Origin of the sequence: Micromonospora sp. NPDC005257, assembly GCF_042872445.1 — a bacterium.
Taxonomy (GTDB): Bacteria; Actinomycetota; Actinomycetes; order Mycobacteriales; family Micromonosporaceae; genus Micromonospora.
In genome coordinates, this window is sequence record NZ_JBIAKL010000003.1 from 1 (window position 1) to 55,895 (window position 55,895).

At 74.1% G+C, this 55,895-nt stretch carries 50 protein-coding genes (1 of these 50 running past the window's edge); 19 read left to right on the top strand and 31 right to left on the bottom strand.

Going from position 1 to position 55,895, the window contains the following annotated elements; genetic code table 11:
• Window positions 1-519: 519 nt before the first annotated feature.
• Window positions 520-1,803 (bottom strand): tyrosine--tRNA ligase, encoded by a 1,284-nt coding sequence (tyrS, locus tag ACFYO8_RS06835; RefSeq protein ID WP_355015145.1) that lies wholly within the window; start codon window positions 1,801-1,803, stop codon window positions 520-522.
• Between the two features lie 107 nt (window positions 1,804-1,910).
• On the opposite strand from tyrS, the gene ACFYO8_RS06840 reads away from it, so the two are divergent.
• The 4 genes from ACFYO8_RS06840 (at window position 1,911) to ACFYO8_RS06855 (ending at window position 4,281) form a co-directional block, all read left to right on the top strand.
• On the top strand, window positions 1,911-2,294 hold the full coding sequence (locus tag ACFYO8_RS06840) for a PaaI family thioesterase (RefSeq protein ID WP_175438812.1): 384 nt from the start codon (window positions 1,911-1,913) through the stop codon (window positions 2,292-2,294).
• A 79-nt stretch (window positions 2,295-2,373) separates the two neighbouring features.
• The gene (locus ACFYO8_RS06845) at window positions 2,374-3,600 is read left to right on the top strand and encodes a divalent metal cation transporter (RefSeq protein WP_354866800.1); all 1,227 of its coding nucleotides are present in this window, start codon (window positions 2,374-2,376) and stop codon (window positions 3,598-3,600) included.
• On the top strand, window positions 3,597-3,977 hold the full coding sequence (locus tag ACFYO8_RS06850) for a hypothetical protein (RefSeq protein WP_355047456.1): 381 nt from the start codon (window positions 3,597-3,599) through the stop codon (window positions 3,975-3,977). Before ACFYO8_RS06845 ends, ACFYO8_RS06850 begins: the two co-directional genes overlap by 4 nt.
• Entirely contained in the window at window positions 3,964-4,281 is a 318-nt protein-coding gene (locus ACFYO8_RS06855; protein ID WP_354866804.1) for a PRC-barrel domain containing protein, read from the top strand. Before ACFYO8_RS06850 ends, ACFYO8_RS06855 begins: the two co-directional genes overlap by 14 nt.
• Window positions 4,282-4,324: 43 nt before the next feature.
• Here ACFYO8_RS06855 and ACFYO8_RS06860 read toward each other — a convergent pair whose 3' ends face one another.
• Window positions 4,325-5,680: a hemolysin family protein gene (locus ACFYO8_RS06860; protein ID WP_355047455.1), complete on the bottom strand. Its 1,356-nt coding sequence runs from the start codon at window positions 5,678-5,680 to the stop codon at window positions 4,325-4,327.
• A gap of 189 nt (window positions 5,681-5,869) precedes the next feature.
• Between ACFYO8_RS06860 and ACFYO8_RS06865 the strand changes: the two genes are divergently transcribed.
• Together ACFYO8_RS06865 and ACFYO8_RS06870 are read left to right on the top strand one after the other, a co-directional pair.
• Entirely contained in the window at window positions 5,870-6,484 is a 615-nt protein-coding gene (locus ACFYO8_RS06865) for a helix-turn-helix domain-containing protein (protein ID WP_355047454.1), read from the top strand.
• A gap of 71 nt (window positions 6,485-6,555) precedes the next feature.
• Window positions 6,556-8,073: an FAD-dependent monooxygenase gene (locus ACFYO8_RS06870; protein ID WP_355047453.1), complete on the top strand. Its 1,518-nt coding sequence runs from the start codon at window positions 6,556-6,558 to the stop codon at window positions 8,071-8,073.
• 5 nt (window positions 8,074-8,078) lie between these two features.
• Here ACFYO8_RS06870 and ACFYO8_RS06875 read toward each other — a convergent pair whose 3' ends face one another.
• Window positions 8,079-8,705 (bottom strand): hypothetical protein, encoded by a 627-nt coding sequence (locus ACFYO8_RS06875; protein WP_354866809.1) that lies wholly within the window; start codon window positions 8,703-8,705, stop codon window positions 8,079-8,081.
• Between the two features lie 9 nt (window positions 8,706-8,714).
• Window positions 8,715-9,218, bottom strand: a complete 504-nt coding sequence (locus ACFYO8_RS06880; protein ID WP_354866811.1) for a GNAT family N-acetyltransferase — start codon at window positions 9,216-9,218, stop codon at window positions 8,715-8,717.
• A 133-nt stretch (window positions 9,219-9,351) separates the two neighbouring features.
• On the opposite strand from ACFYO8_RS06880, the gene ppdK reads away from it, so the two are divergent.
• From ppdK to ACFYO8_RS06910, 6 genes are all read left to right on the top strand, one after another.
• Window positions 9,352-12,012: a pyruvate, phosphate dikinase gene (gene ppdK, locus ACFYO8_RS06885; RefSeq protein WP_355094762.1), complete on the top strand. Its 2,661-nt coding sequence runs from the start codon at window positions 9,352-9,354 to the stop codon at window positions 12,010-12,012.
• Window positions 12,013-12,024: 12 nt separating this feature from the next.
• Entirely contained in the window at window positions 12,025-12,468 is a 444-nt protein-coding gene (locus ACFYO8_RS06890; protein WP_357706773.1) for a hypothetical protein, read from the top strand.
• Window positions 12,469-12,630: 162 nt separating this feature from the next.
• On the top strand, window positions 12,631-13,641 hold the full coding sequence (gene adhP / locus ACFYO8_RS06895; RefSeq protein WP_354866816.1) for an alcohol dehydrogenase AdhP: 1,011 nt from the start codon (window positions 12,631-12,633) through the stop codon (window positions 13,639-13,641).
• 64 nt (window positions 13,642-13,705) lie between these two features.
• Window positions 13,706-15,949 carry a formate C-acetyltransferase gene (gene pflB, locus ACFYO8_RS06900; RefSeq protein ID WP_355094758.1) on the top strand — a complete coding sequence of 748 codons (2,244 nt, stop codon included), beginning with the start codon at window positions 13,706-13,708 and terminating at the stop codon, window positions 15,947-15,949.
• Window positions 15,946-16,740 (top strand): pyruvate formate-lyase-activating protein, encoded by a 795-nt coding sequence (gene pflA / locus ACFYO8_RS06905; RefSeq protein ID WP_354866820.1) that lies wholly within the window; start codon window positions 15,946-15,948, stop codon window positions 16,738-16,740. The genes pflB and pflA overlap by 4 nt, the downstream gene beginning before the upstream one ends.
• Window positions 16,741-16,772: 32 nt before the next feature.
• Window positions 16,773-17,042 carry a hypothetical protein gene (locus ACFYO8_RS06910; RefSeq protein WP_354866822.1) on the top strand — a complete coding sequence of 90 codons (270 nt, stop codon included), beginning with the start codon at window positions 16,773-16,775 and terminating at the stop codon, window positions 17,040-17,042.
• Window positions 17,043-17,054: 12 nt separating this feature from the next.
• On the opposite strand, the gene ACFYO8_RS06915 is transcribed toward ACFYO8_RS06910, so the two are convergent.
• Window positions 17,055-17,525 (bottom strand): cyclic nucleotide-binding domain-containing protein, encoded by a 471-nt coding sequence (locus tag ACFYO8_RS06915; protein ID WP_354866824.1) that lies wholly within the window; start codon window positions 17,523-17,525, stop codon window positions 17,055-17,057.
• Window positions 17,526-17,682: 157 nt separating this feature from the next.
• On the opposite strand from ACFYO8_RS06915, the gene ACFYO8_RS06920 reads away from it, so the two are divergent.
• Both ACFYO8_RS06920 and ACFYO8_RS06925 read left to right on the top strand, forming a co-directional pair.
• Complete coding sequence (locus ACFYO8_RS06920; protein WP_357706778.1) at window positions 17,683-18,582, top strand: universal stress protein; 900 nt, start codon at window positions 17,683-17,685, stop codon at window positions 18,580-18,582.
• Between the two features lie 70 nt (window positions 18,583-18,652).
• Window positions 18,653-19,537 carry a universal stress protein gene (locus ACFYO8_RS06925; protein ID WP_357706780.1) on the top strand — a complete coding sequence of 295 codons (885 nt, stop codon included), beginning with the start codon at window positions 18,653-18,655 and terminating at the stop codon, window positions 19,535-19,537.
• Window positions 19,538-19,569: 32 nt separating this feature from the next.
• On the opposite strand, the gene ACFYO8_RS06930 is transcribed toward ACFYO8_RS06925, so the two are convergent.
• Both ACFYO8_RS06930 and ACFYO8_RS06935 read right to left on the bottom strand, forming a co-directional pair.
• The gene (locus tag ACFYO8_RS06930; RefSeq protein WP_354866830.1) at window positions 19,570-20,196 is read right to left on the bottom strand and encodes an FMN reductase; all 627 of its coding nucleotides are present in this window, start codon (window positions 20,194-20,196) and stop codon (window positions 19,570-19,572) included.
• Window positions 20,193-21,293 carry an LLM class flavin-dependent oxidoreductase gene (locus ACFYO8_RS06935; protein WP_354866832.1) on the bottom strand — a complete coding sequence of 367 codons (1,101 nt, stop codon included), beginning with the start codon at window positions 21,291-21,293 and terminating at the stop codon, window positions 20,193-20,195. The genes ACFYO8_RS06930 and ACFYO8_RS06935 overlap by 4 nt, the downstream gene beginning before the upstream one ends.
• A 139-nt stretch (window positions 21,294-21,432) precedes the next feature.
• Between ACFYO8_RS06935 and ACFYO8_RS06940 the strand changes: the two genes are divergently transcribed.
• The 3 genes from ACFYO8_RS06940 to ACFYO8_RS06950 all read left to right on the top strand — a co-directional run bounded on the left by ACFYO8_RS06940 (window position 21,433) and on the right by ACFYO8_RS06950 (window position 23,068).
• Complete coding sequence (locus tag ACFYO8_RS06940) at window positions 21,433-22,071, top strand: DNA-3-methyladenine glycosylase (protein ID WP_357706783.1); 639 nt, start codon at window positions 21,433-21,435, stop codon at window positions 22,069-22,071.
• A gap of 150 nt (window positions 22,072-22,221) precedes the next feature.
• Window positions 22,222-22,647, top strand: coding sequence for a DNA-binding protein (locus ACFYO8_RS06945; protein WP_354866837.1), 426 nt, complete (start codon window positions 22,222-22,224; stop codon window positions 22,645-22,647).
• A gap of 67 nt (window positions 22,648-22,714) precedes the next feature.
• Window positions 22,715-23,068, top strand: a complete 354-nt coding sequence (locus ACFYO8_RS06950; RefSeq protein WP_354866839.1) for an MmcQ/YjbR family DNA-binding protein — start codon at window positions 22,715-22,717, stop codon at window positions 23,066-23,068.
• A gap of 176 nt (window positions 23,069-23,244) precedes the next feature.
• Here the strand turns inward: ACFYO8_RS06950 and argH are convergent, their stop codons facing one another.
• From argH to ACFYO8_RS06995, 9 genes are all read right to left on the bottom strand, one after another.
• Entirely contained in the window at window positions 23,245-24,708 is a 1,464-nt protein-coding gene (gene argH / locus ACFYO8_RS06955; RefSeq protein ID WP_354867584.1) for an argininosuccinate lyase, read from the bottom strand.
• A 14-nt stretch (window positions 24,709-24,722) separates the two neighbouring features.
• Window positions 24,723-25,928, bottom strand: coding sequence for an argininosuccinate synthase (locus ACFYO8_RS06960; RefSeq protein WP_354866841.1), 1,206 nt, complete (start codon window positions 25,926-25,928; stop codon window positions 24,723-24,725).
• Entirely contained in the window at window positions 25,925-26,437 is a 513-nt protein-coding gene (locus tag ACFYO8_RS06965; RefSeq protein ID WP_354866843.1) for an arginine repressor, read from the bottom strand. Before ACFYO8_RS06965 ends, ACFYO8_RS06960 begins: the two co-directional genes overlap by 4 nt.
• Window positions 26,434-27,360 (bottom strand): ornithine carbamoyltransferase, encoded by a 927-nt coding sequence (gene argF / locus ACFYO8_RS06970; RefSeq protein WP_354866845.1) that lies wholly within the window; start codon window positions 27,358-27,360, stop codon window positions 26,434-26,436. Before argF ends, ACFYO8_RS06965 begins: the two co-directional genes overlap by 4 nt.
• On the bottom strand, window positions 27,357-28,586 hold the full coding sequence (locus ACFYO8_RS06975; protein ID WP_354866847.1) for an acetylornithine transaminase: 1,230 nt from the start codon (window positions 28,584-28,586) through the stop codon (window positions 27,357-27,359). The genes argF and ACFYO8_RS06975 overlap by 4 nt, the downstream gene beginning before the upstream one ends.
• Window positions 28,583-29,470 carry an acetylglutamate kinase gene (gene argB / locus ACFYO8_RS06980; RefSeq protein WP_354866849.1) on the bottom strand — a complete coding sequence of 296 codons (888 nt, stop codon included), beginning with the start codon at window positions 29,468-29,470 and terminating at the stop codon, window positions 28,583-28,585. The genes ACFYO8_RS06975 and argB overlap by 4 nt, the downstream gene beginning before the upstream one ends.
• Window positions 29,471-29,527: 57 nt before the next feature.
• Window positions 29,528-30,700 carry a bifunctional glutamate N-acetyltransferase/amino-acid acetyltransferase ArgJ gene (argJ, locus tag ACFYO8_RS06985; RefSeq protein WP_357706788.1) on the bottom strand — a complete coding sequence of 391 codons (1,173 nt, stop codon included), beginning with the start codon at window positions 30,698-30,700 and terminating at the stop codon, window positions 29,528-29,530.
• Window positions 30,697-31,698, bottom strand: a complete 1,002-nt coding sequence (argC, locus tag ACFYO8_RS06990) for an N-acetyl-gamma-glutamyl-phosphate reductase (RefSeq protein WP_354866853.1) — start codon at window positions 31,696-31,698, stop codon at window positions 30,697-30,699. The genes argJ and argC overlap by 4 nt, the downstream gene beginning before the upstream one ends.
• Window positions 31,699-31,788: 90 nt before the next feature.
• Window positions 31,789-33,072: an amidohydrolase gene (locus tag ACFYO8_RS06995; protein ID WP_357706790.1), complete on the bottom strand. Its 1,284-nt coding sequence runs from the start codon at window positions 33,070-33,072 to the stop codon at window positions 31,789-31,791.
• 149 nt (window positions 33,073-33,221) lie between these two features.
• Between ACFYO8_RS06995 and ACFYO8_RS07000 the strand changes: the two genes are divergently transcribed.
• The gene (locus ACFYO8_RS07000) at window positions 33,222-33,398 is read left to right on the top strand and encodes a thiazolylpeptide-type bacteriocin (RefSeq protein WP_073827725.1); all 177 of its coding nucleotides are present in this window, start codon (window positions 33,222-33,224) and stop codon (window positions 33,396-33,398) included.
• 82 nt (window positions 33,399-33,480) lie between these two features.
• On the opposite strand, the gene ACFYO8_RS07005 is transcribed toward ACFYO8_RS07000, so the two are convergent.
• The 11 genes from ACFYO8_RS07005 to ACFYO8_RS07055 are packed head-to-tail and all read right to left on the bottom strand — an operon-like array spanning window position 33,481 to window position 49,732.
• Window positions 33,481-35,412 (bottom strand): TOMM precursor leader peptide-binding protein, encoded by a 1,932-nt coding sequence (locus tag ACFYO8_RS07005; protein WP_357706792.1) that lies wholly within the window; start codon window positions 35,410-35,412, stop codon window positions 33,481-33,483.
• Window positions 35,409-36,164, bottom strand: a complete 756-nt coding sequence (locus ACFYO8_RS07010; RefSeq protein WP_354866859.1) for an ABC transporter permease — start codon at window positions 36,162-36,164, stop codon at window positions 35,409-35,411. Before ACFYO8_RS07010 ends, ACFYO8_RS07005 begins: the two co-directional genes overlap by 4 nt.
• Window positions 36,161-37,072, bottom strand: coding sequence for an ABC transporter ATP-binding protein (locus tag ACFYO8_RS07015; RefSeq protein WP_354866861.1), 912 nt, complete (start codon window positions 37,070-37,072; stop codon window positions 36,161-36,163). The genes ACFYO8_RS07010 and ACFYO8_RS07015 overlap by 4 nt, the downstream gene beginning before the upstream one ends.
• A 2-nt stretch (window positions 37,073-37,074) precedes the next feature.
• Complete coding sequence (locus ACFYO8_RS07020) at window positions 37,075-38,259, bottom strand: peptidase M50 (protein WP_357706795.1); 1,185 nt, start codon at window positions 38,257-38,259, stop codon at window positions 37,075-37,077.
• Complete coding sequence (locus ACFYO8_RS07025) at window positions 38,256-39,308, bottom strand: lantibiotic dehydratase C-terminal domain-containing protein (RefSeq protein ID WP_355096544.1); 1,053 nt, start codon at window positions 39,306-39,308, stop codon at window positions 38,256-38,258. Before ACFYO8_RS07025 ends, ACFYO8_RS07020 begins: the two co-directional genes overlap by 4 nt.
• The gene (locus ACFYO8_RS07030; RefSeq protein ID WP_357706797.1) at window positions 39,305-42,037 is read right to left on the bottom strand and encodes a lantibiotic dehydratase; all 2,733 of its coding nucleotides are present in this window, start codon (window positions 42,035-42,037) and stop codon (window positions 39,305-39,307) included. Before ACFYO8_RS07030 ends, ACFYO8_RS07025 begins: the two co-directional genes overlap by 4 nt.
• Complete coding sequence (locus ACFYO8_RS07035; protein ID WP_357706799.1) at window positions 42,034-43,629, bottom strand: nitroreductase family protein; 1,596 nt, start codon at window positions 43,627-43,629, stop codon at window positions 42,034-42,036. The genes ACFYO8_RS07030 and ACFYO8_RS07035 overlap by 4 nt, the downstream gene beginning before the upstream one ends.
• Before the next feature lie 8 nt (window positions 43,630-43,637).
• Entirely contained in the window at window positions 43,638-45,512 is a 1,875-nt protein-coding gene (locus ACFYO8_RS07040; protein WP_357706801.1) for a TOMM precursor leader peptide-binding protein, read from the bottom strand.
• Window positions 45,509-47,668 carry a TOMM precursor leader peptide-binding protein gene (locus tag ACFYO8_RS07045; protein WP_354866872.1) on the bottom strand — a complete coding sequence of 720 codons (2,160 nt, stop codon included), beginning with the start codon at window positions 47,666-47,668 and terminating at the stop codon, window positions 45,509-45,511. The genes ACFYO8_RS07040 and ACFYO8_RS07045 overlap by 4 nt, the downstream gene beginning before the upstream one ends.
• Entirely contained in the window at window positions 47,665-49,434 is a 1,770-nt protein-coding gene (locus tag ACFYO8_RS07050; protein WP_387187889.1) for a BTAD domain-containing putative transcriptional regulator, read from the bottom strand. The genes ACFYO8_RS07045 and ACFYO8_RS07050 overlap by 4 nt, the downstream gene beginning before the upstream one ends.
• A gap of 37 nt (window positions 49,435-49,471) precedes the next feature.
• Window positions 49,472-49,732 carry a hypothetical protein gene (locus ACFYO8_RS07055; RefSeq protein WP_354866874.1) on the bottom strand — a complete coding sequence of 87 codons (261 nt, stop codon included), beginning with the start codon at window positions 49,730-49,732 and terminating at the stop codon, window positions 49,472-49,474.
• Window positions 49,733-50,129: 397 nt separating this feature from the next.
• On the opposite strand from ACFYO8_RS07055, the gene ACFYO8_RS07060 reads away from it, so the two are divergent.
• Window positions 50,130-51,047, top strand: coding sequence for a helix-turn-helix transcriptional regulator (locus ACFYO8_RS07060; RefSeq protein WP_354867589.1), 918 nt, complete (start codon window positions 50,130-50,132; stop codon window positions 51,045-51,047).
• A gap of 66 nt (window positions 51,048-51,113) precedes the next feature.
• On the opposite strand, the gene pheT is transcribed toward ACFYO8_RS07060, so the two are convergent.
• From pheT to rplT, 4 genes are all read right to left on the bottom strand, one after another.
• Window positions 51,114-53,660 (bottom strand): phenylalanine--tRNA ligase subunit beta, encoded by a 2,547-nt coding sequence (gene pheT / locus ACFYO8_RS07065; RefSeq protein WP_357706804.1) that lies wholly within the window; start codon window positions 53,658-53,660, stop codon window positions 51,114-51,116.
• Between the two features lie 26 nt (window positions 53,661-53,686).
• The gene (gene pheS / locus ACFYO8_RS07070; protein WP_355096094.1) at window positions 53,687-54,748 is read right to left on the bottom strand and encodes a phenylalanine--tRNA ligase subunit alpha; all 1,062 of its coding nucleotides are present in this window, start codon (window positions 54,746-54,748) and stop codon (window positions 53,687-53,689) included.
• 168 nt (window positions 54,749-54,916) lie between these two features.
• Complete coding sequence (locus ACFYO8_RS07075) at window positions 54,917-55,801, bottom strand: RNA methyltransferase (RefSeq protein WP_354866880.1); 885 nt, start codon at window positions 55,799-55,801, stop codon at window positions 54,917-54,919.
• Between the two features lie 32 nt (window positions 55,802-55,833).
• On the bottom strand, window positions 55,834-55,895 hold the end of the coding sequence (gene rplT, locus ACFYO8_RS07080) for a 50S ribosomal protein L20 (protein ID WP_354866882.1). It continues 331 nt past the right edge of the window; only the last 62 of its 393 coding nucleotides appear in the window; its start codon lies off the right edge, out of view — the gene reads right to left on this strand; the stop codon is at window positions 55,834-55,836.

A 55,895-nucleotide genomic window follows, 5' to 3' on the forward strand; every position in this document is an offset into this window, starting at 1 on the left:
TATAAAACAATTGGCACTGGCTTTACAAGCACCCTGTTGAGTTCTCAAAGAACAACCACACACCAACCAGAAACCCCACCACCGTGGAGCACCCGTTTGGGGCATTTCGTTCAACCACCCGCCGCTCCCGCGCCGGGCACTTTTACTACGTTACCCGGTGGTTTCTGCCGTGTCAAACCGGCGTTTCCCGGTCTGCCGTGCGTCACCCATTTACCAGGCACCCCGATTCAACCGGCTTCCGCCGGTCGGTCCGAGGAATTCGGTAGGACGGCCGCCCGCGGTTTCCCGCTAGCTCGTCCGTTTCCCTACCGGCCGACAACCTTACCCGGTCGGTTCCGCCTCACCAAATCCGCCTACCGGCGAATCCGGGGCACCACCCGGTTCTCAGGTCCTGCGCTCCGGCCTGTCAGGTCTTCGCCCTGTTCGTCCGTTCCGCGCTGGCAGAGAGAAAGCTACGCGCCCAGCTCAGTGATCGTCAAATTCGCTGGGCGCGTCCCGCGTCACACCGTCGAGAGGCGACTATCCGCGCAGCTCAACGCCCGCGAACGAGCGCTTGCCCCGGCGCAGCACGAGGTACCGGCCGTGCAACAGGTCGTCGCCGGAGACGGTGGCGTCCACCTCGGAGATCCGGGTGTTGTTGACGTACGCGCCACCCTCGGCGATCACCCGCCGTGCCTCCTTCATGCTCGGCACCAGGCCCGACTCCTTGAGCAGGCCGGCCACGTCCGGCAGCTCATCGAGGTGCACCAGCCCGGCCTCGGTCAGCGCGGCACGCAGCGTCTCCGGCGCCAGTTCGTCGAGGGAGCCGCGCCCGAACAGCGCCTGGCTCGCGGCCACCGCCTGAGTCGTCTCCCGCTCTCCGTGCACGAGGGTGGTCAGCTCCTCGGCCAGCGCCCGCTGAGCCAGGCGCGCCTGCGGCCGTTCCGCCGTGGCCTTCTCCAGATCCTCCAGCTCCTCGCGGGAGCGGAAGCTGAAGAACCGCAGGTAGCGGCTGACATCGCGGTCATCGGCGTTGACCCAGAACTGGTAGAACGCGTACGGGCTGGTCATCTGCGGGTCGAGCCAGACCGTGCCGGTCTCGCTCTTGCCGAATTTCGTGCCGTCGGCCTTTGTGACAAGCGGCGTGGTGAACGCCTCCACCGGCCCGGCACCGCGGCGGCGGACGTAGTCGACGCCGGCGGTGATGTTGCCCCACTGGTCGGAGCCGCCGTACTGGAGCCGGCAGCCGTGGCGGCGGTGCAGCTCGAAGTAGTCGTTGGCCTGCAGCAGCTGGTAGCTGAACTCGGTGTAGCTGATGCCCGTCTCCAGCCGCGCCTTGACCACCTCGCGGGCGAGCATCTTGTTCACCGGGAAGTGCTTGCCGACGTCCCGGAGGAACTCCACCACCGACATCTCGCCGGTCCAGTCCAGGTTGTTCACCAGTTGCGCCGCGTTCTCCCCGGTGTACGTGACGAACGGCGAGAGCTGCTCGCGGATGCGCTCCACCCAGCCGGCGATCACCTCGGGCGGGTTCAGCGTGCGCTCCGCGCTCTCCTTCGGGTCGCCGATCTGCCCGGTGGCGCCACCGACGAGCAGCAGCGGGCGGTGCCCGGCCTGCTGGAGACGGCGGGCCATGACGACCTGCACCAGGTTGCCGATGTGCAGGCTCGGCGCGGTGGGGTCGAAGCCCACGTAGAAGGGGGTGCTCCCGCCGTCGAGCAGCTCACGCAATTCGTCGAGGCCGGTCGAGTCCTGGATCAGGCCACGCCACAGCAGGTCGTCGGTCAGGGAGTCCCGCCCCTGCGGGAGGTTGCTGTCGGTCACGGTCACCGATTCTCCCCTATTCCCGGGCCCGGCCCGTACCGGGTTTGCCGAGGTGCGGCCGACTAGGCTGGCGGCGCCGTCGAACGCGAGGAGGAACCGCGGTGGACATGCCGAACCTGACGGGTGGCTTCGTGGCCCTGCTGGGCCTGACGTTCGACGAGGTCAGCGGGGACCGGGTGGTGATCCGCTGGAAGGTTCGCCCGGAGTTGCACCAGCCGTACGGGATCCAGCACGGCGGCGTCTACTGCTCGGTGGTGGAGACGGCGGCCAGCATCGGCGGCGCGCTCTGGCTGGGCGACAAGGGCAACGTGGTCGGGGTGTCGAACCAGACGGACTTCCTGCGCGCGGTGCGCGACGGCGAGCTGACCGCTGTGGGCACGCCCGTGCACCGGGGCCGCAGCCAGCAGCTCTGGCTGGTGGAGATCACCGACGCCGACGGGCGGCTGGTGGCGCGCGGCCAGGTACGGCTGCAGAACCTCACCGCCGCCTGACCCGCTGGCCGATTCGCCCAAAAAGGTGCAGTAACGCCGATATCGTCGCCTCGGTGAGGACGTCCGCTCCCGGCCCGACGTGAGGAAGCTGTTCGCCGCCACGCTCGGCGTCCTGTCCGCCGTCGGCGGCTTCGTCGACATCGGTGACCTGGTGGCGGCCAGTCAGGCCGGCGCGCTGTTCGGCATGGCCCACACCTGGGTCCTGCTGGTCGGGGTGGTCGGCATCTGCGCGTACGCGGAAATGGCCGGCCGGATCGCGGCGGTGAGCGGGCGGGCGGTGTTCGACCTGGTCCGGGAGCGGCTCGGGCCGCGCGTGGCGCTGCTCAACCTGGTCGCGTCGTGGCTGGTCACGGTGGTCACGCTGGCGGCGGAGCTGGGCGGCGTGGCGCTGGCGCTGCAACTGGCGACCCGGCTGAGCCACCTGTTCTGGGTGCCGCTCGCGGCGCTGGCGGTCTGGCTGGTGCTGTGGCGGCTGCGGTTCGAGCTGATGGAGCGGATCTTCGGCCTGGCCGGGCTGGCGCTGCTGGTGTTCGCGATCGCGCTGGTGGCGCTGCCGACCGACTGGCCGGAACTCGGCCGGGGCGTGTGGCAGGTCAGCGCGTCCGGGCACGGCTGGCCGCTGTACTGGTTCGTGGCGGTGGCGCTGTTCGCCTCCACGGTCAGCCCGTACGAGGTCTTCTTCTTCTCCTCCGGCGGTGTCGAGGAGCGGTGGGGCGCGACGGACCTGGCCCGGGCCCGCTCGAACGTGCTGGTCGGCTTTCCGGTGGGCGGTTTCCTGGCGTTGTCGCTGGTCGCCGTGGCGGCGGTGGCCTATCACCCGTCCGGGGCGTCGTTGAGCACGCTCGACGAGGTGGCGCGGCCGGTGGCGACGGCGCTCGGTGGTGCCGGCCTGGCCGCCGCGGTGCTGGCGTTCTTCGCGGTGACGTTCGGCGCGGCGCTGGAGACGGGCCTGTCGGCGGCGTACGCGGCGGCGCAGTACTTCGGGTGGCAGTGGGGCAAGCGGGTCCGCCCCCGGGAGGCGGCCCGGTTCCACAGCGTGCTGCTCGTCGGTCTGCTGCTCGGCGTGGTGATGCTGATGACGACGGTGGACCCGGTGCGGCTGACCGAGTACATGCTGGTGCTGAGCGCGGTGGTGCTGCCGCTGACGTACCTGCCGATCCTGGTGGTCGCCAATGACCGCGGGTATCTCGGCGACCGGGTCAACGGGCGGTGGACGAACCTGCTCGGCGCGGTGTTCCTGCTGCTCATCGTCGCGGCCTCGGTGGCCGCGATCCCACTGGCGGTCATGACGGGGATGGGGCCATGAGGGTTCAGCTCGCCAAGCGGCTGCTCGACCGGCAGATCGTCGACGTGGACGGGCTGCTGGTCGGACGCGTCGACGACATCGCGTTCGCGTTCGACGACGACGGCGTCCCGTACGTGGACTGCCTGCTCACCGGACAGGGCGCGCTCGGGGAGCGGATCGGCGGGCGGATCGGGCGGCTGCTGGTGGCGGTGGCGGACCGGTTCACCGACGACCCGCCGGTGCCGCCGCTGCGCGTACCGCTGTCGCAGGTCGCCCGCGTGGACAGCGCGGTGCGGCTGCGCTGCCCGGCGACGGACCTGCCACTGTCACCCGTGGAGGCGTGGCTGCGCCGGCACCTGATCGAGCGGATCCCGGGGTCCGGTCGTGCGAGCGGGTGAGCTGCTCGGCCGTACCGCGTACGACCTGCACGGGCGGCGGCTGGGCCGGGTGGTGGACGTGGTGGTGCGCGGCGGGTGGCCGCCGGACCGGCTGCGGATCACCGACGTGATCGTCGCCGGGCACTGGTGGACCCGGGTGGTCAGTCGGCTGATCGGGCCCGAGCTGCATCCGTCCGGGCCGTGGCTGCTGCGGGTGACGGCCCGGCTGGTCGGGCGGAGCACCCGTCAGGTACCCGCCGACGCGGTGCAACTGCTCCCGCCGGTGCCCGGTTTCCCGTTCGGCCCGCCGGCCGGCCGCCGGTGAGCCGGACGCCGGCGGGCCGGAAGGTCGGCGGCGGGCCGGAAGGTCAGCGGCGTGCCTCGTCCAGTTCGGGGGCGTCGGCCGGGTCGGCGGCGTCGCCTGTGGTTTCGCCGTCCGAGGAGTCGTCGCCGCGGCCCCGGCGGCGGACGTGCACCTCGGTGATGGCCCGCTGGTCCACGTCGGCCACCGACAGCTCCCAGCCGTCCACGGTGATTTGCTCCCCCGCCACGGTCGGGATGTGCCCCAGGCAGATCAGCACCAGCCCGGCGACTGTGGTGTAGTCGCCCGCCGGCCGGTTCGGCAACTCCACGCCGAGGTCGGTCAGGTCGTGCACCGGGAACGTGCCGGGCAGCACCAGCGTGCCGTCGGCCTCGGTGCGCACGGCACGCAGGTCGCGGTCGGTCTCGTCGTAGATCTCGCCGACGATCTCCTCCAGGATGTCCTCCAGCGTCACGATCCCGTCGACCGCGCCGCGCTCGTCGACCACGAGCGCGATGTGCTGGCGTTCGGCCTTGAACTGGCGCAGCGCCTCGACCACCGGCAGCGAGTCGGGCAGCAGCATGGGCGGGCGGGCGATCTCGTCGACCGGCCGGTCGTCGGAGACGCCGACCAGGTCGCGCAGGTGGATGACGCCCACCGCCTCGTCCAGCCCGCCGTGGCGGACCACCGGCGCCCGGGAGTGGCCGGTCGCCGCCAGGACGAGCCGCGCGGCCTCCGCGGTGGTGCCGCTGTCGAGCGTGAAGACCTGCAACCGGGGTACGAGCACCGCGCGCAACTGCCGGTCGGCGATCTCCACCGCACCGGCGATGATCGTGCGCTGTTCCTTGGTGAAGCCGTGGTTGCCGGCCACGATGTCGCGCAGCTCGTCCGGGCCGATCTCGTCCGGCTCGGCCTTCGGGTCCAGGCCGAACAGGCGTACCACCAGGTCGGTGGTGGCGCCCAGCAACCAGACGGCGGGTCGGGTGATGCTGGACAGCACGTCCAGCGGGCGGGCCACCAGCAGCGCCCACCGCTCGGCCGACTGCATGGCGATCCGCTTCGGCGCCAGCTCGCCGAAGACGAGCGTGACGAACGTGAGCACCAGCGTGACCGCGACGATGGCGACGGTCTCGGCGGCGTTGCCGAACGCGCCCAGCAGCGGTACGAGCGGACGGGCCAGGGACACCGCGGCGGCGGCGGAGGCGAGGAAGCCGGCGAGTGTGATGCCGATCTGGATGGTGGCCAGGAACCGGTTCGGGTCCTTCGCGAGGCGGGCCAGGGTCCGTCCGCCCCGGCTGCTGCGCTCCAGCCGCTGCACCTGGCTGTCGCGCAGGGACACCAGTGCCATCTCGCTGCCGGCGAACACCGCGTTGAGGATCACCAGCACACCGACCAGGGCAAGCTGGCTCCAGTAGCTCTGCACGAGCGGTTATCTCCCTCGGCCCGATCCGGGTCGGCCGATGGCCGACTCGCCGTCCGGCAGGCCCGGCCGGCGTGGACCCCTCAGTGCCCCGCGAGCGCCAGGCTGAATCCTGCGAGGACGCCGCCCCGTCCGACAATCATACGGAACACGCATCTTTGCGTGGCACGCAATATTTGCTACCGTGCTGGCGTGAGTGGACTGCGGGAGCGCAAGAAGGCGGAGACCCGAGCGGCGTTGAGCTGGGCGGCCATCCGGCTGACCGTGGCGCGCGGCTACGACAACGTGCTGGTCGAGGACATCGCGCAGGCCGCCGGGGTGTCCTCCCGCACGTTCAACAACTACTTCGGCAGCAAGGCGGAGGCGATCGCGGCCCGGCACCTCGACCGCAGCCGTCGGGTGGCGGAGGCGCTGCGGGGCCGGCCGCCCGGCGAGCCACTCTGGGCCGCGGTCGAGGCGGCGGTCCTCTCCGCGTGGGCGCCGGGCCCCGAGGTCGCGCAAGCGCCCCCGGACGCCCACGACGAGTGGGTCGCCGGGCTGCGGGTGATGCTCGCCGAGCCGGCACTCCAGGGCGAGATGCTGCGGGCCGGCGCGCTGGCCGAGGCCGAACTGGCCGAGGCAGTCGCCGCGCGCACCGGCACCGACACCGTCCACGACCTCTACCCCCACCTGGTCGCCGCCGCGGTCGGCGCAGCCGCCGGCGCGGCGACGCGCCACTTCCTTCGCGCCGACCGGCCGCAGCCGGTCGCCCGGCTCCTCGCCGACGCGCTGGCCCAGCTCGCCGCCGGCCTGCCACCGCCCCGCTGATCCGCCCGCCTCCCGCCCGACCGGCCGCCGGCCACCGGGCCGCTTCACCGTACCCTGGAAGGGGTCTTGCCATGATCGATGTCCTCGTCGTCGGGGCCGGTCCGAACGGCCTGATGCTCGCCTGCGAGCTGGCGCTGGCCGGGATCCGGGCGGTGGTATGCGACCGGCTGGTGGAACCGACCGCCGAGAACCGGGCCAACGGGCTGGTCGGCCAGGTGGTCCGGATGCTCGACCGGCGTGGCCTGCACCAGCGCCTCACCGGTGATCCCGCGCCGCCGCGCCCGGCGCCCCGGTTCGTCTTCGGCGCGTTACCGCTGGACCTCAGCGGTGTCGCGGACAACCCGCTGCACGGGCTGCCGGTGCCGCAGCGGCAGGTCGAACGGGTGCTCGCCGAACGGGCAACCGAGCTGGGCGTGCGGGTACGCCGGGGATTCGAGGTGACCGGGCTGCGGCAGCACGACGACGCGGTGGAGGTCGAATTCGCCCACGGCGCGACGCTCACCTGCCGTTACCTGGTCGGCGCGGACGGCGGGCACAGCACGGTCCGCAAGCTCACCGGGATCGGCTTCCCCGGCGTGACCACGGACCGGTCCGTGTCACGGACCGCCCAGGTCGGCGTGCCGGCGGAGGCGATCGACCCGGTGACCGGCGGCCTCGCGGTGTCCGGTCACGGGACCGTCGCACCGTTCCGCCACACCCGCACCGAGCGTGGGCTGATCGTCTGGGCGCCGTTCCCCGACCGCCCGCCGTTGGTCAGCACCACCGAGTGGCCGGACGCGCCGGAGACCGAGACGCTGATGACGCTCGACGAGATGCGGGCCAGCGTGGCGCGGGTGCTCGGCGCCGAGGTGCCGATCGCTCCGCCTTCCGGCGAGGGGCCGCACGTGCTGCGCCGCGTGGTCGGCGGCAACACGCGGCTGGCGGAGCGCTACCGCGACGGCCGGGTGCTGCTGCTCGGCGACGCCGCCCACGTGCACTCCGCGATCGGCGGTCCGGGGCTCAACCTGGGACTGCAGGACGCGGTGAACCTCGGCTGGAAGCTGGCCGCCCGGCTGCACGGCTGGGCGCCGGACGGGCTGCTGGACACCTACGAGGCCGAGCGCCGGCCGGCAGCCCGGCGGGTGACCATGTCGACGCAGGCCCAGTCCGCCCTGATCGCGCCGGGAAGTGAGGTCACCGCGCTGCGCGAGCTGGTCGCCGAGCTGCTCTCCCGGCCGGAGAACGCCGCGCACGTGGCCGCGCTGATGGCCGGCGCGGACATCCGCTACGACCTCGGACCGGGCGGGCCACCGGTCGGAAGCTGGGCGCCGGACGTGGAGGTGCACGGCGACACCGGGCGGGTCCGGCTGGCCGAGCTGACCCGCCACGCGCGCCCCCTGCTGCTCGACGCCACCGGCACCCTCGCCACGGCGGTCCGGCCGTGGGGCCACCGGGTCGACCTGGTCACCGGCCCGTTGGAGGGCACCCCGTCGACCGCGCTCCTGCTGCGCCCGGACTGCTACGTGGCCTGGGCCTCCAGCGCCGCCACGCCGGACCGGGACGGACTGCGCGCCGCGCTCACCCGCTGGTTCGGCCGGCCCGGGGACTGACCGGCTCAGGCCGGCACGGGCAGGTCCAGCACGTACCGGTCCGCCTCCGGGCGGAAGCCGAGCCGGTGGTAGTAGGGGGCGACCATGCCGGGCGGGCTGACCACCCGGCGGAACCCCCGGTCGGTGAACAGCCGGCTGCGCCGGTAGACGAACTCGCCCGGGGTGAAGTCGCGGAACGGCGGGGTCACGTAGTCCAGGTCGATCTGGGCCACGCCGCCCGGTTCGGCGTGCGAGAGCATCACGCCGACCACCTCGTCGGCGCGTACCACGAGGAACGCCGAGCGGTCGTCGGCGTCGGCGTCCCAGCGGAAGCCCGGGTTGAAGCGGGCGATGTCGGCGGCGTGCACCCGCAGCGTGTGCGCGAGGAACGCGTCCTCGGTGCCCACCTCGACGACCTGGTAGGTCTGATCGTCGTGCCGGGTGGCCAGCAGCTTGCGGAGGTACCAGACGTTGATCACGGTGAGCACGACGTTCAGGCCCACCATCGGCCAGACCTGCACGGCGGCGTTGTAGCCGATCAGGATGAGGCAGCCGACCAGGTTAAGCGCGCGCAGCCGCAGGATCCGCGTCTGCAGCAGGGACCAGACCAGCAGCGCGGAGCCGGCCCAGCCGACGAGTTCGAGCCAGTTCACCCGGGGAGACTAGCCGCCTGCCTGGTCAGACCCCTCGGCGGGCAGTTCCAGCACGTACTCCTCGACCTCGGTGCCGCGGCTCGGGGAGTACCCGGAGTCCTCGCCGACCACGACGAAGCCGCACTTGCGCAGCACCGCCAGGGACGCGGCGTTGTCCTTCGCGGCGCGGGCGTGCACCGGCCGCTGCGGCAGCTCCCGCAACAGCGCGGCGAGCCCGGCGGTGGCGTAGCCGCGCCCCCAGCGCCCCGGGTCGATCCAGTAGCTCACCTCGGTCCGGTCGTCGACCGGGAACGCCGCCACATGCCCGACCACCTCGCCGTCGGCGGTGACCGTGCGGTTCACGATGCGCTCGTCGGCGCGGATGCGCGCCCAGTGCGCGTCGAACGCGGCCCGGTCGGACGGGTCCTGCGGGCCGAACGCGGCCATCCAGTTCGCCTGCGGGTCCTGCTCGTGGGCGAAGAAGACGGGCAGGTCGTCGTCGCGCACCGGGCGGAGCAGCAGGTGGTCGGTCACGGCCGGAACGATACGTGGCCCCACCGACACGGTCGGGACCTCCGGCCCGGTGTGTGTCCCGTCCGGCCCTGCCGCGTGGCCGGCTGGCCCGGCTACCAAGGAGGTGTAACGACGCAGTCGAGGAGGCCGGATCATGTCGAAGTACGTCTACGACTTCATCGAAGGTGACCGCAGCCGGGCCGACCTGCTCGGCGGCAAGGGCGCCAACCTCGCCGAGATGACCCGGCTCGGGTTGCCGGTGCCTCCCGGGTTCACCGTCACCACCGAAGCCTGCCGGGCGTACCTGGCCACCGGGGCACCACCGGCGGGCCTGTACGAGGAGATGAACGCGCACCTGCGGGAGGTGGAGGCGCGGCTGGACCGGTGGCTGGGCGACCCGCGTGACCCGCTGCTGCTGGCGGTGCGCTCCGGCGGGCGGTACTCGATGCCGGGAATGATGGAGACGATCCTCGACATCGGGCTCAACGACACCACAGTCGTCGGGCTGGCCGAGCGCACCGGCGACGAGCGGTTCGCCTGGGACTCGTACCGGCGGCTGATCCAGATGTTCGGCCGCACCGTGCACGGCATCCCGGCCGAGGAGTTCGAGCACGAGCTGGCCGCGCTGCGGGCCACCGCCGGGCCGGACGGGCCGAGCGCAGGGCAGTTGCACGACCTCGTCGACACGTACAAGAAGATCTTCATCCGGCACGTCGGGCACGACTTCCCGCAGGCCCCGCACGAGCAGCTGTTCCTGGCCGTGCGCGCGGTGTTCGAGTCCTGGCACTCGGAGCGGGCCCGGATCTACCGGCGGCAGGAGCGCATCCCGGACGACCTGGGCACCGCCGTCAACGTGATGGCGATGGTGTTCGGCAACCTCGGCCCCGACTCCGGCACCGGTGTCGCGTTCACCCGCGACCCGGCCACCGGCGCCCCCGGCGTGTACGGCGACTACCTGACCGACGCGCAGGGCGAGGACGTGGTGGCGGGCATCCGCAACACGGTGCCGCTGACCGAGCTGGCGACGCTGGACCCGGCGAGCTTCCACCGGCTGCGGGAGATCATGGCGACGCTGGAGCGGCACTACCGCGACCTGTGCGACGTGGAGTTCACCATCGAGCGCGGCCGGCTGTGGATGCTCCAGACCCGGGTCGGCAAGCGCACCGCGGCGGCCGCGTTCGTGATCGCCGCGCAGCTGGCCGAGGAGGGGCTGATCACCGCCGACGAGGCGCTGACCCGAGTCACCGGGGCGCAGCTCGCCCAGCTCATGTTCCCGGCCTTCGACACCGCCGGCGTGCCCGAGCCGCTCGCGGTCGGCGTCGGCGCCTCGCCCGGCGCGGCGGTCGGGCGGGTGGTGTTCGACTCCGCCGCCGCGGCTGCGGCCGACGGACAGGTGATCCTGGTCCGGCCGGAGACGAACCCGGACGACCTGCCCGGCATGATCGCCGCGACCGGCGTGCTCACCTCGCGCGGCGGCAAGACCTCGCACGCCGCCGTGGTGGCGCGGGGCATGGGCCGGACCTGCGTCTGCGGCACCGAGGCGCTGGCCATCGACGTCGAGCGCGGCGAGTTCGCGGTCGGCGAGCGGGTGGTGCGGGCCGGCGACGTGATCTCGATCGACGGCACGAGCGGGCGGATCTGGCTCGGCGAGGTGCCGGTGCAGCCGTCCCCGGTGGCCCGGTACCTGACCGGTGAGCTGCGGCCGGAGGCCGACCCGCTGGTCGCCGCCGTGCACCGGCTGCTCGGGCACGCCGACGCGGTGCGCACGCTCGGCGTCCGCGCCAACGCGGACACCCCGGACGACGCCCGCCGGGCCCGCGAGCTCGGCGCCGCCGGAATCGGGCTGTGCCGCACCGAGCACATGTTCCTCGGCGAGCGCCGGGAACTGGTCGAGCGGCTGATCCTGGCCGAGGGCCCGGCCGAGGTCGGCGCGGCGCTGGACGAGCTGCTGCCGCTGCAGCGGGCCGACTTCGCGGGGCTGCTCACCGCGATGGACGGGCTCCCGGTCACGGTCCGGCTGCTCGACCCGCCGCTGCACGAGTTCCTGCCTCCGCTGGCCGAGCTGACCGCCCGGGTGGCGGGCGCGCAGGCACGCGGCGAGGAACCGGGCCACGACGGCGTGCTGCTGGCGGCGGTGCGGCGGATGCACGAGACGAACCCGATGCTGGGGCTGCGCGGCGTGCGGCTCGGGCTGGTGGTGCCGGGGCTGTTCGCGATGCAGGTGCGGGCGCTGGCCGAGGCGGCCGCGCAGCGGGTCCGGGCCGGCGGTGACCCACGCCCCGAGATCATGGTGCCGCTGGTCGGTGACGTGCGGGAGCTCGCCGCGGTGGCGGACGAGGCGCGGCGGGTGCTGGCCGAGGTGCCGGGCGCGCCGGAGATCCCGATCGGCACCATGGTCGAGACGCCCCGGGCGGCGCTGACGGCCGGGGAGATCGCCGCCGAGGCGCACTTCTTCTCCTTCGGCACCAACGACCTGACGCAGATGACCTGGGCGTTCTCCCGGGACGACGTGGAGGGCGCGTTCTTCTCCGCGTACCTGGCCCGGGGGATCTTCCCGGTGTCGCCGTTCGAGAGCATCGACGCCGCCGGGGTCGGCCGGCTGGTCCGCCTCGCCGTCGCCGAGGGGCGGGCGGCCCGGCCGGAGCTGACCGTCGGCGTCTGCGGTGAGCACGGCGGCGACCCGGACTCGATCGGGTTCTTCGCCGAGGCCGGGCTCGACTACGTGTCCTGCTCGCCGTACCGGGTGCCGGTGGCGCGGCTGGCCGCCGGGCGGGCCGCTGTCGAGGCCCGCACCGAGAAGTCCGACTCCCGCTAGGAGGGCAGCGTCATGACCGCCATCTTCAACCCGACCGGCCCGGGTGTCACGCCGGTCCCCCGGCCCGCGCCGCCGCAGGCCCCGACGCCCGCCCTCGCCCCGGCCGGGCCGGTGGGCCCGGTGCTGGAGCTGCCCGGCGACACCGCCCTGGTGCCGGTGAGCCGCGACGGCCACCCGGTGGGCGTGTTCGTCGCGGCCGGCGGCCGGGTCCGTTACCGGCGCGTGGTCGAACCCGACCGGCTGGTCGCCGCCGCCACCGGCGCGTTCGCGGTGGCCGCGCTCACCGCCGCCGTGGCGGTGTGGTCACGGCGCCGCCCGCCGTCGGTCGGCACGGTCACCATGGGACCGGGCGGATGGGTCAGCCTGCGCGGCGTGCCGGCGCCGCGGCTGCGCCCGGACGACCGGCCCTGGTGGGCGCGCGTGCTGCGGGCCCGCCGCCTGGTCGCCGAACGCTGACCACCCCCAGCGGTACGGCCGCCGGTACGTCACCGGCGGCCGTACCGCCGTTGGCGCCCCGGAGGGGCCGTTGGTCCCGGGTCACCGTGGTCCTGCGCCCCTGCCCGGCAGCGCCCGGACGGACGACGCTGAGGGTGAGAACGAGACCGAGGGAGGCCCCCGATGCGCGCCAGTGTCGTCACCGCGTTCGACCGTCCGATGGAGATCACCGAGCGTCCCGTCCCGGAGGTGGGCCCGGGCGAGATCCTGGTCCGCATCGAAGCCAGCGGCCTCTGCCACACCGACATCCACGCCGCCCGCGGCGAGTGGCCGGTGAAGCCCAGCCCGCCGTTCGTACCAGGGCACGAGGGCGTCGGCCTGGTCGAGAAGGTCGGCCCCGGTGTCACCGAGCACGCCGTCGGCGACCGGGTCGCGCTGCCCTGGCTCGGCTGGGCCTGCGGCACCTGCTCGTACTGCGTGACCGGCTGGGAGACGCTGTGCGAGTCGCAGCGCAACACGGGCTACGGCATCGACGGCGCGCACGCCGAGTACGCGGTCGCCTCGGCCCGGTACGCGGTGCGCGTGCCAGACGGCGTGGACCCGTTCGAGGCCGCGCCGCTGACCTGCGCGGGCGTCACCACGTACAAGGCCGTCAAGGTCGCGGGGGTACGGCCGGGCGAGCGGGTCGCGATCTTCGGCATCGGCGGCCTGGGTCACCTGGCCCAGCAGTACGCGCAGATCTTCGGCGCCGAGACGGTCGCGGTGGACGTGACCGCCGAGAAGCTGGAACTGGCCACCTCGCTCGGCGCGGCCCACACGGTCGACGCCGCCACCACCGACCCGGTCGAGCGGATCACCGCCCTGGGCGGCGTGGACGTGGCGATCGTGCTCGCCGCCAGCCCTCGGGTGATCGAGCAGGCCCACCGCTCGCTGCGCCGCGGCGGCCGGCTGGTGCTGGTGTCGCTGCCCGCCGACAACGCGATCACCCTGCCCGTCTTCGAGACGGTGCTCAAGGGCATCACGGTGCTCGGCTCGATCGTCGGCACCCGCGCCGACCTGGCCGAGGTCTTCGCGCTGCACGCCGCCGGCCGCACCCGGGTCGTCTACGAGACCCGCAAGCTGGACGAGATCAACGACGCGGTGGACGACGTCCTCGCCGGCCGGGTCGCCGCCCGGCTCGTGCTCCAGCCCTGAACTCCGCCCCGGTCCCCGCACCGGCGGGGACCGGGCCACCGTCGACGCCCCGGAGAGGATCGACATGACCGCCACCCAAGCCCTGGCCCCCTGGCGTGGGTTCCACGCCGGAGCGTGGCAGGAGACAGTCGACGTGGCCGACTTCGTCCGCCACAACCACGAGCCGTACACCGGGGACGCGTCGTTCCTCACCGGCCCGACGCCGCGCACCCTCGCGGTCTGGGACCGGCTACGGGAGATGTTCCCGGAGGAGCGGCGGCGCGGCGTGTACGACGTCGACGCGGCCACCCCGTCGGCGATCACCTCGCACGCGCCCGGCTACATCGACCGGGAGCGGGAGCTGATCGTCGGGTTGCAGACCGACGCGCCGCTGCGGCGGGCGATCATGCCGGCCGGCGGGCTGCGGATGGTGGAGACGGCACTGCACGCGTACGGGCGCGAACCGGACCCGCGGGTGCACGAGATCTTCACCCGGTACCGCCGCACGCACAACGACGCGGTCTTCGACGCGTACCCGGAGAGCGTGCTCGCGGCCCGGCGCTCGCACGTCATCACCGGCCTGCCCGACGCGTACGGGCGCGGGCGGATCATCGGCGACTACCGCCGGGTGGCGCTGTACGGCGTGGACCGGCTGGTCGAGGAGCGCCGCGCGCTCAAGGCGGCGCTGGACGACCGGCGCAGCACCGACGACGTGATCCGCGACCGGGAGGAGCTGGCCGAGCAGATCCGCGCGCTCGGTGAGCTGAAGGAGATGGCCGCCTCGTACGGCTTCGACATCTCCCGCCCGGCCGCCACCGGCGCGCAGGCGATCCAGTGGCTCTACTTCGCCTACCTGGCCGCCACGAAGGAGCAGAACGGCGCCGCGATGTCGCTCGGCCGCACGGCCGGGTTCGTCGACGCGTACCTGCGGCGGGACATCGCCGAGGGGCGGCTGGACGAGAGCGGCGCCCAGGAGCTGATCGACGACTTCGTGATCAAGCTGCGGATCATCCGCTTCCTGCGCACCCCGGAGTACGACCAGCTCTTCTCCGGCGACCCCACCTGGGTCACCGAGTCGCTCGGCGGCATGGGCGCGGACGGCCGGCCGCTGGTCACCCGCACCACGTTCCGCTACCTGCAGACGCTCTACAACCTCGGCCCGGCCCCGGAGCCGAACCTCACGGTGCTCTGGTCGCCCCGGCTGCCGGAGGGCTTCAAGCGGTTCTGCGCCCAGGTGTCGCTGGACACCAGCGCCATCCAGTACGAGAACGACGAGCTGATCCGCTCGGCGTACGACGACGACACCGCGATCGCCTGCTGCGTGTCGGCCATGCGGGTCGGCCGGGACATGCAGTTCTTCGGCGCCCGGGCGAACCTGGCAAAGGCGCTGCTGTACGCGATCAACGGCGGCCGGGACGAGCTGTCCGGCGCGCAGGTCGCCCCGCCGGCCGCGCCGGTCGGCGGCGAGACGCTCGACTACGACGAGGTGCTGGCCGCATACGACCGCACGCTGGACTGGCTGGCCGAGACGTACGTGGACGCGCTCAACGTGATCCACCACCAGCACGACAGGTACGCCTACGAGCGGCTGGAGATGGCGCTGCACGACCACCCGGTGCGCCGGTTCATGGCCACCGGCATCGCCGGCCTGTCGGTCGCCGTGGACAGCCTGTCGGCCATCCGGTACGGCCGGGTCAAGGTGCTGCGCGACGAGTCCGGCCTGGCCGTCGACTACGCGGTCGAGGGCGAGTTCCCCACGTACGGCAACGACGACGACCGGGCCGACGAGATCGCGGTGTGGCTGGTCGAGGCGTTCGCGGAGAAGCTGCGCCGGCAGCGCACGTACCGCGACGCGGAGCTGACCATGTCGGTGCTCACCATCACCTCGAACGTGGTGTACGGCAAGCACACCGGCCACACGCCGGACGGCCGGCGCGCGGGTGAGCCGTTCGCGCCGGGGGCGAACCCGATGAACGGGCGGGACACCCACGGCCTGGTCGCGTCGGCGCTGTCGGTGGCGAAGCTGCCGTACGAGGCGGCCCGCGACGGCATCTCGCTGACCGGCACCGTCACGCCGGACGGCCTGGGCCACACCCGCGACGAGCGGATCGCCAACCTGGCCGGGGTGCTCGACGGCTACGCCGACGCCGGTGGGTTCCACCTCAACGTCAACGTGCTGGACCGGGCCACGCTGCTGGACGCGATGGCGCACCCGGAGCGGTACCCGCAACTCACCGTCCGGGTCTCCGGGTACGCGGTGAACTTCGTCCGGCTCACCCCGGAACAGCAGCGCGACGTGGTGTCGCGGACCTTCCACGGGTCGCTGTGAACGGCCGCCCGCCCGCGCCGCCGGAGGTGACTCCGGCGGCGCCGGGCCGTGCCGCCGAGGCGGTCACCGGCGCGGTGCACTCCTGGGACACGTCGGTCGGTGTGGACGGGCCGGGCACCCGGTTCGTGGTGTTCCTGGCCGGCTGCCCGCTGCGCTGCCGCTACTGCCACAGCCCGGACACCTGGTACGGGCGCAGCGGCCGGCGCCGCACGGTGGACGAGATGGTCGCGCTCGCCACCCGGTACCGCCGGTTCATCCAGGTCGCCGGCGGCGGCGTCACGGTCAGCGGCGGGGAGCCGCTGCTGCAACCGGCGTTCACCGGTGAGCTGCTGCGCCGCTGCCACGACCTCGGCCTGCACACCGCGCTGGACACCTCCGGCTTTCTCGGCGTGCGCGCCGACGACGCGCTGCTGGACGCCACCGACCTGGTGCTGCTCGACGTCAAGGCGGGCGACCCGCAGACGTACCGCCGGGTCACCGGCACCGGCCGGCTCGCGCCGACGCTGCGCTTCGCGCAACGGCTGGCCGACCGGGGTAAGCCGATCTGGATCCGGTACGTGCTGGTCCCCGGCCTGACCGACGCGGTCGACGAGGTGGAACGGGTGGCCGACGTGGCGGCCGGACTGGCGAGCGTGCAGCGCGTCGAGGTGCTGCCGTTCCACCGGCTCGGCGCGCACAAGTACGCCGAGCTGGGTCTGACGTTCCCGCTGGCGGACACGGAACCGCCGGACGCCGGACTGCTGGCCCGGGTACGCGGTCAGTTCGCCGCCCGCGGCCTCACCGTCACCTGACCGGCCCCGCCGCGGCACACTACGATCGGGACATGCCGAAGCTGCTTCCGACCGCACGTATCCGCGCCCTGGGCGCGACCGGCGCACAGGTCACCGGGGCGCGGGCCGTCGGCGCGCAGGCCACCGGCGCGCGGGCCCTGGGCGCCGCGGCGGTCGGCGCGCTGGCCTTCGGCGCGTTCGCGCTCGGCGCCGTGGCGGTGGGCTCGCTCGTGGTCGGCCGGCTGGCCGTGCGCCGCGCGGTGATCCGCGAGCTGCGCATCGGCCGGCTTGAGGTGGACGAGCTGGTCGTCCGCGACCGCTGAGCGACCGCCGGTTCAGCTGGCTGCCGCCGTTGGATAGCCGTACAGGTCGAGCAGCCGGACCCGGGACGCCTGAAGCCGGTCCACCACCACGCTCATGAACCGGCTGGTGAGCTGACGGCCGAGCGTGTCGTCGGACTCCATCAGCCGGCGTACCCCGTCGGCGTCGAGTTCGACGGCGGTGCTGCGCTGGGTGGCGACCGCCCCGAACTGCCAGCGGTACGGCGGGAACAACCAGGACCAGCCGAGCACCCCGCCCGGCCCGATCGTCTCGATGCCCACGTCACCGCGGCCCGGCACTGGGAAGTCCAGCGCCACCTGGCCGCCGCGGACCAGCCAGAACCGGTCGGCCGGCGCACCGGCGCGGAACAGCCGGTGCCCGGGGTGCCAGACCATCGGGCGGGCGTAACCGGTGAGCCGGGGCAGCCACTCGTCGGGCAGCCCGGCCAGGAACGGGTGGACGCGGAGCATCTCCAGCGGGGTCATCGCGCCTCCAGGATCGGCAGGAGGGAGCAGTGGTTCCATTCCACCCCGCCGCCGCCCCGGCCGGAAGGGGCCGATGGTCCCGGCCGGGCTGGGCGGATCGGCTCTGCCCAGGTGGGAGCCGTCGGCGCAGGCTGAGGGGGAACCGAAGGAGGACGTCATGACCGACAGGACCGGTGCCCCCGTCGTGGTGGGCGTGGACGGCTCCCCGTCCGCGCTGGACGCGGTACGGCTGGCCGCACGCGAGGCGGTGCTGCGGCACCGGCCGCTGCGGGTGGTGAACGCCTTCCTCTGGCCGCTGGTCGGCACGCCACTGGGCATGGTCGCCCCGATCCTGCCCGACGTCGAGCTGCGGCAGGAGGCCGAGAAGCTGGTCGAGGAGGCGGTGGACGAGGCCCGCAAGATCGACGCGGAGCTGGCGGTCACCGGCGCGGTGGTCGACGGCGGGCCGGTCGCGGTGCTGCTGCGGGAGAGCCGCGACGCCGCGCTGCTCGTGCTCGGTCACCGGGGACTCGGCGGATTCGCCGAACTGCTCGTCGGCTCCGCCGCGGTGCAGCTCTCCGCCCGCGCGGACTGCCCGGTGCTCGTGGCCCGGAGCGAGGCCCGCGCCGACGGCCCCGTCGTGGTGGGCGTGGACGGCTCGGCGCTGTCCGACGAGGCGGTCGGCTTCGCGTTCGCCGAGGCCGCGGCGCGCGGCGCCGAACTGGTGGTGGTGCACACCTGGCTCTACCCGCAGCCGGTGACCTACCGGGAGGCGTTCGGCGACGTCGTGCCGCTGGGCTACGACCCGCAGGAGTTGCGCGCCGACGAGCAGCGGGTGCTGGCCGAGGCGGTCGCCGGCTGGGCCGAGCGCTACCCGGAGGTGACGGTACGGCCGAAGCTCGTCGCCGCCGCCACGCCGTCCCGGGTGCTGGTCGAGGAGTCCGTCGGCGCCCAGTTGACGGTGGTCGGCGCACACGGGCGCGGTAGCCTCGGTGCGCTGCTGCTCGGCTCGGTCAGCCACGCCGTGCTGCACCACTGCCACAGCCCACTGGCCGTCGTCCGGCACCGGGGCCACTGAGCCGGTTCGCCGGCCCGGACGGGGCCGGCACCGCCACAATGGCCTGAGCCGACCGGAGGGAAAGCACCAGATGAACCGACCCGTCGTGGTGGGAGTGGACGGATCGCCGTCCAGCCTGGCCGCCGCCGACCTGGCCGCCGCGACCGCCGTCGCCCGTTCCCGGCCGCTGCTGCTGGTGCACGGCTACCTGCACCCGCTCGGCTACGGGGTGCCGCTCAACCCGTACGACCTGGGGGTGCCGGCGCCCACCGCGGAGTCGGAGAAGATGCTGGAGTCGGTCGCCGCCGACCTGGCCGAGCGGCACCCGGGCCTGCGGGTGCAGATACGCCAGGTGGCGGGCGGCCCGGGCGCGACGATGGTCGAGGAGTCCCGCCGCGCCGAACTGGTCGTGGTGGGCAGCCGGGGCGTCGGCGGCTTCGCCGGCCTGCTGCTCGGCTCGGTCAGCGGTCAGCTCGCGCAGCACGGGCACTGCCCGGTGCTGATCGTCCGTCCTGAGGAGCAGCCGATCCCGGTGGACGGCCCGGTGCTTGTCGGCGTGGACGGCTCCGACTCGGCCGCGTACGCGATCGAGCTGGCCGCCGACGAGGCCGAGCGACGCGACGCGGAGCTGGTCCTCATGCACGTCCGGTCGCCGGAACGCGGCGCGGTCACGCCGGAGGTGGCGGCGGAGGCGTCCACCGCCGAGCGGGCCGAGGCGGAAGGGCTGCTGGCCGACGCGGCGGCCCAGGTCCGCGCGGCGCACCCCGGCCTGCGGGTGACTGAGCGCTCCGTGACCGCCGCCTCGCCGGAGACCGCCCTGCGGGAGGCCAGCGGCGAGGCGTCGCTCGTGGTGGTGGGCTCCCGGGGTCGGGGCGGCTTCGTCGGGCTGCTGCTCGGCTCGGTCAGCCAGGCCCTGGTGCAGCACTCCCACTGCCCGGTGCTCGTCGCCCACCGGCCCGAGCCGGCCGGCGACTGAGCCGCCCCGATCGCGGCCCGATCGCGGCCCGGTCAGGCCGGGTCGCGGCCGGCGAGCAGGTCGGCGAAGTCGGTGGTGAGCGCGAACGGGTCGGCCGGGCCGGTCGCGGCGGGTCGGCGGTCCACCTGCTCGGCCAGCTCGGCCGCGGCCCGGCGGACCCGGGACCGCAGCGCGCTGTCGCCGTCGTCGCCGGCCCAGTCCTCGGGAGCGGCGAACACCGCCGTGGGCAGGGTCGCCGCCCGCAGGTACGTGAACATCGGCCGGACCGCGTGCTCCAGGGCCAGCGAGTGCCGGGCGGTGCCGCCGGTCGCCCCGATCAGCACCGGCTTGCCGGCCAGCGCGTCCCGGTCGACGACGTCGAAGAACGACTTGAACAGCCCGTTGTAGGACGCGTTGAAGATCGGCGTCACCGCGATCAGCCCGTCGGCGGCGGCCACGTCGTCGAGCGTGCGCCGCAGCGCGGCCGGCGCGAAGCCGGTGAGCAGGTGGTTCACCACGTCATGGGCGTGCTCGCGCAGCTCCACCACGTGCAGCTCCACGGTGGCGCCGCGGCCGGCCAACGCGTCGCGGGAGGCCGCGGCGAGCTGGCCGGCGAGCAGGCGGGTGGACGACGGCTGGCCGAGCCCGGCGGAGACGACAGCGAGGGTACGGCGGGTCATCGCTGCTCCCCGTCGGCCGGTGCGGCCTCCCGGGCGGCGAGCAGGCTCGCGTGGGTGGGCGCGTCGGGCACGTGCGCGGGACGCATCGAGTCGAACTCCTTGCGCAGCACCGGCACCACCTCCTCGCCCAGCAGGTCGAGCTGCTCCAGCACCGTCTTCAGCGGCAGCCCGGCGTGGTCCATCAGGAACAGCTGCCGCTGGTAGTCGCCGACGTACTCGCGGAAGCCCAGCGTGCGGTCGACGACCTGCTGCGGGCTGCCCACTGTCAGCGGCGTCTCCCGAGTGAACTCCTCCAGCGACGGGCCGTGCCCGTAGACCGGGGCGTTGTCGAAGTAGGGGCGGAACTCGCGTACCGCGTCCTGGGAGTTGCGGCGCATGAAGACCTGCCCGCCGAGGCCGACGATCGCCTGATCCGGCGAGCCGTGGCCGTAGTGCGCGAACCGCTCCCGGTAGAGGCCGACCATCCGCTGGGTGTGCTCCTTGGGCCAGAAGATGTGGTTGGCGAAGAAGCCGTCGCCGTAGTACGCGGCCTGCTCGGCGATCTCCGGGCTGCGGATCGAGCCGTGCCAGACGAACGGCGGCACGCCGTCGAGCGGGCGCGGGGTCGAGGTGAACGACTGCAGCGGCGTACGGAACCGGCCCTTCCAGTCGACCACGTCCTCGCGCCACAGCCGGTGCAGCAGGTCGTAGTTCTCGATGGCCAGCGGGATGCCGTTGCGGATGTCCTGCCCGAACCACGGGTAGACCGGGCCGGTGTTGCCGCGGCCCATCATCAGGTCGACCCGGCCGTCGGCCAGGTGCTGGAGCATCGCGTAGTCCTCGGCGATCTTCACCGGGTCGTTCGTGGTGATCAGCGTGGTCGCTGTCGACAGCAGCAGCCGCTCGGTGCGCGCGGCGATCCAGCCGAGCATGGTGGTCGGCGACGACGGCACGAACGGCGGGTTGTGGTGCTCGCCGGTGGCGAAGACGTCCAGGCCGACCTCTTCGGCCTTGAGCGCGATGGCGGTCATGGCCTTGATCCGCTCACGCTCGGACGGCAGCCGCCCGTTCGTGGGGTCGACGGTGACGTCACCGACGGTGAAGACTCCGAACTGCATGACCAGCTCCTCGCGTGGGGTCCGGACCGGTCGGCCCGGGATCGCTCCTCACAACATATTTGACGAGTCAACTATTCCGTCGGCTGCCCGCCCCGGCGTGGCCCGAATCACGCACCATCCACCGACTACCCTTGCCGCGATGACGTACCCCTGGCTCCACGCGCCCGCCGCCCAGATCGCGGACACCGCGCGGACGCTGCTCGGCTGGACCGTGTCGGCCGGCGGCGTCACGGTCCGGCTCACCGAGGTCGAGGCGTACGCGGGCACCGGCGAGGATGCCGCGTCGCACGCCCACCGCGGGCCGACGCCGCGCAACCAGGTCATGTTCGGGCCCGCCGGACACGCGTACGTCTACTTCGTGTTCGGCATGCACTGGTGCGCGAACATCGTCTGCGGGCGCGACGGCGAGGCGGCGGCGGTGCTGCTGCGCGCGGGCGAGGTGGTCGACGGCATCGAGACCGCCCGCGAGCGCCGGCCGCGCGCCGCCGACCGGGATCTTGCCCGCGGACCGGCCCGGCTGGTCACCGCGCTCGGGCTCGGGCGGGACGCCAACGGCACTTCGGCGATCGACGGCAGCGGCCCGCTGCTGCTGACTCCCCCGGCCAGCCCGGTCGACCCGGCGCGCATTCTCGCCGGGCCGCGTGTCGGGGTCGCCGCCGCGCACGACCTGCCGTGGCGGTTCTGGCTGGCGGACGAGCCGAGTGTGAGCGTCTACCGGCGGCACACCCCGCGCCGCCGGCCCGCTACGGCCGTCCCGATACGGAACTCACCGGCCTGAGCCGACCGCTCCGGCAACCCGAAGCATCCTGTGGCGCGTCTCTGGTCCATGACGCGTCTTCTCACCACGTTCCGAAGGCACGGCGTTTTGCACGAACGGCTTTCAACGCAGTGTTGACAACAAGCCATTCTTGGGTGTGGGATGGACGGCATGGTCACCGTGGACAACGACCCGTTCACCGCTCCGGATGCTGCCCAGGCCCGCGCGCACCGCAACTGGGCGGCGCTGCTGCGGATCGCCGAGCGGCACGCCGGCTCGAACTCCCGCCGTCGCCGTTACGCGCACCCCGACGTACCGGACGCCTACGAGGCGGCCACGCTGGTGATGGCGCTCGCCGGCGGAGCCGAGCTGGACGAGGGTGAGGAGCCCGTCGACCAGGCCGACCTGATGGCCGCGCTGACGCTGATCCCGCACGTGCGGGCCGAGGTGGACGCGCTGGAGGCCGGGCTGCTACAGGTGGCCCGCGGGCGGGGCATGACCTGGCAGGCGATCGCCTTCGGGCTGGGGCTGGGCAGCGCGCAGGCGGCCCGGCAGCGCTACGAGCGGCTGACCGTCCGCACCGGCACCGGCGACTGAGCGGGAAGCGGCCGGTCTTCTGTCACAGCGGCGGACGAGACCGCGCCGGACGGCACGGGAGGACGCGATGACGCGCGACGAGATGCTGGCCTACTGCCTGGCCAAGCCGGGAGCCTGGCTCGACCGGCCCTGGGAGGGCGACGAGGTGGTGAAGGTGGGCAGCCGCATCTTCGCGTTTCTCGGCTCCCCGCAGGGTGAGGCCCGGCTCGGGGTGAAGTGCGGGCCGTCCCGGGAGGTGGCCGACGAGTGGCTGCACCGGTTCCCGGCCGACGCGCGCCCCTCCCCCTACATCGACCGATCGGGCTGGAACACGCTGCGCCTCTCCGGCGGCATTCCTGACGACGAGCTGGTCGAGGCGGTCGACGGGTCGTACGACGCGGTCGTGGCGAAGCTGCCGAAACGCGAGCGGCCCGCCGGCTGACCGGGAACGCGGACGGAGCCCCGGCCAGCCCCGAACCGCCGATCCGGCGGCGCCAGCCCGCCACGAAGCGGGAGCCGCGTTTCACACAGCGGGACGGTTGTTGATCTTGGAAGCTTTCCGCGGGGGTCGGGCCGGTCCGGGGCAGGCTCGCGGCTGCCCCGGACCAACCGTGCGTCTCAGCGGGGGACGACCCGCTCGGCGGCCCACTCACGCCAACCGGTCAGCTTGTCCGCCGCGGCGGCGAGCTGGTCGGCGACCGGGCCGGGGCCGGTGGAGCCGGGCGTGATGCGCGCGGCCAGCGCCGAGCGCACCGAGAGCACGTCGCGCACCGACGGGTCCAGGTGCTCGCTGACGGCGGCCAGGTCGGCGTCGGACACCTCGTCCAGCGCGCAGTCGCGGACCGCGCAGAGCGCCACCAGCTTGCCGGTGATCTCGTGCGCGTCACGGAACGGCACGTTGCGCCGGACCAGCCAGTCGGCGACCTCGGTGGCGAGCGAGAAGCCCGACGGCGCGCTGGCGACCAGCCGGTCCACCCGGACGGTCATCGTGGAGATCATGCCGGCCAGCGCGGGAAGCAGCAGCTCCAGCGTGTCGACAGCGTCGAACGCCGGCTCCTTGTCCTCCTGCATGTCCCGGTCGTACGTCATGGGCAGGCCCTTGAGCATGGTGAGCACGCTCATCAGGCCGCCGACCAGGCGGCCGGACTTGCCCCGCGCCAGCTCGGCGATGTCCGCGTTCTTCTTCTGCGGCATGATCGACGAGCCGGTGGCGAAGGCGTCGTCCAGCTCGACCCAGCCGAACTCCTGCGACGTCCAGAGCACCACCTCCTCGCCGAGGCGGGACAGGTGCACGCCGATCATGGCGGTGACGAACAGGAACTCGGCCACGAAGTCGCGGTCCGCGACCGCGTCCATCGAGTTGGCGAACGAGGTGCGGAAACCCAGCTCCTTGGCGACCGCCATCGGGTCCAGCGGCAGGCCGGAGCCGGCCAGCGCGCCGGCGCCGAGCGGGCTGATCGCGGTCCGCTCGTCCCAGTCGCGCATCCGTTCCAGGTCACGCAGCAGCGGCTGCACGTGGGCCAGCAGCCAGTGCCCGAACGTCACCGGCTGGGCGTGCTGCAGGTGGGTCATCCCCGGCGCCGCGGTGTCCACGTGCCGCTCCGCCTGTTCGACGAGGGCCTCGGCCAGCTCGACCAGCCGGGCCGCCACGCCGCGGGCGTGATCACGCAGGTAGAGCCGCAGGTCGGTGGCGACCTGGTCGTTGCGGGAGCGGCCGGCGCGCAGCTTGCCGCCGAGGCTGCCGAGGCGTTCCAGCAGGCCGCGCTCCAGCGCGGTGTGCACGTCCTCGTCGTCCACCGTCGGGCGGAACGCGCCGGAGGCGCAGGCCGCCTCCAGGTCGTCCAGCGCGGCCAGCATCCGGCCCAGTTCGTCCGGGTCGAGCAGGCCGGCGCCGGCGAGGACCCGGGCGTGCGCGCGGGAACCGGCGATGTCGTACGGGGCGAGACGCCAGTCGAACTGGACGCTCACCGACAGCCGCGCGAGCGCCTCGGCGGGACCGCCGGCGAACCGGCCGCCCCAGAGGCTCGTCCGGTTGGCGGCGGCGCTGTTCTCGGTCAGGCTCTTGTCGTCCACCCCACCCATTGTGGCGCCTCCCATCAGGCCCCTCCCATCCGGGCATCCCGTTGTGCGGCCATCTTGCTGGGCAGTCCCCACAGTTGCACGAATCCCTTCGCCAGCGACTGGTCGAATGTGTCGCCGGTGTCGTAGGTGGCCAGGCCGAAGTCGTAGAGGCTCGCCTCGGAGCGCCGGCCGGTGACCACCGCCCGGCCGCCGTGCAGGCGCAGCCGTACCTCGCCGGTGACGTGGCGCTGGGCGTCGTCGATGAACGCGTCGAGCGACCGCTTCAGCGGCGAGAACCAGAGCCCGTCGTAGACCAGCTCGCCCCAGCGCTGGTCGACGCCGCGCTTGAACCGGGCCAGGTCCCGCTCGACGGTGACCGCCTCCAGCTCCTGGTGGGCGGTGATCAGGGCGAGCGCGCCGGGCGCCTCGTACACCTCGCGGCTCTTGATGCCGACCAGCCGGTCCTCGACCATGTCCAGCCGGCCCACGCCGTGCGCCCCGGCCCGCCGGTTCAGTTCCCGGATCGCCTGGTACGGGGTGACCGTCTCGCCGTCGATCGCGACCGGCACGCCCCCGTCGAACGTGATCACCACGTCGTCCGGGTCGCGTTCCGACGCCGGGTCCCCGGTGTACGCGTAGAGGTCCTCGACCGGGGCGTTCCAGATGTCCTCCAGGAAGCCGGTCTCCACGGCCCGGCCCCACAGGTTCTGGTCGATCGAGTACGGCGACTTCGCCGACACGTCGATCGGCAGCCCTTTCTCCTCGGCGTACGCGATCGCCTTGTCCCGGGTCCAGGCGAAGTCCCGGGCCGGTGCGACCACCTTCAGGTCGGGTGCGAGCGCGCCCAGGCCCACCTCGAAGCGGACCTGGTCGTTGCCCTTGCCGGTGCAGCCGTGCGACACGATCGTGCCGCCGTGGGCGCGCGCCGCCGCGACCAGGTGCTTGACGATCAGCGGCCGGGACAGCGCGGACACCAGCGGGTAGCGGTCCATGTAGAGGGCGTTGGCCCGGATCGCCGGCAGGCAGTAGCCGGCGGCGAACTCGTCGCGGGCGTCGACCACCTCGGACTCGACGGCACCGCAGTCCAGCGCGCGCTGCCGGATCACGTTCATGTCCTCGCCGCCCTGGCCGACGTCGACGGCTACCGCGATCACCTCGGCGCCGGTCCGCTCGGCCAGGTACGGGATGGCGACCGAGGTGTCCAGGCCCCCGGAGTACGCCAGCACCACCCGCTCGGTCACGAGGTGCCCCCTTCGACCGCGTCGTCCCGGCGGGCCCAGGCGGCCAGCCGCTCACCCAGCGCGGCGCCGCCGTCGGCGTCGCGGGACACGACGAGGATGGTGTCGTCGCCGGCGATGGTGCCGACGATCTCGGTCAGGCCGGCCCGGTCCAGCGCGCTGGCGAGGTACTGGGCCGCGCCCGGCGGGGTGCGCAGCACCGCGATGTTGCCGCTGGAGTCGACGCCGTTGAGTAGCTCACGCAGCAGCCGGACCAACCGGGCCGGCGCGCCCTCGGCGTCGCGCAGCGGCCGGTGCCCGTCCTCCGGGATCAGGTAGACGCCCCGCCCGTCGCCACCGCGCGCGGTCACCGCTCCCAGTTCCTTCAGGTCGCGCGACAGGGTGGCCTGGGTGACCTGGATGCCGTCCCCGGCGAGCAGGTCGGCCAGCTCGGTCTGCGAGTGGATGGCGGTGTCGCGGATCAGCTCGACGATGCGGGCGTGCCGCGCGGCGCGGGTCAGCGGAGCGGTCATGCGGATTCCTCCAGGAGAAACGTCAGCAGCGCCTTCTGGGCGTGCAGGCGATTCTCCGCCTGGTCGAACACCGCGCTGTGCGGGCCGTCCAGCGCCTCGTCGGTGATCTCCTCGCCCCGGTGGGCGGGCAGGCAGTGCAGCACGATCACGTCGGCGTCGGCGTGGCCGAGCAGCGCGGCGTTCACCTGGTACGGCAGGAACGGGGTGATCCGGTCCAGCCCGTCGGACTCCTGCCCCATCGACGTCCAGGTGTCGGTGGCGACGACGTGGGCGCCGCGTACCGCCTCGACCGGGTCGGTGAGCACCTGGACCGAACCGCCGGTGGTGGCGGCGATCTTCTCCGCGCGGCCCACGATCTCCGGGTCGGGCCGGAACCCGTCCGGGCCGGCGATCCGCACGTGCATCCCGGCGGTCGCGCCGGCCAGCAGGTACGAGTGGGCCATGTTGTTCGCCGCGTCGCCGACGTACGTGAGGATCCGCCCCGCGGTCCCGCCGAGGCGCTCCCGCACGGTGAGCAGGTCGGCCAGCAGCTGGCAGGGGTGGTACGTGTCGGTGAGCGCGTTGACCACCGGCACCGTGGCGTGCGCGGCGACCTCGGCGATCCGGTCGTCGCCGTGGGTGCGCAGCACGATCGCGGCGACGTAGCGGGACAGCACCCGGCCGGCGTCGGCCAGCGTCTCGCCCCGGCCGAAGTGGGTGACCTGGGTGTCCACCACCAGCGGGTGCCCGCCCAGCTCGGCGATGCCCACGTCGAACGAGATCCGGGTCCGCAGGCTCTGCTTGTCGAACAGCACCGCCACCGACTTGGGGCCGGCCAGCGGCTGGTGGCCGTACCTGTCGGTCTTCATCCGGGCGGCGAGGTCGAGCACGGCGGCCTGCTCGGCGGGCGTGAGGTCGTCGTCGCGCAGGAAGTGGCGGATCATGCGGGAGCCTCCGTCGGGGTCGTGGCGTCGGGCGCGGCGGCGCCGGTGGTGGGAGGTGCCGGCGCGGCGGCGGACAGCGCGGCCGGCAGGGCGGCCAGGAACGCGTCGGCCTGCGCCGCGGTGAGGATCAGCGGCGGGGCGAGCCGCACCACGTCCGGCTGCACCGGGTTGACCAGGAAACCCGCCTCGCGCAGCGCGGCCGCGGCAGCGGCGGACACCGGCTGGTCGAGGACGATGCCGAGCAGCAGCCCCGCGCCGCGCACCTCGCGTACCAGCGGATGCCCGAGCGCCTCGACGCCGCGGCGCAGCCGCTCGCCGATCCGCTTGACGTGGTCGAGCAGGCCCTCGTGCGCGATCGTGGAGACGACGGCGAGCGCGGCGGCGCAACTGATCGGATTGCCGCCGAACGTGGTGCCGTGCGAACCGGGGGTGAGCAGGTCGGCGGCCCGGCCGAAGGCCAGGCAGGCGCCCAGTGGCAGCCCGCCGCCGAGGCCCTTGGCGAGGGTGATGACGTCCGGCTCGACGCCCTCGGCCTGGTGGGCGAACCAGTGGCCGGTCCGGCCGACGCCGGTCTGCACCTCGTCGAGCACCAGCAGCGCGCCGTGCGCGGCGGTGATCCGCCGGGCCGCGGCGAGGTAGCCGGGCGGCGGGACGACCACACCGTTCTCGCCCTGGATCGGCTCGATGATCAGCATGGCGGTGTCGTCGGTGACGGCCCCGGCCAGCGCGTCGGCGTCGCCGAACGGCACGTGTGTCACGTCGCCGGGCAGCGGGCGGAACGGGTCGGCCTTGGCGGGCTGCCCGGTCAGCGCCAGCGCGCCCATGGTCCGGCCGTGGAAACCGCCGTGGGTGGCGACCACGTGCCGGCGGCCGGTGAGCCGGGACAGCTTGAACGCGGCCTCGTTGGCCTCGGCGCCGGAGTTGGCGAAGAACACCCGGCCCGGCCGGCCGGCCAGCGCCAGCAGCAGCTCGGCCAGCGCCACCGGCGGCTCGGCGACGAACAGGTTGGACACGTGCCCGAGCGTCGCGACCTGCTTGCTGACCGCCGCCACCACCGCCGGGTGGGCGTGGCCGAGCGCGTTGACGGCGATGCCGCCGAGCAGGTCGACGTACTCCCGGCCGGTCTCGTCGACCACGACGGCGCCGGAGCCGGAGACGAGCGCCAGCGGCGGCGTGCCGTAGTTGTCCATCATGGTGGCGTTCCACCGCTGCACGAGCGAGCTCATGAGTCGATCACCATCGTTCCGAAGCCCTCCGACGTGAACACTTCCAGCAGCGTGGAGTGGGCGACCCGGCCGTCGACGACGTGCGCGGCGGGCACTCCCCCGCGCACCGCCCGCAGGCAGGCCTCCATCTTCGGGACCATGCCCGATTCCAGGGACGGCAGCAGCTTCGCCAGGTCGTCCGCGGTGATCTCGCTGACCAGGCTGGACGTGTCCGGCCAGTCGGCGTACAGGCCGGGCACGTCGGTGAGCACGACCAGCTTGCGGGCGTCCAGCGCCACGGCGAGCGCGGCGGCGGCGGTGTCCGCGTTGAGGTTGTGCAGCACCCCGTCGGCGTCCGGCGCGACAGTCGAGATGACCGGGATGCGGCCGGCCGCGATCAGGTCGGTGACCGCCGAGACGTTCACCGACTCCACGTCGCCGACCTGGCCCACGTCGACCGGTACGCCGTCCACGTACGCCTGGCGGCGCACGGCGGTGAACAGCCCGGCGTCCTCGCCGGAGAGGCCGACCGCGTACGGGCCGTGCGCGTTGATCAGCCCGACCAGCTCCCGGCCGACCTGACCCACAAGCACCATCCGGACCACGTCCATCGCCTCCGGGGTGGTGACCCGGAGGCCGCCCCGGAACTCGCTGGCGATGCCGAGGCGGCCGAGCATGGCGGAGATCTGCGGGCCGCCGCCGTGCACCACCACCGGCTTCAGGCCGGCGTAGCGCAGGAACACCATGTCGGCGGCGAAGGCGCGCTGGAGTTCGGGGTCGACCATGGCGTTGCCGCCGTACTTGACCACGACCGTGGCGCCGGAGAAACGGGCCAGCCAGGGCAGTGCCTCGATCAGCGTGGCGGCCTTGGCCTGGGCCCGGGTGAGGTCAGCGGAAAGCGTCATGCCGAGCCCGCCTTTCGTTCGCGACTGCGGAACTCCGCCCCGCTGCGTTCCGCGCGCTCACGTGGAGTAGGCCGAGTTCTCGTGGACGTACGCGTGCGACAGGTCGTTGGTCCAGATGGTGGCGGCGTCGGCACCGGCGTGCAGGTCGATCCGGACGGTCACGGCGCGGCCGGTGAGGTCCACCTTGGCGCGGTCCTCGGCGGCGGCGCCGCCCCGGCACACCCAGATGCCGTTCACCGCGACGTCCACACCGTCCGGCTCGAAGACGGCGGCCGTGGTGCCGACCGCGGCGAGGATCCGGCCCCAGTTCGGGTCGTTGCCGAACAGCGCGGTCTTCACCAGGTTGTTGCGGGCCACCGTGCGGCCCACCTCGACCGCGTCGTCCTCGCTCGCCGCGCCGACCACCTCGATCGCCACCTCCTTTGTCGCGCCCTCCGCGTCGGCCAGGAGCTGCTGGGCGAGGTCATGGCAGGCGGCGGTGACAGCGGCGGTCAGCTCGTCGGCGGTCGGCTCGATGCCGGAGGCGCCGCTGGCCAGCAGCAGCACCGTGTCGTTCGTGGACATGCAGCCGTCGGAGTCGATCCGGTCGAACGTGACCCGCGTGGCGGCGCGCAGCGCGGCGTCCAGGGTGTCCGGCCCGGCCACCGCGTCGGTGGTGAGTACGCAGAGCATGGTGGCCATCGCCGGGGCGAGCATGCCGGCGCCCTTGGCCATGCCGCCGACGGTCCAGCCCGTGCCCCGGGCCACTGTCGTCTTGGGCCGGGTGTCGGTGGTCATGATGGCCTCGGCCGCGGCCGGGCCGCCGTCGCGGGACAGGCCGCGCACCGCCTCGCGTACGCCGGGAAGCAGTTTGTCCATCGGCAGCCGCTCACCGATCAGGCCGGTCGAGCAGACGGCGACCTCGCCGGCGCCGACGATGAGCCGGGCGTTCGCGGCGGTGATCGCGGCGGCGGTGTGCTCGGCGGTGGCGTGGGTGTCCTGGAAGCCGGCCGGCCCGGTGCAGGCGTTCGCGCCGCCGGAGTTGAGCACCACGGCGCGCACGACGCCGCCGTGCACGACCTGCTGGCTCCACAGCACCGGGGCGGCCTTGACGCGGTTGGCGGTGAAGACACCCGCCACACCGGCGTCCGGGCCGTCGTTGATCACGAGGGCGACGTCGGCGGCGCCGGAGGACTTCAGTCCGGCGGCGACACCCGCGGCGCGGAACCCCCGGGGGACGGTGACGCTCATGGAGCCACTCCAAACACGGACAGACCGGTGGTCTCGGGGAGACCCGTCATCAGGTTGGCGTTCTGCACGGCCTGACCGGCCGCGCCCTTGCCCAGGTTGTCGATCGCGCTGACCACGATCACCCGCCCCGAGTCGACGTCGACCGTCGCCTGGAGGTGGCAGGAGTTGGAGCCGGCGGTGGCGGCGGTGTGCGGCCACGCCCCCTCGGGCAGCAGGTGCACGAACGGCGCGTCGGCGTACGCGGCGGCCAGCACCGCGCGCGGGTCGGCGTCGCCGGTGGGCACCGCGGTGACCGTGGCAAGGATGCCCCGGGGCATCGGCGCGAGCACCGGGGTGAAGGAGAGGCCGGTCGCGCCGGTGGCCTGCTTGATCTCCGGGACGTGCTGGTGCGCGCCCACCTTGTAGGGCGTCAGGTCGCCCATCACCTCGCTGCCGAGCAGGTGGGCCTTGGCGGCCCGGCCCGCGCCGGAGGTGCCGGAGGCGGCGACGACCACCACGTCGTCGGGGCGTACCGCACCGGCGGCGATCAGCGGCGCGAGCGCCAGCGTGGTCGCCACCGCGTAGCAGCCGGTGCTGGCCACCCGCGTCGCGGCGGCGATCTCGGCCCGCTGGCCGGGCAGCTCGGGCAGCCCGTAGGTCCAGGCGCCGGCGTGCTCCCCGCCGTAGTAGCGGGCCCAGCCACCGGCGTCGCGCAGCCGGTGGTCCGCGCCGAGGTCGACCACCTTGACCGTGTCCGGCAGCGCCGCGGCGAGTGCCGCCGACTGCCCGTGCGGCAGGGCCAGGAAGACCAGGTCCGCGTCGGCGAGGGTCGCCGCCTCGGTCGCGGCGAACACCAGGTCGAGGCCGGTGAGGTGCGGGTGTACGGCGGTGACGGGCCGGCCGGCCTGGCTGTGCGCGGTGGCGGTGATCAGCTCGAATTCGGGGTGACCGGCGAGCAGGCGCAGCAGTTCGCCTCCGGCGTATCCGCTCGCCCCGGCCACCGCTGTCCGAATGCCCATACTAACCTCCGCATGAATATGCGAAGAGGTTAGCAGCGGACGCGACCCGGATGCAAGTTCATACGGTGTACTGCATGATGCTTCGGGCGGTCAGTCCGGCGCCAGCGCGGTGAGCGCGCCGGCCGTGAGCGCCGCGACACCGGCCGGCAGCGCCAGCTCCGCGTGCGGCGCGAAGAACGGGCTGTGGTTGGCCGGCAGCGCGGCGAGCTTCTCGGCGGCGCTGCCACCGCGGGCCGCCCGCCACTGGCGCGGGCCGACGACACCGAGCATCCAGTATCCGCTGGGGATCCCCTCGGCGGCGAGCAGCGGGAAGTCCTCGGCCGCCAGCGACGACGGCCACCAGGCCACCCGCTCCGCGCCGAACGTCCGCTCGTGGGCGGCGCGCAGCCGCGCGGCCACCTCCGGATCGCCCCGGTAGGCCGGGGTCCGCGACACCACTCGGAGCGACGGCTCCACCGGGCTCCCGGCGGCCTCGCAACAGCCCCGCACCGTCCGGATCACCCGGTCCCGCACGTCGTCCAGCGCCCGTTCCGACAGCGCCCGGATCGTGACGCCCAGCGTGGCCTCCTCCGGGATCACGCCCGGGTGGTGGCCCGCCCGCAGCGAACCCACAGTCACCGTCACCTGCTCGGCCGGCCCCACCTGCCGGGCCACGATGGTCTGCAACTGGACGACGACAGTGGCGGCGAGCACCACCGGGTCGACACACAGGTGCGGGGTGGCGGCGTGCCCGCCGCGGCCGGTCACGGTCACCTCCAGGGTGACGCAGCCCGCGGTCATCGGCCCGGCCCCGTGCGCGACCATGCCCGCCGGCAGCGGCGCCGCGTGCTGTGCCAGCAGGAGATCCGGCCGGCCGAACCGGTCGTACAGCCCGTCCGCGATCAGCGCCGCCGCGCCGGTCAGCGTCTCCTCGGCCGGCTGTCCGAGCACGAGCAGCCTCCCCCGCCAGCGGTCCCGGACACGATCCAGGTGAGCCGCGGCGCCCACCGCCGCGGCCAGGTGCAGGTCATGCCCGCAGGCGTGCATCACCGGCACCCGGCGGCCCTCGCCGTCGACCGCGCCGACCGTGCTCGCGTACGGCAGCCCGGTCCGCTCCGCGACCGGCAGCGCGTCCAGTTCCGCGCGCAGCATCACCGCCGGACCGGCGCCGTTGGTCAGGACGCCGACGACGCCGTGCCCGCCGATGCCGGTGGTGACCGCGCAGCCGGCCTGGCGCAGCGCGGCCGCGAACCGGGACGCGGTGCGCTCCTCCGTCCCCGACAGCTCCGGTCGGGCGTGCAGATCGCGGTAGAGCGAGCCGGCCCGGGCCAGGACACCCGCGTCGGGGGCCGGATCCGGAGCGCGGGCGGCGGCGAGCGGACCGGGTGACACCATGCCGCTGAGCCAACCGCAAGCCGCTGTCACACCGCTCACATCCGGTGACAGCGATCCGGGGGTCCGGACGACGGCGATCGGTGAGCGCCGTGCGGTGTGCTCGTCCCAGGCCGGAGGAACCGGCCGGACACGACCCCCTTGGAGTCATCATGGCGCCCGAAACCGACCTCAACGCCCTCGCCGAGGAGATCCTCGAGCTGGAGTCCGAGACCTTCGCGATCTCCGACTACGCCGACGCCTCCGAGGCGATCCTGGCCTCCTGCTCCTCGTCGGGCACCACCTCGACCTGCAGCAGCACCACCTCGACCACCAGCTGCTCGGCCTGAGCGGATCGGTCACGACGTAGGGCCGCCCCGGCACCGGGGCGGCCCTACGTGCGCGTGTCCGGCCGCCGGCGCGGCGGCCGGCTCACGGGAACGGGTGGGGAACGCGGCGCAGGTCGTCGTCGGTGAGCGCCGCCCCGGCCAACCCCGCCGCGTACGGGGCGGTGCGCAGGCGGGGCAGGTGCAGCGCCCGCTGACGCAGCCAGCCGAAGTCGATCGGCAGCAGGCCGGGCACCACCACGCACACCGACCGCAGCCCGACCGCCTCCTGCTCCGGGCTCGTCTGGTCGACCAGGATCGCCCGGTGGCCGCGCCGGTGCAGGGTGTCCAGGACCCGGCCCAGGTCGTCGAGGAGGTCCCGGGCGCCGGCCCCACGATGGCTGGCGAAGACGGTCGCGACGTCCCAGGCCGCCGCCTCGCGCAGGTACGTCGCGGCGTGCCGGGCCATCCGGGGCAGGCCGAAGAGGGCCGAATGGTCCGGCAGCCGATGGACCAGGCCGTAGTCGTCGGCCATCCGCTCCAGCTCCGCCCGCCGCCGACGCACCGTGGCCGGCTGGTGCGGGATGTAGGTGAGCGCCTCGGCGACCGCGCCGGCCACCGCCTGCTCCGGGTCGACGTGCGCGGCGGCGGCGAAGGAGAGCAGTCCGGGCCCACCGTCGTGGCGGACCGCCAGGCTGGTCACCACCGGCACGTCGAGGTCGATCCGGTTGTCGAAGGCGTGCAGCGCGTAGCCCTGCAGCTCGGCCCGGTCGGCCATCGCCCGCACCGCCGGAGAGCAGCTCGCCAGGTCGATTCGCGGCAGCGTCAGGTTGCCGTACCAGCCGAGCAGGAAGGCGTCCCGCTCGATCAGCTCCAGCAGCCCGAACAGGGCGGCCTCGGCCAGGCAGCTGCCGGTGGCGCAGCCGCTGGAGGACGAGAGCACGAACGTGTCGTCGGCCGCCGGGGAGCTGTAGAAGCAGAGCCGCCGGGGCACCAGCACCGGCCGGCCGGTGTGCAGGTCCCGGCCCCACACCCAGGGGATCGGCCGGTCCGGGTCGAAGCGGCGCAGGATCGGGTCGCGGTCGTACACCTCGTCCGGGTAGCTGCCGCACTCGTCCGGGTGCAGGGCGTGCCCGGCGACGTCCGCGTACGCGGCGACGACGGGGGTGAGGTTGCGCCGCCGGTGGGTGCCCGCGTGCCGTTCCAGCCCTTCCAGGTACGCCAGCGAATGGCTGGCGTCGTAGCCGGTGGACTGGCCGCTGAAGGACACGTCGAGCAGCCCGCCGTAGCCCCGGATGAAGACGCTGCCCGTGACCGGGGCGGTGGTGGGCGAGGTGATGGTGAGCCGGGTGCCGGCGCCGAGCGCCCCGCAGACCGGGTTGACCAGGGCGGCGCGGGGCAGCGGGTAGTCGCCGGGGGCGCGCAGCCGGTAGGCGTCGACGGCCGGCTTCGGCGCCGGCCGGTCGAGCCTCGGCACCTCGGCCGGCGAGTCGGGGCGTGCCCTCGAACACGTCGGGCAGCGCGGCTCCGCCAGCACCGGGTGGGTGCGTACCCGCAGGGTGGCCAGCTCCAGCCGGCTGACCCGGGCGAGCCGCCGGTCGGGGTCGTCCCACGTCGGTGGCGCGGTCCGGGCCGGCGTGGCCTGCACCGCCCGGTACAGGTCCCACACCGCGTCGAGCTGGTAGTCGGTGAGCCGGGGCCACGGCCCGATCGCGATCGGACCGTGGCCGGTCTCCAGCGCGTCGCGTTCGCTGCGGCCGCGCAGCCGCTGCCAGCGGACGGCCAGGCAGTGCCCGCAGGCGGCCCCCGGCGAGGCGCCGGCGATCGGGCCGACCAGCACCGCGTCCGCGCTCAGATGCACGGTGGCGCGCCGCCGGTGCGGCGCCGCCCCGCTCAGCGCGTCGGCGGCGCCCAGCGTGACCACCCGGGGCGCCGGCCCCACCGGCCGCGCCGTCCAGCGCCGCCGCAGGTGCTCGTCGAGCCGGGCCGCGGCGGCGGACAGCGGGGCCGGGGGCGCCGGCGCCGCCGGCCCGGTCACGAGCTGTGGCTCCACCGGAAGGTACGCACGCCGACGACCGCGAAGACGACCGCGAAGGCGGCCAGCGCGCCGCACGCCACCAGATAGTCCGTCATGGAACCGAACCCGGTGAAGGCGTACGCCATGCCGTCGTTGACGTAGCGCAGCGGCAGCGCCCGGGAGACGCCCTGCAACCACCCGGGCATCAGCTCCAGGGGATAGAACGACCCCGACAGGAAGGCCATCGGCACCACGATGCAGTTGGCGATCGCGGCCACCGCCTCGGCGGTGTCCGCACGCGAGCCGACGATCAGGCCCAGCGCCAGGAACGTGGTCACCGCCAGCAGCATCATCGGCAGGGCCAGCGGCCACCGGCCGTCCGGACGCATGCCCAGGAAGGGCAGCATGGCCACGCCGACGAAGACCAGGCTCTGCGCGACGCCGATGGCGAGCGCGACCGCGTAGCGGGAGCCGACCACCGACCAGATGCTCGTCGGCGACAACCGGATGATGCGCAGCAGGTCGTCGTTGCGCCACTGCATCAGCGTGAACGACACCCCGAACAGCGCGGCGCTGGCCAGGCCCCACGACAGCACGCCCGGCGCGATGAAGTCGATGTATCCGTGGCCGGTCTCGGCGACCTGCTGGTTGCGGAAGATCAGTCCGAAGATGACCAGGAAGACCAGCGGGAACGCGAACGTGAAGAACAGCGTGGTGCCGTCCCGGACGCTCGCCTTGTAGCTGGCCCGGGCCAGGGCGGTGTATGCGCTCATGCCTGCGGCGCTCCCATCAGTTGCAGGTAGACGTCTTCCAGGGTGGCCGGCCGGGTCTCCACCTCGTCGAGGCCGCCCTCGGCGCCGAGGGCGGCGAGCACCCGGGCCGTCTGGGTGGTACGCAGGACGACCGCGCCGTCCTCGAAGTCGATCCCGTCGACGCCGTCGATCCGGCCGGCCTGCTCCGCGCTGAGCCGGCCGGCGGGGACGACGAGACGGGCGCGGACACCGGATCGCGCGATCAGCTCCCGTGGGCTGTCCAGGGCCAGGACGCGCCCGGCGGCGAGGATGGCGACGCGGTCGCACAGCCCCTGCGCCTCGTCCAGGTGGTGGGTGGTGTAGACGATGGTCTTGCCGCCCGCCTTCAGCTCCCGCAGCAACTGCCCGAGATCACGGCGGGCCTGCGGGTCCAGGGCAGCGGTCGGCTCGTCCAGGAAGATCACCTGGGGGTCGTGCACGATCGCCGAGGCGATGGCGAGGCGCTGGCGCTGTCCACCGGAGACGTTCGTGACCCGGATGCCGGCCGAGTCGGTCAGCCCGACCAGCTTCAACGCCCGGTCCGCGGCGGACGCGGGCAGGCCGTAGAGCGCGGCGACGGTCACCAGGTGTTCGCGGGCGGTCAGCCGGGTGAAGAACGCCGACCGCTGGGTCTGCACGCCGATCAACGGCAGCAGGTCGAGGTTGCGCGGCGTCGGCGACATGCCGAGCACCCGGACGGTGCCGCTGTCCGGGGTCCGCAGACCCTCGATCATCTCGATGAGCGTCGTCTTGCCCGCGCCGTTGGGCCCGAGCATGCCGAAGAACTCGCCCCGGCCGATCGAGATGGTGATGTCGTCCACCGCCCTCACCTCGCCGTACGACTTGCTCACGGAATCCAGCGCGATGGCCGGATCGTCGGTGGCTGGCATGGTCACGCCTTTCGGTTGTGGGCTTGGATGTTCTGCTGGTGTGACGGAGAGGACCGGCCCGCGGGGCCGGCACGCCGGGGCCGGGCCAGCCAGCCGGCGAGTGTCAGGGCGACGATCGCGGCGGGCAGGACATGTCCGAGCACGCCCAGTGTGGACTCCAGGAGCGCGCCGGCGAAGTAGACCACACAGGCGGCCACCGTCACGGCGGCGAACAGCCACCACAGGCCGTACAGACCGAGGCGTACGGCGGCCCGCCTCGGGTAGCGGGCATGACCGCGGCCCGGCAACCGGCCGAGGGCGGTGTACAGGTAGCGGCGGCTCTCCGGCGCCAGGTCCAGCGTGTCCAGGAGGTGGCCGGCCATCTTGTAGCCGTCCAACGGTGGGAGCGGAACGAAGTTGACAGCGGTCTGCACGGCGGCGACGAGGACGTACGCGCTGAACAGACGGTCGGCGAAAGCGCCCGGCAGGACGGCCAGGGCCGTGCCGGCGAGCAGCAGCACCAACCCGTTCGCCACCCCGCCGGCGGCGGCGATCACCACCTGGTCCCGCCGTCTCGCCAGGTACGCGTAGTCCTCGATCTCGCAGGTGAGCGTGACCAGGTTGATCCGCTTGACGGTGGCGCCGAGCCGGACCGCGGTCAGCGCGTGCGCGAACTCGTGGGTGGCCGCGCCCGCCCAGGCGAGCAGCCCGAGCAGGAGCAGGCTGAGCGGGTCCGTGAACGCCGGACGGGCCGCCTGCCACAGCGGCCCGGCGTACCGGGCGACGGCCGCGAGCAGCACCACCACCAGCAGTCCCCACCCGGCGACGGACGCGGGGCCCAGCAGCGGGCCCAGCAGCCGGGCCCACCTGTCGAGCCGGCCGCTCCGCGCCGCCGGGACCGCCTCCGGCTCACCGGGTCCGCCGGCGAGCAGGTCCCGCTCGTGCAGCAGCCACAACAGCCGCACCCAGTGGTCGTCGCCGAGCCGGCGGCCGTACGCGGCCGCGTACTCGTCGCCGACCTCCGCCAGGGAGCGGACCCCGTCCAGCCGGCGCACCAGGAAGCGCTCCTTGTCCGACAGCTCGAAAGCCCGGCCGCTGCGGCGGTCCTTGACCAGGTGGACGGTGGCCGGTCCCCGGTTCAGCGGGCGGGAGAAGAGCAGGTCGTCGCGGAGGCGGGGACGCTTGCCGAGCAGCGCCGGGCTGGTCACGCCGCCACCGCCGGCTCCCGCAACACCCGGGCGAGCAGGTAGGACAGGTAGGCCTCGTCGCGGATGGTGGCGTGCAGCCGGTTGTTCGTCATGTGCAGGTACGGCGAGAGCAGCGCGGCCAGCGCCTCGGCCGGGTCGGTGACCACCCGCTCCCCGCTGCCGTCCCACGACCGGAGGATCAGCCGGCCGGACGCGGCCAGCCCGAGCACCCGCTCCCGAAGCTCGCCGGCGTGCTCGGCCCAACCGCGCAGGAATCCGGGCAGGTGCGGGACATCCCCCCGCGCCACGAGGTCGAGGATCCGTTCGACCCGCGGCCCCAGCTCCGGCGCGACCCCGTCGTACATCCGGCGGTACTCCTCGGCCCCGATCAGCTCGGTGCCGGCGAACGCCCGGTGCCAGAAGTGGTGGTAGCGGTCGAGGAAGTCGACCAGTTCCGCCCGGTCCGGCAGGAACGTCCCGGCCAGCACCGTCATCAGCTGGGCGGCCGTGCCCAGCAGCACCGGTCGCAGGTGCAGGTTCATCGTCGCGAGGGCCCGCAGCACGACGTCGCTGGAGTGCCGGAAGTGCCATTCGGCGACCTCGATGCCGTCCGGCCCGCCGTACTTCCCGTACTCCGGCTCGTAGGGCCGGTAGCTCACCGAGTTGTTGGGTTGCAGCAGCATCTGGCCGTTGCCGTCGACCAGCTCCGCCGGCCGTCCGGCCGGGAACTCCAGGGCGAACAGGATGTCGTACAGCTCGCGCAGGTAGCCGGTGCCCATGGCGTACAGGGCGGGGCGGGTGGTGAGGAACCGGCCGATCGCCGCCTCGGCCAGCGCCCGCACCGCCGGTTCGTCCGCCGGGGTACGGGGCCGCAGGCGCAGCCGCACGTGCGGCCCCTCCAGCCAGTAGTTGATGAAGAAGTGGCCGGCGAGCAGGTTCTGGTCGGTGAGCTCGCGGATCAGCGGCGCCACACACTCCACGAGCAACGGCTGCGGGTTGGCGGCGTAGAACACGTGCAGCGCCAGCCAGTCCCCGCGGGGGTCGGTGGGCGCGGCGGCCGACACGGTCATCGGATCCTCCCAGGGTCGGTGCGGAAGGTCTCCACGGCCAGCTCACAGACGTGGCCGCCGTGCTCGCCGCGGGCCGTCAACTCGTCGGCGGCCGGCAGCATCTCGCGCAGCACCACCAGGTCGTCGGGGGCGTCGAGCGAGGCCCGCAGCGCCTGCAACGACAGCGGGCTGTCGAAGTCCACGTACTGCGGTTTGGGGTTGGTGCCGGCGCGGGCCGCGCCGGCCGGGTGGACGGTGGCGAAGACCCGGGCCGGCACGTCGTGCTCCGCCCGCCACCGCCGCCAGCGCAGGAAGGCCTCGGCCTCGGCGCCCGGGTCGTCGGTCTGCGGCAGGTCGCCGGCCCGCGCCGACCAGCTACGGCGGCTGAGCACCACGTTGCCGGCGCGCAGCCGGGGCCGGGTCGTCACGCCGTCGAGGGCGGGCCGGGCGGGCACGCCCCGCCACGGATCCAGCCGCACCATCGACGCGGGCGAGAGCAGCAGCAGGGTACGCGGGATCTGCGGCAACGCCATCGGCACCAGGTAGCCGAGGTAGACCGGGATCACCTCGCGGTCGAGGCGGGTGGAGCGCAGCGCCACCCGGTCCGTGCCGGGGTCGTGCACCAGGTGCAGGTCGTCGAGGGTGAGCTGCCGATCCGGCTCGACGTCGCTGGTCTCGCCCGGGCAGACGATGACGTGGTCGGTGAGCCGGTCGTGCAGGTTCAGGTTGGTGGTGGCCGCCCCGCCGGTCAGCTCGGCGAAGACCGCGCCCGGCGGGGCGACGGACCTGGCCTGCGCGCGCAGCCGCTCGGCGAGACTCGGCGTGTCCCCGGCGAAGCAGTGGGTGAACCGGCTGAACGGGAAGGACAGCCCGCCGAAGGACTGGTTGAGCACCAGCAGCGGCTCCGGCTCGCGCGACGCCACCTGCACGAAGTGCCCCTGCGGGCGGAACCCGCCGGCGGCGCCGCCGAGCAGTTCGCCCACCTCGTCGAGGAGCGCGTCCGGCAGCGGCAGCTCGGTCCGCCCCGGATCCGCCGCGACCAGCCGGCGCAGCCGCTCGGCGAACGCCTGCCGGGCCGCGTCCAGCGCGGTCATCTCGGGCCGGCCCAGCCAGTTCTCCTCCGGCGTGTAGCTGCCGTCCTCGGCGAACGACCGGCGGCCGGAGACGTAGGAGGCGTACTGGTCGTAGAGGTCGTCGTGGAAGTCCTCCACCAGACGCAGCAGGTCGTCGCACCGGCCGCCGACGCCGAACCGGGCCAGGAAGAAGCCGTGGAACATGATCCGGTGCGGCAGGTTCTGGTCGAACGCGGGCAGCACGCGTTCCACCGCGGCCAGCCCGTCGCCGACCAGCCGCCGCCAGGCGGGCGCGCTCACCGGCAACGGCCCGCCGTCGATCCGGCTGTCCTCGTAGAGCAGGGTCTGTGGCAGCGGCGGATCCGGTTCGCCCAGGTCCGCCATTGTCGCCCGCACCGCCGTCCGCAGCTCGTGCGTCACCTGCCGGCGCCGGGCCAGGTCCCCGTCCCGGTAGGCGTCCACCAGTTCGGCGATCGCGGTGAGGTGGGCGGCGGTCCGGACGGCCCACTGGCGGTCCAGGCCGGACAGCGCGCCGGCCAGCGCCCGGACCGGGTCGGCGCGGTGCACGTCGACGTCCAGGCCGACCAGGCGCAGCATGCCCAGGCGCAGCAGGGTGGACAGGTACGCCTGCCCGTCGGCCCGGTCCGCGCCGGTCAGCTCGCACAACCGGTCCACCAGCTCGCCGCCGCGGATCGTGCCCCGCCGCTGCAACAGCGCGGTCAGCTCGTCGAGGACCCCGCTGCGGCGCAGGAAGAACAATCCGTCCCGGACCGAGTCGAAGCTGACGGCGGCGCTGTCGTCGCCGGCGGTCACCCAGTGCCGCACGTAGCGGATCCGCTCGGCGTCACGCCGCCAGCCCGGGCTCAGCGCCACCGGCAGGTCGCCGCGCCGCACCGGATCGGCGCTGATCAGGTCGGCGATCCGGCCGACAAGCACCACGTTGAGCCGTACGTGCCGCTGCCACCGCTCCCCCACGGCCACCCCGAGACCCGCCGCGTCGTCGTCGAACCGGCCGAGCGCGACGGCGGTGAAGGTGCTGAACGGGCTGGTCTTGCAGGCGGTGCGGTAGAGGTAGGACAGCAGCGAGCGCTCGACGCGGCGGGCGCGCTTGTTCGCCGGGCGGCCCGGATCCGGCGGGGTTCCGGTGGCGAGCTGCTGGTCCAGGGTGGGCGAGGCGAGCTGGAGCCCGCCGCGCAGCCGGGGCTCGTCGGCCAGCTCCCACAGTCGCCGGCGGGCCCGGGCGACGTCGGCGGCGAACACGGCCGCGCCCTCGTGTTCCAGCCGGGCCAGGCGCTCCCGGCCGGTGAGCCACCGCCGCAGGCCCGGTGCGGACTCGGGGGCGATGCGCTCGACCACGGCGAGGGCCGGCCCGGGGTCGGCGGGCAGCACGTTGTTGTGTACCTGCCGGCGCAGGGCCAGCAGGCGACGGCGGGCCTCCTCGTCGTCGTTGCCCTTGATCAGGTCGTGCAACAGGTCACCGACCCGGGCGCCGTCGGCGGCGAGCCGGTCCCGCAGCGCGAGGACCTCCTCGGCCCAGTCGGTCGCGCGAGGGCACCGCAGTCCGTCGACTGTCGACAGCGGCAGCCCGGCGATCCGGGCGATGAACCAGTCGCCGGTGCGCCAGTCACGGGTCGCGGCCGACGTCCGCGCGCTCGGCGCGGGCACCGTCGACGTCATGACAGCTCGTAGCGGTAGTCGCCGAGCCCCGGCCGGTCGTGACCGGCCAACATGATCAGCAGCGGGAACTCACCGGTGTCCTCGAGCGCCAACTCCTCCACGTAGGAGACGCTGTCGAAGCCCAGCGCCACCCCGGCGCCGAGGCGCAGCGCGGCGGCCACCGTGTAGAAGGTCTGTGAGATCGCCCCGACGGTGGCGTTCACCAGGTTGTAGCCACGATCGCCGGTGGCGTCGAGCACCGCGTGGGTGCGGACGGTGGGCACCAGGACGACAGCGGCCTGCTCCAGGTTGTAGTTGGCCAGGAAGTAGTTGCGCTGCAGGAACCGGCCGGGTGGCCCGTCGGAGGCCGGGAGCAGGGCGTGGCTGCCCGGGTCGTACTCGTAGCCGCCCGCGGGGACGCCGTCGACGTGGTTGACGAACGCGTAGAGCTTCGCCAGCGGCCGGTCCGCCGGGCCGTCGATCTCGCTGGGCACCGTGGTGGCGGCGGTCGCACTCAGAAGCGCGGCGAGTTGCCCGGCGGAGATCCGCCGGCTGGCCAGGAACCGGCCGAAGCTGCTGCGCCGACGGGCCAGCGCCGCGCCGACCGGCATGTCCATGGGCGCCGCGGGCGGCAGCGCGAGGCGTCCGGGGTGGGTGGGCGCCGGATGCGCGCCGGCGTCGGCGAGCGCGCCCACCGGCGGTCGCCGTACCGCCGCGGCGGTGCTGCGGTTGACCCGTTGCAGGAGGTCGAAGTCGAGCCGGGTACGGGAGCGTTCCCGGTCGGTGTGCCGAACCCGGACCGGGCCCGATGGCAGCACCCCGTCGGCCCGGTCGGCACGGTCGTGACCGGCCCAGGTGAGCGGCACGACGGCGAACAGCGCCTCGGCGTCGGGATCCAGACCGAGCAGGCCGGCCACGGCGGCCTGGTCGAACCAGAGGACCGGCCGGATCCGCCGGCCCTGACCCGCGGCCCACAACCGCCAGGTCTGCAACAGGGTGCCCACGTCCATCGACACGGCGTGGTACGAGAAGTTGTTGTACTTGAACGCGTTCTGCCAGAACTTGACGCCGATCACCAGGAACTGGGTGGCCGGCTCCGACCGGCCGACCGCCGCGTTGAGCCGGTCGGTGACGTCCCCCGCCATCAGTCGCTGCACGGCCTGCCGGGCGTGGGCGTAGTAGTAGACGCCGGGGAGGACACCCGCACCCGGCCCGGCGACCCAGTAGACGCTGCACGGGTAGAGACCACCGCCCGAGGCGGTGCCCCGGTGCCAGTTGGCGTGCGCGTACGAGGGAAGCGCGGCCAGGTCGGTGTTGGCCTGCACGCCCAGCCGCCGGCCGAGCAGCCCGTACGAGTCGCGCAGCAGGCCCGCGAGCAGGCGCGTGGTGAACGGCTCGTCGGCGTCGCCGTCCGGCCGTAACGCCGTGTCGAGCGGGGCGTCCGCCGATGCCGGAGCCGGCAGCGGGAAGGCCGCCGCGTCCGGGTAGTACTTGCCCCGGCGGGGCGCGTCCCCCCAGTCGGGGGTGAAGCCGGCGGGCGGCATCGGCTCCCGGCCGCGGCGCAGGATCGCCGTCGCGTACGCGTGGGCGTAGCCGGCGGGTTCAGTCGTCATGGCGCACCTCACGGGAACGGGTGGGGAACGGAGTGGATCTCGTCGTCGCGCAGATCGCGGTCGAGGAGTCCGGCGGCACGGAAGGCGGTACGCAGCCGGGGCGCGTGGGGCGCGCGCTGGCGCATCCAGCCGAAGTCGATGGGCAGCAGGCCCGGCACCAGCACGCTCGCCGTGGCCAGTCCCAGGTCGTGCTGCTCGGGTGTGGTCTGGTCGACGGCGATCACGTCGAACCCGTGCCCGGTGACCGCCTTGAGGCAGTACTCCAGGTCGTCCCGCAGGTCGGCGGAGATCGGCGGGGCGGGACGGTCCGGCCCGTACAGCTCGGCCGTCGCCACCGGCGCGCGACCGCTGTCCAGCAGGAACCCGGCGTGCCGTCGCATCTCCGGCAGCCCGTACAGCAGCGGGTGATCGTGCAGGCCGCGCACCTGGGAGAAGTCGGTCACCATGGTCCGCAGCCGCGGTTCGTCGGCGCCCGCACGCAGCCGCACCATCACCGAGTCGGTGGCGATCTCGCACAGGGCCGCGGTGACGGCGGCCTGCGGGTCGAGGCTCGCGCCGCCGCCGAAGGCGAGGGTGCCGAGGCCGCCGTCCTCCCGCACGGCGACCGCGGTCACCACCGGGATGTCGAAGGTCATCCGGGCGTCGAAGAACCGGGCCCGGTAGCCGTACATGGCCAGCCGGTCGATCATCAGCCGGGTCTGTCGCCGGTCGATGGTGGCCGCGTCGATCTCCGGCAGGGCCCGCCCGCCGTACCAGGCCAGGAGGAACGCGTCGCGTTCGATCGCCTCCATCAGGCCGTGGTAGACCGCCTCCACCAGGGAGCCGCCCGACGCGCACCCGTTGGAGGTCTCCTGGACGAAGCGTTCCTCGACGCCGGCGGCGTGGTAGTAGACCAGGACCTCGGGCACCAGCACGGCCCGCTGGTCGCGCAGCGACCATCCCCAGACCCAGGTGATCGGCCGGTCCGGGTCGAAGCGGTGCACGTACGGGTTGGCCCGGTAGAAGTCGTCGGCGTAGACGCCGCACTCGCGTGGGTCGAGGGCGTCGTCGCCCAGTTCCCGCAGGGTCGCGGTGAGCGCTGTGTGCTTACGTCGCGGGCGCAGCCCGGCGGCGCGCTCCAGCCCTTCCAGCACCGCGACGCGGGCGCTGCGCCGGAAGCCGTCGGTGTGTCCGCCGTAGAGCGTCTCGCGCAGGTAGCGGCCGCTGCGCAGGGTGAACGAGCCGATCGCCGGCGCGGTGGACAGCGAGGTCAGGTCCTGCCACAGGGTCGAGCCGAGCGCACCGCACACCGGGTTGGCGAAGGCCTCCACGTCCAGCGGGTAGTCGTCGAGGTTCCGGCCCCGGAAACCGGCCGGGTCGCTCTTGGCGGTGGGCGTCAGCTCAATCGGGGCGAGTTCGCGCGCGTCCGGGACGGTCCCGCCGCAGGCCGGGCACTCCGGGTCCGCGACCAGCGGAACCCGGCGCACCCGCAGCGCCTGCAGGTCGACGTGGAGCACCACGGCCGGGCCGCCGGGCGCCGGGGCGCCGCCGTAGTGGGCGGCGACCAGGGCGGCCAGGAGGTCCGCGACGAACCCGATCGCGTACGGCCACGGGCCGGCCGCCCGGGTGTCGCCGCCCAACTCGACCGCGTCCCGCAGGTCGCGGTGCCGCACCGCCTGCCAGCGCCGGGCCAGGCAGGTCGCGCAGGCGCCCGAGGACGCCGCCGGGCCGAGCAGGACCACGTGCCCGTAGACCAGCACGCGGGGCCCACCGGCCGGGCGGGCCGGCGCGGTCAGCTCGTCCCGTACGCCCAGGGCGGCCACCTCGGCGGCGCACCCGCGCTCGGCCAGCAGCAGCGCCAGCCCGGCGCAGACCAGCTCGTCGGTCGCGGCGCTGTGGCTCACCGGCCCTCCTGGACGGTCAGCAGCACCTTGACCGCGACCAGCCCGCCGGCGGCCAGGTCCGCGCCGCCGACCGACGCCACCAGCACGTCGTGTCCCCGCTCGCGCAGCCCGTGGCGCACCTGTGACCAGCTCAGCGCGGCGCCGTCGGCCGGTGTCGTGTCCGCCACCGCCAGGGTGCCCGCGTCGAACTCGTCCAGCAGCGCGTCGCCGGTGTCCGGCGTGATCGCCGGATCCTGTGCGCGCAGCGCCGCCTGGCCCAGCACGTCCCGCAGGGCCGCCCCGGCCGCGACCGCGTGGACCGGGTCACCCGCCACGGCGTAACGCCACCGGCCGTCGGTCTGGTCGAGGTAGCGGGCCAGCAGCACGCTCAGCCCGGCCTCCGACGCGGCGGAGAGGTCGAGCAGTTCCACGGCGATCCCCAGGTTCGCCGCCGACTTGGTCAGGAAGACCAGTTCCGGATCGGCGCCGCGAGTGTCCAGGCGTACCTGCCGGGCGGCGGACCGGCCCTCGACTGCCGCACGCAACGCGTGGTACGCCAGCGCCGAGGCCAGGCCGCTCCGCACCGCCTCGGCGAGGTCGTCGCCGGCGCCCCCGCCGGCCCGCGTGGGCTCCGCGCCGCGGGCGCGGTTGGCCGCGCCGAACGGCTCCAGCACCGCGGCCGGCACCGCGGCCGCCGCGCCGGTGAGCACTGAGCGGGCCGCCGCCCAGCCGCCCCCGTTCGGCTCACCCCAGCCGGAGTCGAGGCCGAGCCGGGCGGCGTCGAACCGCGCCGCGTCGGCGGCGGGCGGCCGGAGGACGGCCGACCGGCCGGTGACTGTCACCGCGGCGGCCCGCAGCGCCCGTAGCCGGGCCGCCGCGACGTGGTGCACGTCGAACGCGTGGACGGTACGGCGGCGACCGCCCGGATCGGTGAGGTCGACCGCGCCGATCTTGATCGGGGTCTGGTCCCAGCGTTCGTCGTCGTAACGGCGGAACACACCCAGGTGCGGCTGGAGCAGCGGCTGGTGGGCGGCCAGCCGGGCCACGGCCGCCTCGGCCCGGGCCGACTCGTCGGCGCCGTCGGCGGCCGGCTCGTCGAGCGCGAGTTCCGCCGCGGGCGGCTCCGGCGAGTCCGGCCGGCAGAAGGCGCACCGCGGGTGGGGAAGCAGCGGCTCGGTCAGCACGTCGAGCGAGGCCAGATGCTGGACGATCAGCGCGCCGTCGGTCTCCGCCGGCAGCACGCCGGTGGTGAGCCGGAAGACCTCGTACGCGAGCAGGTTGCCGACCATCGCGGCCAGCGGCCCGTCCGGCTCGGCGACGACCGGCGCGGATCCGGCGGGCAGGGCGGCGGCCCGCCACACCGTGGCCGCCGCGCCGGTGTCGTCGTTGTCGGTGAGCCGGTTCATCGCGCAGCACCAGCATCCCCGGCGTCCTACGCCCTGCACCGGGCCGACGAGCATCCGCTCCCCGCAGACCCAGGCCGGCAGGAGCAGCCGGCCGGCCGGGATGCCCGCCGCGAGCAGCCGCAGCGTGTCGCGGGGCGCGCCGTCACCGGCGGCAACCACCACGAGGTCGGCGTCGAGGCCGGCCCAGCCGACGTCGCCGTCGGGCAGTTCGTCGACGGTGGCCGGACATCCCGCCTCGGTCAGCGCGGCCAGCTCGTCGGCGAGGCCGGGCGCGACGGCGGCCCGCACGGTCACCCCGGCGGCACCGTTGCGCAGCAGGGCGGTGGCGCAGGAGCGGGCGACGGGACCGTCGCCGAGCACCGCGACCCGGGTGTCGCGGAAGGCGGCGAAGCGGTGCGCCGGCCGATCGGTGTAGTGGTCGACGTAGGCGATCTGGGCGGCGAACGTCCCGGCCACGGCCGGGTCGAGGACCGTCTCCGGATCCTCCTCGGCCGGTACGTCCCGGGCGAAGCCACGCGCGTACAGCGCCTCGACCAACTCGCCGATCATGTCGCGTCGCGCGGCCGGCAGCGGCCGGCAGATGTCGGCGACCCGGTTGCGCCCGTTCAGGTGCGGCACGAGCAACGTCGCCAACCGGTAGGCGGTGCCGGAGGTCAGCCGGAAGCCGCTGCTGGCGTTGTGGAACAGCACTCCGTCCTCGGTGCGGGTGAACAGCACGTCGTGTCGCATCCGCGGCCGGGTCTGAGCCACCGTCTCGTAGGCAGTGCTCATCCGTGGGTTCCCTTCTTCACTCCATCGGGTGTCGGTCCTCGGCCGGCCGCACCGTGCGCGTGCCGCCGCAGCAGGCCACGGATGCGGTACTGGTCCGCGGCCTCTTCCATCAGGCTCTGGTCGACGAGGTCGTCGAGCAGCTCACGGGCGCGGACCCGGTCGACGTCGAGCAGCACGGCGGCGGTGGGGACGGTGATCGTCCCCGGCGCTCCGGCGGCCAGCCGGAGGAAGGCGCCGGCGAGCACGTCGCCGGCCCGGGCCAGCGTCTCGTCGAACCGGCCGGCCAGGGACATCTCCGGGTCGCCGGGCAGGCTCAGCCGCCCGATCGGATCGACGCTCAGCCACCGGACGGCCTCGTCGAGGCTCATCCGGGCACGCAGCAGGACGCGTGTGGCGGCGATCCGCAGCGCCAGCGGCAGGTGTTCGCAGAGCGCCGCGAGTTCGGCCGCGGCCGATGACTCGGCCCGCACCCGTTCCGCTCCCAGTGCCACCCCGAGCAGGTCCAGTGCCTCCTGCGGATCGAGCGGTTCGACCCGGTGCAGCCAGCCGCCGAGCCGGGCGACCAGTGCGGACAGGCTGGGCCGGCTGGTCACCAGCAGCACGTCGTCCGGCCCCAGCACCGCCGGCAACCGCCGGGCCAGCGTCGCGTCGGCGACGTCGTCGGCCAGCAGCAGGCGGCGGCCGGTGGCGGAGCCCGAGGACACGACGGCGTCCGGGGCGCCCGGCTCCAGCTGCCGCACGCCGCCGGGGAAGTCCTCGGCGACGAGGCCGGCGACGTGCTGGGCGAGGGCCGTCTTGCCGACGCCCGGCAGCCCGCTGAGCACCACGATGCGGGTGCCCCCGCGCAGCCGGTCGGCGAGGGTGCGGCACAGCGCCGCCCGGCCGACGAAGCCCGCGACGGAGGTGGGCGGCCGGGCCGGTGCCGCCGGCCCGGGCCGGGGTGCCACCGCGGCCACCGGCGCCGGCGCCTCGCCGCGCAGGATGGTCAGCTCCAGCCGCCGCAGCCCCGCACCCGGGCCGACGCCCAGTTCGTTGTCGAGGTGCTCCTTGATCCGGCGCAGCTCGGTGAGCGCGTCGGCCTGCCGGCCGGTGCGGTAGAGCACCTCGACGAGGCTCGCGGCGAAGCGCTCGTTCGCCGGATAGACGCGGGTCGCGGTCCACAGATCCACCAGCGCCGACCGGTCGCGACCCAACCCGATCTTGAGGTCGCAGAGCCGTTCGATGACCCGGACGCGTTCCTCGTTCACCCGGGGCACGACGTCGCGGTGCAGCGCCTCCGACGGCACGTTCGCCAGCATCGGCTCGCTCCACAGGGCGAGCGCCTCCTCCAGCGTCGCCAGTTCCGTCTCCGGGTCCGTCTCGGCGCGGGTGCGGCCGGCCAGCTCACGGAAGCGCATCAGGTCGACGGTCTGCGGACCGGCGGTGATCCGGTAGCCGCCGGGCACGGTCCTTATCGCGTTCGCGGTCAGCCCGTGCCGCTGGAACAGTTGGCGCAGCCGCAGCGCGCAGGTCTGCAACGCGGCCCGGGCCGAGACCGGCGGGTCGTCGCCCCAGATCGCCTGCTGCAGCGCGGCGACCGACACCACCTCGTCGGGATGCAACAGCAACGCCGCCAGCAGGCAGGTCACCTTCGACGGCGGCAGCACCAGCGCGTCGGCGGCCGTGGTCAGGGTCAGCGGGCCGAGGACGCGAAAGGCGGCGGCCGGCGTGGACGCCACCGGCTCCGGATCACACCGAGCGGGCAGGCTCGCCACGTTCGATTCCACGGTGATCCTCCCTTCGGGTTGATCCGACGAGCACCGATCAGGTGACCGTCCACCCGCGCAGCGCGGGTACGCTCCGGATCGCGCGCTCACAGACGCGCTGCACGATGTAGTCGGAGATCGCCTGTTCGGAGGCGACGGTGAAGACCGCTACGGCCAGCCGTCCGGCGATCTCACGGGCGTGGATGTGGCGGATGCCGTCGGCCACTGCGGCGTTGAGCCACAGCAGGTCCGTCAGCTCGCCGGCGGAGAGACCGCGGTCATCGTCCGGCGGCCGCAGCGCGAGCCGGGTGAGCAGCACGGCAGACCTCCGGTGAGCCGGACCGCCCGGGTTCGCGCCTCGACGTCGCCCATCGTCGGCATGTCCGCATCGCCGCCCCTTCCGTGTCGCCCCGCCGGCCGGCGGGTGTTGCATCGAGGGTGATGCGTGGGACCGGGCCCGTCACGTCTCCGCGCACCGGCGGAACCGGCCACGGCCGGTTCCGCCGCGTACTCCGACGCATAAATCAGGCATTTTCTGTTCGGTCCCGCAGATGCGCGTGTCAAATGGCGGTGATCACTTGCGTTAATGCCACGTACATCAATCTGTTATCTAACCCGAGGCTGCGCCTCCATTAGTGTGACGATCGAATCCCGGGGGAGGGAACGTGATCGACAGATTGGGGCTGTCCGCCACCGACGAGGCCGTCTACTGGGCGATGGTCGACAATCCGGCATGGGATGTCGAGGACCTCGTGACCGGCCTGGGCATGCCGGAGACGGCCGTCCACGACGCCCTCACCGCGCTCGCCGACCACGCGATGATCCTGCCCTCGTCGAACCGGCCGGGCAGCCTCCGCGCGGTGAGCCCGCAGCTCGGCCTGCTCGTCCTGCTCGATCAGGCGGAGCAGCGGACGGTCGCTGAGCAGGCAAGGATCCAGGCGACCCGCGCTTCCGTGCTGGCCCGTGCGGCCAGCCAGGACGACAACGAACGAGAGGAGATCGTCCGGCTGAAGGGTGTCGACGAGCTGCGGGACCGGCTCTCCGAGCACGCCCGCACGGCCACCCAGAGCGTCATGATGCTGACCGGCGGCCTGGCGATTCCGCAGCAGATCAGGGAAAGCGGAGGCGCCCTGACCCGGATGGCACTGGCTCGCGGCATCACCATCCGGCACCTCTACCAGGAGGGCATTCTTCAGGACCCGGCCTCCTGCGCCTATGCCGAGGAGATGGCCGAATGCGGGGAGGACATCCGGGTGCTGCCGGGGGCCCCGGTGCGGATGACGCTCGTGGATCACAGAATCGCTCTCCTGCCGATCGAATCGCACGTCGGCCGGGGCGCGGTGGAAATCCGCAGCGTGCGGCTGGTCTCCGCGCTCTGTCTGTTGTTCGACCTGTTGTGGGAGAAGGGCGTCCCGTTCTCCCAGTGGACCGGGAGCAGTCTCGACGGGCTGACCAAGCAGGCGACCGCCATCCTGCGGCTGCTGCGCCGCGGGCGTACCGACGAGGCGATCGGCCGCCAGCTCGGCCTGTCCGAGCGCACCGTGCGCCGTACGGTCGCCGACATCATGAAGCGCCTGGACGCCGAGAGCCGCTTCCAGGCCGGTGTGGAAGCGGCTCTGCGCGGCTGGATCTGACCGCGCCGACGGCGGGCAACCAGCTCCGGGAGCCGGTTGCCCGCGATCTCGCCGGCAGCGGGCCGGTCAGGCCCCCCGCAGGGTGGCGCCGACGCGTTCCGCGGCCCGGGCGACCGCCGCGTCCCGGGCGGCCACCGCCTCCTCGCCCGCGAGGGTCCGGTCCGGGGCCCGGAACGTCAGCTTGTACGCGAGCGACTTGCGTCCCGCGCCGAGCTGCTCGGAGGTGTAGACGTCGAACAGCCGGACGTCCTCCAGCAGCACGCCCGCGCCCTCGACCAGGGCCGCCCGCACCTCGGCCGCCGGCACCGAGTCGTCCACCACAAGCGCCACGTCGATCAGGGCCGGCGGGAACGTGGAGATGGTCGGGCCGGACACCAGCGGGGCGGCGGGCAGCGCGTCCAGGTCCAGTTCCATGGCGCAGGCACGCCGGGGCAGCTCCAGCGCGGCCAGCACGGCCGGGTGCAGCTCACCGGCGTGGCCGACGACCACGTCGTCCACCACCAGTTCGGCGCAGCGGCCCGGGTGCCACGGCGCCCGCTCCCCGGCCCGTACCGTCACCCGGTCGGCGGGGATGCCCGCGGCGTCGAGCACCGCCCGGCCCGCCTCGACCGCGTCCGCCCAGCCGGCCGGCCGGCCCGCGCCCCACCAGCCGGCCGGTTCGATCTCGCCGGTGAGCGCCACCGCGACGTGCCGCGGCTGGGCCGGCACCACCGCGTCGGCGGCGGCGAACTCCTCGTCGGTGGGCCGCCGGTCCACGCCCATCGCGGGCGGGGCCCCGGCGCCGGGACGCGGGTGGAAGACCGTGCCGATCTCGTAAATCGCCACGTCCCGCTGACCCCGGCCGACGTTGCGCTTGACGATGCCCAGCAGCGGGCCGAGCAGCGTGGTGCGCAGCAGCGGCTCCTCCTCGGACAGCGGGTTCGCCAGGCGTACCGCCGGGCGGCGCGGGTCGTCGGCGGGCAGGCCGAGCTGGTCGGCCAGCTCGGGCGCGACGAACGGCTGCGCCAGCACCTCGACGTAGCCGCGCTCCGCGAGGGAGCGGGCGACGGCCCGGCGGCGCTGCTGCTGCCAGGTCAGGCCCCGCCCGGGCGGCGCGGTGGGCAGCACCGACGGCACACGGTCGTAGCCGTCGAGGCGTACCACCTCCTCCACCAGGTCGGCCGGGTCGGTCAGGTCGGGCCGCCAGCTCGGCGGCGTCACGGTCAGCACCTCGCCGCCCCCGGCGGCCGTGCCGGCGGTGCCCGGGTCCTCGGCGAGCCGGTCGGCGCCGCCTGTGACGGTGCAGCCGACCTGCTCCAGCAGTTCCGCCACCCGCTGCGGCGAGTAGGCCACACCGACCCGCCGCGAGGGCAGGTCCACCGGCAGCGTCACGGGCGTACGCGGCGCGACGTGGTCGATGTCGAGCACCTCGGCGCCGGCCGTGCCGCCCGCCAGGTCGGTGAGCAGCCGGACCGCCTTCTCCAGCGCGACAAGCGGCAGCGCCGGGTCGACGCCGCGCTCCCACCGCTTCGCGGCCTCGCTGAACAGCTTGTGCCGCCGAGCGGTACGGCCGACTGTCGCCGGATCCCAGTGCGCCGCCTCGAACAGCACGTTCGTGGTGGAGGCGAGCACCTCGCTGGTCTCGCCGCCCATCACCGCCGCGAGCGAGATCGGACCGGTGTCGTCGCAGATCACCAGGTCCTCGACGGACAGTGTGCGGTTCACCCCGTCCAGCGTGGTCAGCTTCTCCCCCGCCTCGGCGCGGCGCACCACGAGCGTCCCGGCGATCCGGTCCGTGTCGAAGGCGTGCATCGGCTGGCCGAGTTCGAGCATCAGGTAGTTGGTGATGTCGACCGGCAGCGAGATGCTGCGCACTCCCGCGGCGGTGAGCCGCTGCCGCATCCAGCCGGGCGTCTGCACGGCCGGGTCGACGCCGCGCACCATCCGCGCCGCGAACCTGTCGCAGCCGACCGGGTCACGGACCTCCACCGGGTACGCCGGCTCGGCGGTCGCGCCGGGCGCGGGCGCGTCGGCCGGGTCGCGGAACGGCACACCGAGCGCGTGCGACAGCTCCCGGGCGATGCCGCGCACGCTCAGCGCGTACCCGCGGTCCGGGGTGATCTCCATCTCGACCACGACGTCGTCCAGGCCGACGACGGGCCGGGCGTCGTCGCCGGGCTGGGCCTTGACGTCCTCGGGCAGCACGATGATGCCCGAGTGGTCGTCGCCGAGGCCCAGCTCCTGCGCCGAGCAGATCATGCCGTGGGAGTTGCGCCCGTACGTCTTGCGCGCGCCGATGGCGAAGCCGCCGGGCAGCACGCCGCCGGGGAGGATCACCACGACCTTGTCGCCCACGGCGAAGTTACGCGCGCCGCAGACGATCTCCTGCGGCTCGCCGGTGCCGTTCGCGGCGCCGACGTCCACCCGGCAGAAGCGGATCGGCTTCTTGAAGCCGGTCAGCTCCTCGATCTCCAGGACCTCGCCGACGACCAGCGGGCCGGTGACCGACTCGCGCAGGTCCACCACGGACTCGACCTCGATGCCGAGGTCGACCAGCGCCTGCTCCAGGTCGCCGGTGGGCAGGCCGGCCGGCAGGTCCACGTACTCCCGCAGCCAACTGACAGAGACTCGCATGACTGTTAAACCACCGTTCCCGTAGCTCAGGCGCCGAACGCGCGGGTGAACCGCACGTCGCCCTCGGCCATGTCCCGCATGTCACTGACGCCGTGCCGGACCATCACGGTCCGGTCGATGCCCATGCCGAACGCGAATCCGGAGTAGACCTCCGGGTCGATGCCGCAGGCGCGCAGCACCCGCGGGTTGACCATGCCGCAGCCGCCCCACTCGACCCACTGCGGACCGTCCCGGTGCTCCGGGAACCAGACGTCGAACTCCGCCGACGGCTCGGTGAACGGGAAGTAGTGCGGGCGCCAGCGGGTCTTCGCCCCCTCGCCGAACATGGCCCGGGCGAAGTGGTCGAGCGTGCCGCGCAGGTGCGCCATGGTGATGCCCTTGTCCACCACCAGGCCCTCGACCTGGTGGAAGACCGGCGCGTGGGTGGCGTCCAGCTCGTCGGTGCGGTAGACCCGGCCGGGCACCACCACGTAGATGGGCGGCTTGCGGCTGAGCATGGTGCGCGCCTGCACCGGCGACGTGTGCGTGCGAAGAACGAGGCCGGAACCCTCGGGTGCGATGTGGAACGTGTCCATCAGGCCGCGCGCCGGGTGGTCGGCCGGGATGTTCAGGGCGTCGAAGTTGGTCCACTCCAGCTCGACCTCGGGGCCCTCGGCCACCTCGTAGCCCATGCCGATGAACAGGTCGCTGATCTGCTCCATCAACACGCTCAGCGGGTGGCGGGCGCCACGCGGCCGGCGGTCGTACGGCAGGGTCACGTCGACCCGCTCCTCGACCAGCACCCGCTCCGCCTGCTCCCGGTCCAGGATCTCCTGCCGGGCGGCGTACGCGGCTTCGACGGCCCGGCGGGCCTCGTTGACCCGCTTGCCGGCGTCGGCCTTGGCGGCCGGCGGCAGCGCGCCGATCTCCCGGCGGGCCAGCGACACCGGGGAGCGGTCGCCGAGGTGCGCGGGGCGCAGCGCGGCGAGCGCGTCCGGGTCGGCGGCCCCGGCGAACGCCTTCTCGGCGTCGGCCACGGCCCCGGCCAGGGCGTCCGGGTCGAGCAGGGCGACCTGCTTCGGGTCGTACGGATCGTTGCGGTAACTCATGGTGAACGGGCACTCCCTCACGGCGGCACCGACCCTCGCGGGTGGCTAGGCGAGTCTACGGACGCGCGGCTTCGCCGCAGCCCGCCGGTGGGGAGTCGTGCAGGGGGAAGGGTCAGGCCCGCCGCCCGCCGACACCGGCGGGCTGGCTAAACGAACGCCGTGGCGCGTTCATGACGAGGCGGACTCCCCTGCTGTGTCTCGCGTGCCCCGGGGGGCACGCAGTGCTCTGGCGGAAGAATACAGGCAGACGGCCGCCGCCGCAGCCAGGTTCAGGCTCTCCGCGCGCCCGTGCAGCGGCACCCGGACCCGGGCGTCAGCGGCGCCGGTCATCTCCTCGGGCAGGCCGTGCGCCTCCGAGCCGAACAGCCACGCGGTGGGGGCGGCCAGCCGCCCGGCGTCGGCGAGGTCATCCAGGTCGCTGTCGCCGTACCCGGTGGTGGCGAGGATCTCCAGGCCGGCGGCCCGCAGCGCCTGAACGGCGGCGAGCGGGTCGGCGGCGCGGACCACGTCGACGTGGAAGAGGCTGCCGGCGGAGGCCCGCACGCACTTGCCGTTGTAGGGGTCGACCGCCTCGCCCGCGAACACCACGGCGCCCGCGCCCGCCGCGTCGGCGGTACGCAGCACGGTGCCGGCGTTGCCCGGGTCACGGATCCCGGCGAGCACCGCGACCAGTCGCGGCCCGCGCGCCACGGCCTGCTCCAGGGGTACGTCGAGGTGGCGGCAGACCGCCACCAGGCCCTGCGGGGCGACGGTCTCGGCCAGCGCGGCCAGGGCGTCGTCGGTCACCTCGGAGACGGGCACGTCGGCCCGCGCGGCGGTGGCGGCGAGGTCGGCGTACCGGTCCAGCGCGGCCGGGGTGCCGAACAGCTCGACCACGGTGCCGGTGCGGGCGAGCGCCTCCCGGACCGCCTGCGGCCCTTCGGCCAGGAACCGGCCGGCCTGGTCGCGGTCGCGCCGGCGTTGCAGCCGGCGGGCCGCCACCACCCTCGGGGTACGCGCGGTGAACGGCCCGGGAACGGCGTCGAGGCGCCTCCCCTGCGACGATGACTGCATGGGAGACGCCTCGATCTGCCGTACGGGGTGGGTCAGGCGGCCTGGGCCGCGGCGCCACCGGTGCCCTCGGCCGCCACGGCGGCGCGGGCCAGCT

Excerpts from the sequence above, each read along its gene's own strand:
- argC (WP_354866853.1), bottom strand. The coding sequence starts at position 31,698 with ATGGGCATTCGGACAGCGGTGGCCGGGGCGAGCGGATACGCCGGAGGC.
- ACFYO8_RS06890 (WP_357706773.1), top strand. The coding sequence starts at position 12,025 with ATGACCGCCATCTTCAACCCGACCGGCCCGGGTGTCACGCCGGTCCCC.
- ACFYO8_RS07075 (WP_354866880.1), bottom strand. The coding sequence starts at position 55,801 with ATGCAGTCATCGTCGCAGGGGAGGCGCCTCGACGCCGTTCCCGGGCCG.
- ACFYO8_RS06870 (WP_355047453.1), top strand. The coding sequence starts at position 6,556 with ATGATCGATGTCCTCGTCGTCGGGGCCGGTCCGAACGGCCTGATGCTC.
- ACFYO8_RS07045 (WP_354866872.1), bottom strand. The coding sequence starts at position 47,668 with ATGAGCACTGCCTACGAGACGGTGGCTCAGACCCGGCCGCGGATGCGA.
- ACFYO8_RS07035 (WP_357706799.1), bottom strand. The coding sequence starts at position 43,629 with ATGACGACTGAACCCGCCGGCTACGCCCACGCGTACGCGACGGCGATC.
- ACFYO8_RS06950 (WP_354866839.1), top strand. The coding sequence starts at position 22,715 with ATGACGCGCGACGAGATGCTGGCCTACTGCCTGGCCAAGCCGGGAGCC.
- pheS (WP_355096094.1), bottom strand. The coding sequence starts at position 54,748 with ATGAGTTACCGCAACGATCCGTACGACCCGAAGCAGGTCGCCCTGCTC.
- ACFYO8_RS07025 (WP_355096544.1), bottom strand. The coding sequence starts at position 39,308 with ATGACCGTGTCGGCCGCCGCGCCCACCGACCCCCGCGGGGACTGGCTG.
- ACFYO8_RS06935 (WP_354866832.1), bottom strand. The coding sequence starts at position 21,293 with ATGCAGTTCGGAGTCTTCACCGTCGGTGACGTCACCGTCGACCCCACG.
- adhP (WP_354866816.1), top strand. The coding sequence starts at position 12,631 with ATGCGCGCCAGTGTCGTCACCGCGTTCGACCGTCCGATGGAGATCACC.
- ACFYO8_RS07060 (WP_354867589.1), top strand. The coding sequence starts at position 50,130 with ATGGTCGACAATCCGGCATGGGATGTCGAGGACCTCGTGACCGGCCTG.
- ACFYO8_RS06850 (WP_355047456.1), top strand. The coding sequence starts at position 3,597 with ATGAGGGTTCAGCTCGCCAAGCGGCTGCTCGACCGGCAGATCGTCGAC.
- ACFYO8_RS06945 (WP_354866837.1), top strand. The coding sequence starts at position 22,222 with ATGGTCACCGTGGACAACGACCCGTTCACCGCTCCGGATGCTGCCCAG.
- ACFYO8_RS06925 (WP_357706780.1), top strand. The coding sequence starts at position 18,653 with ATGAACCGACCCGTCGTGGTGGGAGTGGACGGATCGCCGTCCAGCCTG.
- argF (WP_354866845.1), bottom strand. The coding sequence starts at position 27,360 with ATGATCCGCCACTTCCTGCGCGACGACGACCTCACGCCCGCCGAGCAG.
- argJ (WP_357706788.1), bottom strand. The coding sequence starts at position 30,700 with ATGAGCGTCACCGTCCCCCGGGGGTTCCGCGCCGCGGGTGTCGCCGCC.
- pflB (WP_355094758.1), top strand. The coding sequence starts at position 13,706 with ATGACCGCCACCCAAGCCCTGGCCCCCTGGCGTGGGTTCCACGCCGGA.
- ACFYO8_RS07010 (WP_354866859.1), bottom strand. The coding sequence starts at position 36,164 with ATGAGCGCATACACCGCCCTGGCCCGGGCCAGCTACAAGGCGAGCGTC.
- ACFYO8_RS06930 (WP_354866830.1), bottom strand. The coding sequence starts at position 20,196 with ATGACCCGCCGTACCCTCGCTGTCGTCTCCGCCGGGCTCGGCCAGCCG.
- argB (WP_354866849.1), bottom strand. The coding sequence starts at position 29,470 with ATGACGCTTTCCGCTGACCTCACCCGGGCCCAGGCCAAGGCCGCCACG.
- ACFYO8_RS06965 (WP_354866843.1), bottom strand. The coding sequence starts at position 26,437 with ATGACCGCTCCGCTGACCCGCGCCGCGCGGCACGCCCGCATCGTCGAG.
- ACFYO8_RS06915 (WP_354866824.1), bottom strand. The coding sequence starts at position 17,525 with ATGACCCCGCTGGAGATGCTCCGCGTCCACCCGTTCCTGGCCGGGCTG.
- ACFYO8_RS06840 (WP_175438812.1), top strand. The coding sequence starts at position 1,911 with ATGCCGAACCTGACGGGTGGCTTCGTGGCCCTGCTGGGCCTGACGTTC.
- ACFYO8_RS06910 (WP_354866822.1), top strand. The coding sequence starts at position 16,773 with ATGCCGAAGCTGCTTCCGACCGCACGTATCCGCGCCCTGGGCGCGACC.
- ACFYO8_RS06995 (WP_357706790.1), bottom strand. The coding sequence starts at position 33,072 with ATGGTGTCACCCGGTCCGCTCGCCGCCGCCCGCGCTCCGGATCCGGCC.
- ACFYO8_RS06920 (WP_357706778.1), top strand. The coding sequence starts at position 17,683 with ATGACCGACAGGACCGGTGCCCCCGTCGTGGTGGGCGTGGACGGCTCC.
- argH (WP_354867584.1), bottom strand. The coding sequence starts at position 24,708 with ATGGGTGGGGTGGACGACAAGAGCCTGACCGAGAACAGCGCCGCCGCC.
- ppdK (WP_355094762.1), top strand. The coding sequence starts at position 9,352 with ATGTCGAAGTACGTCTACGACTTCATCGAAGGTGACCGCAGCCGGGCC.
- ACFYO8_RS07000 (WP_073827725.1), top strand. The coding sequence starts at position 33,222 with ATGGCGCCCGAAACCGACCTCAACGCCCTCGCCGAGGAGATCCTCGAG.
- pheT (WP_357706804.1), bottom strand. The coding sequence starts at position 53,660 with ATGCGAGTCTCTGTCAGTTGGCTGCGGGAGTACGTGGACCTGCCGGCC.
- ACFYO8_RS07015 (WP_354866861.1), bottom strand. The coding sequence starts at position 37,072 with ATGCCAGCCACCGACGATCCGGCCATCGCGCTGGATTCCGTGAGCAAG.
- ACFYO8_RS06975 (WP_354866847.1), bottom strand. The coding sequence starts at position 28,586 with ATGAGCTCGCTCGTGCAGCGGTGGAACGCCACCATGATGGACAACTAC.
- ACFYO8_RS06940 (WP_357706783.1), top strand. The coding sequence starts at position 21,433 with ATGACGTACCCCTGGCTCCACGCGCCCGCCGCCCAGATCGCGGACACC.
- ACFYO8_RS07030 (WP_357706797.1), bottom strand. The coding sequence starts at position 42,037 with ATGACGTCGACGGTGCCCGCGCCGAGCGCGCGGACGTCGGCCGCGACC.